Genomic DNA, 57671 nt, shown 5'->3' with positions numbered 1-57671 from the left:
GCGCCGTGAGCGCCCCCCGGAGGCCTGCCATGCGATACCCGAGGATGATGGCGGCATTGACCGCCACGACGCCGGGCATGGACTGGGCGATGGAGACGAGGTTCAGCGTCTCCTTATCATCGAGCCAGCCGTACTCGTCCACATACTTGGCGCGCAGCAGCGGGATGATCACGAAGCCGCCGCCCACCGTGAACGCGCTGATGAGAAACGTCGATTGGAACAACTTCCAGTAAAAATGGCGGCAGCTCGCTGCCACAGATTTCATTTCCTCGTCGGACATTGATTTTCCTCCTGTTTCCCGTCTGCCTCTGCCGCCGCGTCCGGGCCGCAAAGTGCCGTCAAAAATGCTTCTCCGATCCGCGAAAGCTCCGTATGACGCCGCCAGACAGCCGCGATATGCGTTTCGAGCGCCGGCTCAGCGATGGTCTTGACACGCAGCTGCTCATGCGCAGCCAGCGCCACCGCCGAGCGCGGCACGATACCGATGCCAAGGCCCGCGTTGGCCCAGAGGACAGTGGTCCTCGCGTCGTCATTGCGGCAGGATATCTCAGGTGCCACCTGTTTCTCGTCGAAGACCTCCTGCAGCAGCTGCTGGAAGCGCCGATAGATGATGAGTGGCCGCTCGTGAAGCTCCGTGACAGCGATCTCCTCCCGCTCGGGACACCAGTCGAGATCCGCCGTCATGACGGCGGCCATGGGCTCCGTATTCAGGAACCGGCAGTTGAACGAACTCGTATGGAACGGCGTACGCACGATGCCGATCTCGATGATGCCCTTCTCAAGCTCCTCGATCAGCTGATACGTGTTGGCATCGTGAATCTCGAAATGAACCTTGCGGTATTCCCGATGAAACGCCTGCATCCCCGGGCTGAGCAGGATGCTGCCGGACGAGGAGATCGTCCCGATGGAAAGCGTTCCCTCGAGGCGCTGGTTGAGCTCATCGATCTCGCGCACGGTATCAGCCGCCATATCCAGAAGCTGCTGCGCGCGCCGCGCGAGCAGACGCCCCGCCTCCGTGAGCTCGATATACTGCGAGCCGCGTTTGAAGAGCTGGGCAGAGAGCTCCGTTTCCAGCAGCTTCATCTGATGCGATAACGGCGGCTGTGTCATGTGCAGCTTCTTGGCGGCTGCCGTGATCTGCTGCTCCTTGACGATGGTCATGAAATAATGAAGCTGTTTCAGATCCAAGGTCGTCTCATCTCCTTTATATATTTTTTGTATTTCATTCGCTGCTAGATATATTTTTTATATCTACTTCGGCTATATCATACCGCGGTTGCTTATATTTTGCAAGACGCTGCCACGTTTATTTTTTGTAACTGCAAAAATGGGACACGCTCATAACCAGTACGAGCGTGTCCCATTTGAATGGTATCGCTTATTCAACTATTTCCGCGTGCAGCGTCAGGCCGCAGGGCATCCACTGCCCCCTAGCATCTCATCTCACGAGCGTCCGCGCGAGCATGAGTCCCGCCCAGACGGCGCAGAAGCCGCAGAAAAGGTTCAGCGCGACGTTGGCCGCCGCGTAGAAATAGCTGCTGCCGCGCAAGAGCGTCATCGTCTCCATGCTGAACGAGGAGAACGTCGTGAAGCCGCCGAGGAAGCCGACGGTCAGGAGAAGCTTCAGCGGGCCGGCCGTGAGGCCCGTGCGCTCCGTGAGGAAGAGGAGCGCGCCCATGAGGAGACCCATGAGGAAGCTGCCGAGCGTATTGACCGTGAGCGTGCCGAACGGAAACACCGTCCCGAACCGCGCGCCGACCTGCGTCGTCACGAAATAGCGGCAGACGGCGCCGAGGCCGCCGCCGAGGAATACCAAGACAACCGATGGCAAGGGGAATCCTTCCTTTCAATAGTTCTCAAACGCGATGCTGCGTCTGTGTGCCCTCCTCCGCACTTTCCGGGCGGCGGTCAGCGCCGCCTGCCGAGCAGCAGCGTCGCGAAGAACACCGCCGACGAGACGACGACGATCGTCGCGCCCGCCGCCATATTGAAGTAATACGCGAGCAGCAGACCCGTGATGCCCGAGAAAAGCGCCGTGAGCACGGAGAAGAGATGGTACTGCTTGACATTCTGCGCGACATTGCGCGCGGCGGCCGCGGGCAGCACGAGCAGGGCGTTGATGATGAGGATGCCCACCCACTGGATGCTGATGGAGACGACAACGGCGAGCAGCGCGGCGAACGCACTCTCCACCCAGAAGCCGCGGATGCCGCGGCTGCGCGCGAACGAGGCGTTGATGGAGAGCACGAGGAGCTGGTTGAAGAGCACCCCCCAGGCGATGAACACGAGCAGGAAGACGACGGCGAGCGCCGAGAGGTCCTCCGGTGTCACGCTGAGGATGTCGCCGATGAGATACGAGGAGAACTTATTGAATCCGCCGCCGTAACTCATGAGCATGAGGCCGAGAGCGATGGCCGTCGAGGAGAAGACGCCGATGACGGTATCCGTCGACGCCGTGCTCTTGTTCTTGATATACGTGATGAACACCGCGAACGCCACGGAAAAGAGCACGAGCGACAAAAGCGGCGAAACGGAGCCGAGCAGCACGCCGATGGCGATGCCCGTGAACGCGCCGTGACCCAGTGAGTCGGAGAAAAAGGCCATGCGGCTCGCGACCACCATCGTGCTCATCAGGCCGAAGAGCGGCGTCACGAGCAAAATGGCGAGGAACGCGTTCTGCATGAAATGGTGCGCGGCCCACTCAAAGGGCAGCAGCTGCGGCAGAAGGCCCGCGATGGTCTCCATCAGGCATTCCTCCTTCCCATAGCATCTGCCGCAGGCGCAGCGCCCGCCTGCTCCCGCGCGGCGCCGGGAATCTCCGCCGCGGCCTCGCGCGCCGTCTCGCCCGCGAGCACGCCGAAGATATGTTTCGTGCGCTGATCGGAGAAAACCTCCTCGGGCGTTCCCGAGCAGATGACGCGCTTATCGAGCAGCACGACCTGATCCGCATGCTTCGCGACCATGTTGAGATCGTGCGAGATGAGGATGATGGCCATGTCCTCCTGCTCGCGCAGCTCCGCCACGATCTCATAGAAGAGCTCGAGACCGTTCTGATCGACGCCGGACACCGGCTCATCGAGCAGCAGGAGATCCGGCATCGGATCGAGCGCGAGCGCGAGCAATACGCGCTGCAGCTCGCCGCCTGAGAGCGCGCCGAGCCGCCGGTCGATGAGATGCTCCGCGTGGACGCGCGCGAGACCGCGCTGGATGCGCGCGCGCAGCTTGCCCGCAGGCAGCAGCCAGACAGGGCGGCGCGAAAGGCACGCCATGAAGATATCCTCAACGCTCGTCGGTGCGCTCACGTCGAAGCGCAGATACTGCGGCACATAGCCGATGACGGGATGGCCCGTGTGCTTGCCCTTCGCATCGACATAGTGGAGCGTTCCCGTGTGCGGCACCTCGCCGAGGATGGAGCGCAGCAGCGTGCTCTTGCCCGCGCCGTTCGGACCGATGAGCGCCGTGAGCTGCCCGCAGTGAACATGGAGATGCACATGCTCGAAGATCGTCAAGCTCCCGATGCGAACCGTGAAATCATCGATTTTCGTGCAGCAGAGTTTCGCGCAGTCCTCGCATGAGGACGCGCGGTGATGCAGAATCGTCTTGAACAAAGTTTACCTCCTGAGATGGGAAAACGCGCGGCAGCTCCAGGCAAAGCAGAGCACGGCATACGCGAGCAGCACGAGCAATGAGAGCGGCGATACCGCCGTTCCCGTCCCGAGGCCGCGCAGAAGATAGCTCGTGTGCGTGAGCGGCAGCAGCTCGATAAAGAATCGCACAGCCGCCGGCAGCGCGTGCGTCGAGAAAAAGGTGCCGCAGAGGAACGACATCGGCAGCAGGATATACGTATTGACCTGCCCCATCTCCTCATACGTACTGATTTTCATCGCCGCGAGGAACCCGATCTCCGCGAAGATGACGCAGTTGAGCACGAGCACGGCGAGAAAGAGCGGCGAGAACGCGATCTGCGCGCCGAAGAGCAGCGCAAGTGCGACGATGATGGCCGAGGAGATGAGGCCGCGCAGCACGGCGGCGAGTACCTTGCCGATGACGAACGCGGGCGGCCAGATGGGCGCGATGAGGTACTCCTCGAGGCTCTTGTGATAGATGCGCTCCGCGTGTACGGGCGTGATGCTGTTGAAGCTGATATTCATGGAATTGAGCGCGAGGATGCCCGGCACGAGGAAATCGAGATACGTGCCGGACGCCACCTGGATGCTCCTGCCGAGCCCCCAGCCGAACGCCACGAGATAGAGCATCGGCGCTACCATGCGCGAGAGGATGAACTTCGTGAGACGCCGCCGCAGCACCACCCAATCGCGCCAGAATACCGTCCAGATATCCATGAGCGCGTTCATGGCTGCACCTTCTTCCCCGTGAGCGCGAGGAACACATCCTCGAGCGTCGAAAGTCCCATTTTCTCGCAGAAATGCGTCGGCGTATCGAGATCGACGAGCCGCCCGCCCGCGAGCATCGCCACGCGGTCGCAGAGCGCCTCCGCCTCCTCGATGTAATGCGTCGTGAGGAACACCGTCACGCCCGCCGCTTTCATCTTGCGCACGAGCGTCCAGATGCGGCGGCGCACCTGCGGATCGAGCGCGACCGTCGGCTCGTCGAGGAAGAGCACGCGCGGCCGGTGAATGAGCGCGCGCACGATGAGCAGGCGGCGCTTCATGCCGCCTGAGAGGCGGCGCACGCCGTCGTTCTGCACCTCGGAGAGCTCCACATAGTCGAGCAGCTGCCGGATGCGCGCCTCCCGCGCCGCGCGTCCCATGTGATGTAGCCGCGCGTGCAGCTCGAGATTCTCCCAGACCGTGAGATCCTGATCGAAATTCACATGCTGCGGCACGACCCCGATGAGCTGCTTGACCATGCGCGCATGCGTCGCGGCCTCCTGCCCGCCGTAGAGGATCCGGCCCGAGGTCGGCTCCGTGAGCAGCGTGAGCATGCGGATCGTCGTCGTCTTGCCCGCACCGTTCGGGCCGAGCAGGCCGAACACCTCCCCGCGCCCCACCGAGAGCGAGAGGCCGTCCACCGCCGTCTTCCAGGCCATGCGGCCCGCCTTATCCTTATGGCGGAAGCGCTTCGTCAGCGCCTCCAGCTCCATCATTGGCTGCATCCTTTTCCTCCTATCGCTGAGATACGTACTCATTCTATCACATCTGGCAAGCGAAACAAAGACGGCAGGAGCAGCCAACGCCCTCCTGCCGTCTCTCGCAGCATGCGCGCAAAGGAAAGCCTCAGACCTGCTGACGCTTTTCCATGAGCTCCCTCGCCTCTTTGCCCGTTGCATGCTCGATGTCGAGCACGAGGACGACGAGCGCCTGCTTCAGCTTGCTGATTTCAGCCTCACGGCTCTTCGCGGAAACATCCTGGCAATATTTGTCCGCGAGCAGATCCAGCCCGCGGCGCTTTTCTGGATCGTCATCCGACTCGATGATGCGCACCTTGCCGAACGCAATGACGCTTCGGTAATAGGTCGTGAACTCTTCCGGCACAACGTGATCCTGCAAGATGACGCAGAACGACGCCTTCTCCTGCCGACGCAGGGCATCAAGCTTGTGCCCGCTCTTCGCCGCATGAAAATACAGCTTGCCCTCCGACCACGCAAACGACAGCGGCACACCGTACGGATAGCCATCATCGCCAGCTACCGAAAGCACGCCCGAAGTCGCCTGCTGCAAAACGCGCACGCATTCCTCCCGCGAGAGCGCCTGCCGATTCCTCCTCATTTCGCGAAACACCATGTCCCACTCCTTTCTGCATCTGACATCTGCTTCACACTTCATCATTCGCTGTCTCACTGGCGGATTCCTGCTTCCTTGACACGCTCCCGTGCTGCGCGCCTCGCAGCGAGCATGCCCGACCGGCGCATATCAGAGGCAGGCGCTTTCTCCATAAAGCCGTTCCGCGCGAGCAGCCCATGCGCCCAACAAAAGAGGCCCGGCGGCAGCATTCCTCCTTGCTGCCGCCGAGCCATCTCCTCAGCGTGACATTTTCTGCTTACTTATCGCTCTCGAGCGCATCCCACGCGTCGTTCGCGCGCTTGACGTAGAGCGCGCGGATCTTCTCGTTCTCGCCGATGCCGTGGATATAGGCATCGACCTTATAGCCCGCCGCCTCGAGCTGCGATTTGTGGCTGTCCGGGTCGCTGCCCGCCATGTCGTTGTTCGCGTGGTCGCCCGCGACCATCATCATCGGCATGAGCGTGACCTTCTTGATGCCGTTTGCCTTGAGCTTCGGCATCACCGTCTCGAGAGACGGCCAGCCCTCGACCGTGTAGACGAAGACATTCTTGAGCCCGAGTTCATTGATCTTCGCCTGGATGACGGAGTAGTACGCATTCGACACCTGCGGCGTGCCGTGCGCCATGATGAGGATGGCCTCATCCTTCTTCAGCTTCGGGAACTGCGTCTCGAGCGCCTCGATTGTCTCCGTCACATCGTCCGGCTGCTCCTCCTGGCCCTGCCAGTACATGAGCGACGTACCGAGCGTCATCTTCTTGAACTGGTTCTTGTAGTTCTCGTAGACGCCCTTGTCATAGGCATACTCCATGCCCGGGATGACATCGAGGGACGCGAGCGCGACGCGCGTATAGCCGTCGCTCTTGAGCTCTTGGAGGGCCTCCTCCGGCGTCGGATACTTGATGCCCTCGTTCTTCGCGATGCGGTCGATGATGATATGGCTCGTGAACGCCGTGACGACCTTGACATCGGGGTGCGCCGCCTGGATGGCCTTGACCGTCGCGTCGATCGTCTTCGCGCGCGTGTCCTTGAACGTCGTGCCGAAGCTCATGACGACGATGGCGTCCTTGTTCGCCTCATTCTGAAGCTCGGGCGTCTCGTGCTTCAGCACGCCGATCTGCGACGCCTCCTTGAGCGCCGGCGTCGCATCCTTGACCTCTGGATTCAGGGAATAGGCCGCCTCCGTCATCGGCGCGGAAAAGCCGACGAGTGCCGAGACCGCAAGCGTTGCTGCAAGCATGTTTCTCCAATTTTTCACAGGAAATCCCCCTTCGCAATATCGCTGATTTCATCAGCAATCTCTACCAAAGACCTTTCTCCCCCACGCAGAAAGCCTGCCCGCTCCCCACAAGCGAAAAAAAGGCGGCGCTTCCTGCGCCGCCGATGCTGCTTCCATGAAAAAGAAAGGCCTGAGCCTCCGCCCAGAGTCCCCTCCCCATCCTTCGTGAGTACCATCGGTGACCGATGAGCAGGCAGTTCTCCTGGCTCGGTTCATCGCCGCTCTGCGCCTTCCCAGAGATAATCTCCAGTGACATCATGCAAAGCTGCTCCCCTCACAGTGGCGGGACCGCGCCGGCTTTGCCGGAACCACTGATGCATCAGCGGCTCCTACCGACTTCCCTATTAAGTCTTGCGACACCTGCTCCTCCGTATGCGATTTTGAGAAATGTCCGATTGACGTATGTTATTATACTATGCCTTAAAGTAATTATCAAGATGCTTGCCCAGGAAATCCCAGCCAACACTGCTTATCGCTGCCGATCCACTTCCCCGAATACGTCGAAGAGCACGCATGGAAAAGATGATTATCGTATTGACATTTTTCTATATGATGTTATACTGAACGCATAGTATTGATGTTTATCTATATGAGGAGGTGTTTTCATGGATATCGAAAGAGCCGTCCTGATCTGCAAGGCATTGGGCGATCTGAACCGCATGCGCATTGTGCAACTCCTGACACATGGAGAGTGTTGTGCCTGCGAACTCCTGGAGAAGCTCATGATCACGCAGCCGACCCTGTCACATCACATGAAACAGCTGGAAAACGCTGGCATCATACGCTGTCGCAAGGATTGGAAGTGGATGTATTATTCGCTGGATTGTGAAACCTTGACAGCGTACCGCAAATTCATAGCTTCGCTTCGCTGCACAGGAGGGGTATCTTGATGTGGAATTTCATTCAAACACAAATCCTAGGTATGCAATGGCTGAACCAAGGAATCGGCACCGGGCTGCAGCTGCTCGGCATCGACATCGCCCAGCCCTTGGGCGGCAGTCTGCATTTCTTCCTCTATGATGTCATCAATATCACGCTGCTGCTCTGCGTCCTGATCTTCCTGGTTTCCTATATCCAGAGCTATTTCCCTCCGGAACGCAGCCGACGGATCATGAGCCGGTTCCACGGACTCGGCGCCAATATCACAGGCGCCCTGCTCGGTACGGTGACGCCCTTCTGCTCTTGCTCGTCGATTCCGATATTCATGGGCTTCACGAGCGCCGGCCTGCCGCTTGGTGTTACCTTTTCCTTCCTGATCTCTTCGCCCATGGTGGACTTAGGCAGTCTCATCATCCTCATGAGCATCTTCGGTGCTAAGATTGCCGTCGCTTATGTCGTGGTCGGCCTGATCATCGCCGTCATCGGCGGCACGCTGATCGAGAGAGCCGGGATGGAGCGGTATGTGGAGGATTTCGTTCGGAACGCCCCTCTGCCGCAGGACGCCGCGGAGAAGATGACACGCGATGAGCGCGTCCGCTACGCAAAGGAACAAGTGACGCGCACCTTCCGCAAGGTCTTCCCCTACATATTACTCGGCGTCGGTATCGGCGCATTGATCCACAACTGGATTCCGGCGGCCTGGATCAGCGCTGCGTTCGGCGACGGAAATCCCCTTGGCGTCGTCATGGTGACATTGCTTGGCGTTCCCATGTACGGCGATATCTTCGGCACCATTCCCATTGCTGAGGCGCTGCTCGCCAAGGGCGCGAATCTCGGAACCGTCCTCTCCTTTATGATGGCGGTCACCACGTTGAGCATTCCTTCCCTGATCATGCTGAGCCAGGTTGTGAAACGCCGGCTGCTCCAGGTCTTCGTCTCCTTTTGCACGCTCGGCATCATCTTCGTGGGTTATGTATTCAATATCTTTCAATCGTTATTCTTGTAAAGATTTTAGGGGGTCTTGTGATGTTTGGTTTTAGCAAGAAAAAAGAAACAATGGAAAAGGACTGCGCTGTCAAGATTCTCGGTTCTGGGGCTTTTTGTCAATAGTTACGGTTGATTTTTATAAAAATTTTTTATTATTTTTTCGCACTGGTTTGATTTTTTGGCTTACTCCTGCGTTGACGGCGTTCCTGGTTGTTTAAGAGATACAAGATACGATAGCGGAAATTTTCGAAGTTGCGGAAGCCATATGCGATTCTTTTCAAGACTTTGATTGTATTGTTGCAGCCTTCGGTAAAACCGTTGTTATATCCTGTTGCTATGCCATGCCAAATCTCCATCTTCCATTCTTGCGTCGTTCTGGCGACGCTTCTAAACGATCTGATGCCGGATTGTTCCGCGTGGCAAGAGAATACCCGCACCTTTTCAAGAAAATCATTGTGGTTTGCTGCGTCGAACAGGCTGTGATATTCTTCTTTCAGCTCGTATGCCGTACGCAACTGGGCGTCCACTGCAAGGAGCTTTTCAAGCCTTGTCTTTGCTTTCTCATCTAGGTGCTGAAAACGTGAAAGAAGGAGTTTCCTCGATTTTTTGAAGGACAGCTTCTCGTTTTGATTTTTCATTTTTTCCTGCACGTTCTTCCGAACAGTATCCATCGCATCGCTGGCCAAGCGCATCGCGTGGAATTTGTCCGCAGCGATGGTGGCATTGGGAAAGTATTGAGCGACGATGCTGCGGAATTGATTGGAAAGGTCGATCGAGAATGTCTCCACCTGCATACGGCTTGCTTCCGGTATGGAGGAAATGGCTTCATGAAGATGCGTCGTGCGGTTCTCGATGATGTCAAGGCAGGTGCGTTCCTTCAGATCGTGGATGGCGACTTGGAATTTCGCGCCCACATTTCCCCGGAACTCATCCATCGACAATACGGTCGGAAAGGCAGAAGGCGCCGCCTCCTCCCCGCCTTGCGGAGTGTCTGGAATGTCTAAGGTGTTCGCGTCTTGCCTCCGCATCGCTCTCAGGAAATGGCGGGAGACGGTGCAAGGCGAAATACCGTGATGGCGCGCGATATAAGAATCAGTCAAAAGGTCTCCATGAGCTGAAACCATGTCTTCTACGACACTCTCCGGCATCCTCTGATATTTTTTGAGAAACGGTCTGTCTTCTGAAAAGGTTCTGCCACACTCCGTGCACCGATAGCGGCGGTTCTTGTAGATGAATGTGATGCGGACATCCGGAACACCGCGCAAAATCTGTGTGCGGTATTTGTCTACGCTCGTATGGCTGCCGCCACAGTATGGGCAATCGTGATGCCTGCGCGGCAGTTGGAATTGAAGAACATCCTCCGAAACAAATTCCTTGCATTGTTGTGGAAGTTGCAACAGAAATGTGATAAAATCAAGATGTTGCATGGTGGTTTTCCTCCTATGAACGATAATTCAGCACTATCATTATAGAGGATTTCCTCCATGCCTTCAATAAAAGAAATGGCAGCGCCGGACGTGAGGTTCCAGGCGCTGTCTTTTGATTTGCAAAGTCTTTCAGAATGGGATTTCATCCTCTGCCGCGCCATATTCCTGCGCGAAGCGATCCGTTGCCGGAGCTCCGGCGCGCGTCAATCCTTCCGACGGCGTATTGGTCGCTTTCTGCGCTCCGCTTTCTTGCTGCACAGTTCGGTTTTCCTGCGACTCTGCTGCCTCATCTTTGGGAGCAGCGCTTTCTTTGTCCGCCGCACTTGCGGGAGGGAGCTCTACATACTCGGCAATGATTTTTGTCCGTGTCTGCTTCTTGCCTGCCTGCTCGTAGACGTCATTATCCAATCGCCCTTCTACGGACACGAAATCACTCCGGAGCAAGTTCCTCTCCTTGATGAGATCTGCCGTCCTGTTGAACGCATCCACTTGGAAGAAGTTGGCTGCATAAGTGCCGTCCTCTCTCCGCTTCCCCTTGCGGACGGAAAGCGAGAAATGCACGACGGCATTTCCGTTCGAGGTGTAGTTCGTAATCGGATCGCTCGCGACAAAGCCGCTGATGATAAGTCGGTTCATTATTTATCTCCTTTCAATCATTGAAAATCCATTCCTTCCCAGGCTTTCCCTTTTCATCTGCAAAGATCTTCTTACAGTCGGGATAGCCGCTGCAGCTCCAAAACCATGTTCCCTTCTTGCTCTTCCGCCTGCGAAGCGGCTTGTGACATGCCGGGCAGAGCGGCACATTCTTTGGTGGGGGAATCTTGGTATCCTTCGCCTTGCTTAGCAGCGCAGAAAGGAATTTTTCTTGCTGCTTTCCGAACTCCGCCAGCGACATTTCCCTGTTGCCGATTTTTTCGAGCGCGTTCTCCCATTGCGCTGTGAGATCTGGATAGATGAGCGTTTCTGGCAGAATACGGCAGATGGTTGACGCGATCTCGGTCGGAACAAAATATTTTCCTTTCTTCGCGATGAAGCCCGTCCGCTCAAGCTCCTCTATCATTCCTGCACGCGTCGCTTCCGTGCCGATGCCGGAACATTCCTTCAGCGTGCCCGCCAGGGATTGATCGAGCACATATTTATAGATTTCTTTCATCGCCTGAATGAGTGTCGCGCCCGTAAATCGAGACGGCGGTTTCGTCACGCCTTCGGTCAGCTTGCTTCCAGCACAAGTGAGAATATTGTTTTCCTTCATAAGAGGCAGTTTCTGTTTTTCGTCATCTCCCTGTGCTTCCGCTTCTTTTTCTTCCCCGCGGGCATCCGACTGGTAGATTACCCTCCAGCCTTCTTCTGAAATGACTTTTCCGTTCGCGACGAATACCAAGTCTTCGTCTCCGGCTTCAATATGCGTAGAAAGGAATTTCTGCGGCGGGTAGAATTGCGCGATATATGCTTTTACGATGATGGTGTAGAGTGCTATTTCTTCCGCCGATAGTTTTGAAAAATCCGGCTGCACAGTCGTCGGAATGATGGCATGATGAGCTGAAATCTTTTTATCGTTCCAAGCACGGCTGCGAATGTTCGGATCTGCTTTTCTCGCCAGTTCTGAAAATGGCGCATCCAGCTCGGAGAGATGAGCGAGGATAATCTGCGCATCGGCGAATTGATTTTCCGGGAGATATTCGCAGTCGGAGCGCGGATAAGTGGTCAACTTCTTTTCATAGAGTGCCTGTTGGACATCAAGGATCTTTTGCGGAGAGAATCCTGTCTTCTTGCCAGCCTCTACCTGCAGTGTAGAGAGTGAGAAGGGAAGCCTCTGCTTTGCCTCTCCTTCTTTTTGTTCCGCTTTTATAATATGAAGGTTTGATGCTCCAGCGACCGCAGCCAGAATTCTTTCAGCTGTCTGCCTGTCTACAACGCGCCCCTCTTCGTCTACGCCTTCACGATGGTCTGGTTTCCATTTTGCGACAAAGTCGCCATTCGCGTGATGGAATGTTACAAGCGGCGTGAAAAAATTCTTCGGCTTGAAGGTGCGGATCGCGATTTCCCTGCGCACGACCAGTCCCATGGTCGGCGTTTTCACACGACCGACGCGGATGGGAAGATCGTAGCCTGCATCCTGCGCAAGCATCGAATAAATGCGCGTGAGGTTCATGCCGATCAGCCAGTCGGCCCGCTGTCTTGCGAGCGCAGAATTTCGAAGTCCAGTAAAATCAGAATTGGGCCGTAGCCGTTTCAACTCCCCGCGAATAGATTTCACATCGAGTGCGTTCAGCAAGATGCGCTCGATTTTTTTCGTATTCAGTACGCCGATATAATTTAGAAGTTCATCGACGAGGAGCTGCCCTTCCCGATCAGGATCGCCAGCATTCACGATGACATCAGCCGATTTCGCGAGGCGTGAGACAATCTTGAATTGCTTGCTCGCCTCTTTCTTGACCTTGAGCTTCCACGCGGAGGGAATGATGGGAAGGTCTTCGATTTTCCACTTCTTATATTTTTCATCATATTCATCCGGTGAGAATTGCTCCAGGAGATGCCCGAAAAGCCATGTGACCGTGTCGTTGCCGACGTGAATGCAGCCGTCAGCTGAGACGCTGTGCTTTCCATCCAGATCGAGCCCCTGGGCGATCGCTCTTCCCATGCTCGGCTTCTCTGCAATGAAGAGACGATTCACATCATCGCCCCCTCATCCGGACGAGACGAATCCTCATCTTTCGTCGGATTCGTCTCATGATGAAGCGCAAGCAGCTCATCGAGTTCGGAAAAAGAACGGATGCCTTCGCTGCAAATCTTATCCCCAAACAGCGCTTTTTTCTTTTCCCGCAGGTTGTTCAATTTGTCTTTCATCCGTTTGACTTTTTCCTTCGTCTTTTCAAGACTCGCTTCCAATTTCCCTAGTGCATCTTCCGTTTCTAAAATTTTTGCATCAATGTCTTTCGACATTTCTTCAAAATTTTTCTTTTTCGATTTTTCATTTTCGCTCATTTTGCATTTTCCTTTCTCAACGATTTTCGCGAAGCGCTTTTTTCATCATTCTGAAAAAATTTTAACATGCGATTTCACGCCCACGCAATAGACGCGCACGTTGCAAATTTGCAACGTGACAGATTGGCTGAAATCCCATAAAATAAGGGTGTACGGGGGGCGAGGAGGTGCACTTAGGCGTTTCTCCCTTCGGGCAGAAACGCGTGCAGAGGCGGGCATTCGACAGATATGTGAAAATCAAAATTATCATCATTCTATAATCTTTGGTTTTGCCAGTCGCCTTCGCTCCTTGAACCCTTCGGGTTGATAGTTCGTGGATTGCAACTGCGCCGAAATTTCAAAAAAACGATGGAGTACGCTGCGCCAAAATTTCAATTTTTAGGAGGTGTGCCGACATGGCTTGCTACCATTTCAGGATCAAGACCGACAAGAAGCCTAACGGCATGCGCATTTCCTCCACTTCGCACGTCACATATGTGAACCGCGAGGGAAAGTTCCGGGACATCGATCAGCAGCAGGCACTCGGCGCGAAAAGTTGTTTCCGCCAGTATCTCTCTGGCGAGCATCCCATCATGGCGCTCCCTGAAAAGCCAATGCTTCTCTACGACTCCCCGTTCGGGAAAATCTCTCTCGACAAGATGGGCATCCATGTCAGTCAGTATGCTTCGACGGAGACAGTCGCCATAGCGCTCTCGACAGCGCAGAAAATCTTCGGCGACGAAGTAACGGTAAACGGCGGTGAGGAGTTTCAGCAGAAGCTGATTTTTGCGACGAACGCATTCGCGCTCGGCGCGCATTTCTCCAATATCGAAATGGAAATCAAGAGCGAAAGTGAAAAGAAGGAGCGTGAATCAAATGAGCGAGGAAAAGGAATCGCTGAAGGACTTGCTCGGCGTACTAGACGAGAGCGCGGAGGACGAAAGTCTGGATCTGTCGGAACCAGCGCCGGAAGCGGAGCTCGAAAGCGAGATCGAGCCGGAAACGGGAAACGAGATTTCCCAAAATCCATCGAGCTTGCCACAATGTCTATCGATGACGTTGCAAAACGTACCAAAGAAGCACTTGCCCCAGGACTTCATCTGCATGCACTGCCCGCAGGCCATGTGGCTGCTAAAAGGGGAAGACCTCGTCTGCTATTGCCGCGCGATGCAGGCACCAAGCTACTCGACGAGCGATCAAGACGGGATCCCCGTCTTGATCTGCGACGGTCCGTTTCTCCAGGACGGCGCGACGCTGTAAACCAGGCGTCGGATGCCATCCTGAAAATCTTGCAGAAAAACGAAACCGGCGATTTTGCTTTTTCGCATCTCCAGTACATCAACCGCGAAGCGATTTATGAAATGCGCGGCGGCTGCGTGATGACCGGAAACCATTTGCCGAAATGGGCCGAAGGTTCTGCGCTGCGTTTCTTTCACGCAGCAGACCGATTTGAGCGCGCCAACGGTGAACGCTATAAGGAGATTGTTTTCTCTCTTCCGAACGAGCTGCCGATAGAAAAGAGCCGGGAGATTCTCGATCGCTTTCTCGAAAAACATCTGAAGGACTATTATTACGCTTGGGCGATCCACGAAAAAGTCGGCTCAATGTCGCTCGGCGAGCGGCATCCGCATGTCCATATCATGTTCTCGACGCGCGAGCTTGACGATCTGGAGCGGCGGCAGGAACGCAATCCTGAGATGTTCTTCAAGCGCGTAAATAAAAAATATCCGGAACGCGGCGGCTGCGAAAAATCGGAAAAATGGCGTGGGAAAAACCGCGCAGAATATCTTTTCCGCATGCGGCAGGATTACGCTGCAATTCAGAACGAAGTCCTTGAAAAGCACGGCGTCCCCTCGCGCGTCGATGCGCTCTCCCTCGAAGTGCAGAAGATGAACGCGGAGCTGCGGGGCGACTTTGTGCTGGCGAAAATTCTCGACCGCGTTGCCGAGCGCCACACCGATCCTATCTCCATCGCGCGCGATGATGATGTCGTGCGCCAGCAGAAGGAGCTCCGCGCCTTCAATGACAAGCGGCTTGATGCCATCATCAAGCGCGAGCTCGACGCGGATGAGAAGAAGGAGCAAGCGGCTGCCGATCTGCGCGAAAGCGCCTACGCAAAATATGATGCCGCCATGCAGGAATCTTTCGCGCATCTTGATGAAGCCGCGCAGAAGGAGCTTGCAGCGCAGCGGGAAAAACTGAAAGCGGTGTATGACACAGCCCGTGCACTCGAAAGCAGCGTAGTCTGGGGACATGCTGCTTATGAGGAAGCGCGTCTTGAATATCTGGATGAAGATGGGCGCGAGGCATGGACGCGGGCGATGGATCTGCGCCGCGATCTCAGCGAGCAAAAAAGATTCTGGGATGAGCTTTTCCAGAAAGAAATCGACAGTGATGACATCGATGAACTCGTTGCCCGCGACGAGCTGGATGAAGCGGTACAGGAACGCCTACGCATTCTCGAAGCGGAACACAAGGCCGCCGAGGAAAAACTCCAGCCCTATCTCGCGAAGCTTTCCTCGCGTGACACACACAAAGAAATCCAGCACCGCATCCACGAATTGCTCTTCAACAACGAACTGGAGAAGCAACGCTATCTCAAATCTCTCCGTTCCCTCGATGCGATGGCGAAGGCGTACAAGCGCACCCTCGACGAGGCGCACGCCCGCCGCTTCGACGGGGCGCTTCCGCTCAGCGCGATGAAGGACGATCTTGCTATGACACTCGCCGAGGCCAGCCACCTCCTCGGCATCGCGCGACACTACCAGTATCTCGCCATCGAGCGGAAACAGAAGGAGCTTATGCAGGCGAAAAAAGCCGTGTATAGCTACGACCGCATCATCAAAATCGCGGAGAACATCTACGAGCACGGCGGCGTAAAACGCCTCCGCGAGCAGGAAGCAAAATACAGAAAACAGGAAACTTATTTCCAAAACGACAACAAGAAATTCAGCGAACAAGTACAAGCGTTCCACGCAAGACACGCCGAAGACACCGAAACCTACCACAATGAAAAAAGCGCCCTGCTCGCTGAACGTAAAAGGCTCGACGAGAGAGCGCGCAAATTGGAAACCTGGAAAAGAGAGCTCGATGCCACGCGGGCAGCTATCGAGAAGCGGCGGGATACGCCGGAGGCAGAAGCAAAGATCCAACGCATCGCGCTCGGCATCATGAAGAAAAACCGTCCTGCCGTAGAAAATCTCCAGCGCGTATCCGCGAAACTGCGCGCGCTGGAGGAAGAGCATGAGCGCCTCATACACGAGGACGAGGTCGTCACAGCCGTCATGGCGAAAAAAGGAGACATCGTACATCGAAGTGCGTCTCTCCCGCATGCGGATGCACGCGGAAAAGGCGGCGGATATGGCGATGCTGCGTCACATCCCGCGGGGCAGGCGGAAAGCGGCGGACATGGCGGCGCTCCTGCGCGCTCACGCATCGAACACGCCCGTGCAGTTGCAAGAGACCTCGACATGCAGCATGGCGCACTCATCGCCAGCGACAAAAAAGACAACACGCTCGAAGAGGATTGGCGTCTCATATCCCGCCTTGATCAAGAAGACATCGAAGAAGAAGAATCTCATGGAAGATAAACATCATCTGATGACGGCTTCCTCCCTGACACCACTTTCCCTTCCGGCCATCTCTTTTTTCGCCTCTCTTGCGATCTTTTCCGCCTGGCCGTCTCTCGCGAGCTCCTTCTGAAACGGAGAATGGCACGAGAGCGTCGCCCTGATCGTATATTCTCCCATCCCTGCCGCTGCCATCCGGCGGGCGACACAACGATCGACTTCGATCGTGGGCGTGCCGCCTGCCTTCTGACATTCATCTTTCCATGCCTCGCGGTAAAAGTCTTCCGCCAACTGGTGGGAACGGGCCGCGTCAATGGCAGCAGCTGTCTCACGGTGCAGCTTCTCCGCGCCCTTTTCAAAGAGGAACTGCGCTTGCATCAGGAAACGATTTACCGCATCATCGTTTTTCTCGATGATGCTTTTTTCTACCTTGACCGGCAGGAACTTGAACGCATAATACAGCTCCTTCACCCCTTCTCTGCCAGCTTTGAGGCATGCAGAAGCGACCTCCCGCCGCACGCGGGCTGACTGCTTTCGGTTTGCACGTACCTCATCCAGGAAACGGTTCATCGCGCTGACAGTACTGGAAAACTGCTCCTTTACGCCGATCTGATACGCGGCGCTTTCCTCGATGGCCGCCTTACTCTGTTCGAGGAACTCCAGCTGCTCATCCAGCTGATCCTCGCGCTGCTCGATGCGCTCCGTGCTTTGCCTGAGATAAGCGGTGCCCCGCTCAAGGCCTGCGATAGATTCTTTTACGGCTTTTTCCGCAGCCTCGCTTTCCCTGCCTGCTGCATCGGCGATGTCCGCGGCGGCGAGGATATTACGGATATTCTCCTCCTGCAGCGAGGCGAAGCGATCCCAGGCCTCCTGATCCGGCCCGCAGTATTCCTGCTCCGTTCGTTCAAGCGCCTCCATGGCGTCCCGCAGCGTCTCCGCCGCGCTCTGGAGACGCCGGTTCGCCGCTTCTGGCAGACTGGTTCCCGCTGCATCTAGGACATCCTGCAGCTCTTCATAGCATGACGCGGCCATTTGTTCATTCTTCATTTCCGTCTTCCTTTCCTTTTTCCTCTCTGATGATGTGGAAACCATCCGAGCCATGACCTTCTCCACTGCAGGAGAGGGGCGACCTCCCTTGCCGCGGAATGCTGCATACGCATTTCTGAAAATACACTTTGCCCTGTCAAATACGCCTTGCAAGGCACTCGTAGGAGCTTTTCCCTTCTCCAGGTAGCCTTCAAATCCTCGCGCGAATCGTTCTTCCCGCCATTCGGCGCGGAGCTCTCGCTCCAAAACAGCATCCCCACTCTTTATCGCCGCACGAATTGCCTCATCGCGCTCGAAAAACTCCTTTCCCCATGCCGTTCCCCCGTATTCCTCAGCCTGTCCTGGCCGCCACTCAGCCCATTCCTCCACGACTTTCAAATCCTTCTTCGCTGTCTCATCCAGCGCAGAGGCCCTTCTCAAATCGTCATACAGTATATGCGCAGTTTCGTGCAGAAAGGTCGTTTCGTCCGCGCCTTCAAAGAGGTTCATGATGCGCTTTCCGCTTGCAAGAAATTCTGTCCGTCCTTCAAACCATTTTTTGTCTTCTTCCGGCGAATGATATTCAAGCTGATAGCGCGTGGGATGCTCTTTTTTAATCCGTTCAAGGTCTTCTTCGGTCTTTACTTTTTTCATGTCTTCTGATAGAATGAGCGTAGATAAAGCGTTAAGTGTTTCAGATGACGCGAGAGACGAGTTCTCGTGGGTTCTGAACCATTTGACGCTTTTCTTTTTATTCAAATAAAGGACATCTCCCGCCTCAATACGTCTTTGAAACCATCGCATAGACGGCGTATCATCGATAGAGCTATTTGTTTTCCCAAATGCCGTGTTGATGATATTTGCTTTTGCTTTACTTGGATTGTACGATTTTTCAAATTCGATTACTGAAACGATGCTCGCTCCATTTCGATCAACGAGTTCAATGGCAAATACATAACTATTCGGTTTATTCCCTCGAATCAACATCAACGGATCTACCAATGTTTCTGGGAGTTGACGCAACAAATCCAGACTCATCCCCCTATGCTCCAATGAATGAGCAAAGAAACTGCCAAAAACATACAATTCTTCAAGCGGTGCGCCCAATGTCTGCAACACAAGGGGTATTTTCATCACAGGAAATAAATCACCATTTCGATGAGCTTTCCATTCCTTTTTGTCTGCCGCCGCATATTCGTCAATCGTCCGGTTCCAACGGCGAACTACCTTTTCAAGGTCTTCGAGCTCCACATCTCCTGCCGTTTTATTGGCAACGACATTGACGGTTTCGAGATAGTCCTCCGCACTCTGCTTCCTGCCTGCTGCTGTTTCTGCCTCGCTCCAGGCTTTCGCATGGCTGGCGAGGATCGCCGCGCCGACGCTCGCGGAGTTTTTAACTGCCTCGTTTCCTTCCGAAAGCGTGGCTTCGATGGCCGTGAAAACCCGCATGCCATCCTCGCCGAGGCTCTTTCTGAGTACGTCCCTTTCTTCCTGATCCATATCCATCAATGTCACTCCCTCATCTTGTCATGGCAGCTTCGTCACTGGTCGCTGCCGCCTGCTGGCTGCAGGGTTCCGGCGCTTCGTTCGCCCGGTATCCGTTCACGGCTTTTTCTGATGCCGTCTCAATTTTCGCATTGATCTCCATCAGGCGCTTCTGCACTTCTTTCAGGCGCAGTTCTCCATCGAAGGGCTCCTTGATCTTTTCCTTAGCCGAAGACATGTTGCGTTCGATGGGCGCGCGGTCTTCCTTCAGCTGGACGATTTTCTTCTCAATGGACGTCTTCACATGATCCAGGGCATGAATGGTCGTGAGTTCCTTTCCCGGCTGGGCGAAAGCGACGCGGTGAAAGATAGTGCCGCAAAGGCTGAGGAATGGCTCCTTTGTCTTGTCGTCGATGCGGACGAAGAGTTTCATACCTCGGTATTCGCCCCGAATCTTGCTGGCGCTCTGCCGTCCGCCTTTGGCGGCTTCATGCAGCACCCTTGCCGCTTCCAGCGGGTCCTGGTAGACAGTATCGCCGATTTTCATGCGGAAAATCTCGCCGCCAAGCTCGTTTTTCTCCGTGTTCTCGTCGATGAGCATCTTATCGTGCATGAGGCCGGAAATCCGCGCGTCGATGGAGCGGAGTTCCTTGGGTCCCGTGATCTCGGCGAGTTCCTTGAGCCGCTGCTTCGTCGTCTCGTAGCCTGCCTTGGCGATCTGGAGACGGGCGAGCTCGTTTTCAAGCTCCATCTTGTCCTTGAAGAGCGGATTGTCTGTCGAGATAGCCTTGAGGTCGGCGAAGGAGAGCGTGACCTCGTCCATGTCGCTGATCGTGCGCGCCGTCGTGTTGCCGGAAATCATCTGCGCAATGACGCGCTGCTTGACTTCGAGCGTCTGCCACATATAAGCGTCGAAGGTCCCCTGGGTGACATAGCGGTAGATGTTCACGCTCTTGTTCTCGTTGCCGGGACGGATGGCGCGGCCCATCCGCTGCTCGAGATCTGCCGGACGCCAGGGAACGGAGAGATCGTGCTGCGCGACGATTTTCGTCTGGACGTTCGTGCCGACGCCGAGGCTGTCCGTCGAGCCGAGCAGAATGCGGATTTTCCCTTCGCGCATGGGCGCAAAGATTTTCTCTTCCAGCTGATCCTTCTTCGTCTCCTGGACGACGGCGATTTCCTCCGGCTTCACGCCCGCGGCGATCAGCTTGGTGCGCAGGTCGTCATAGACGTTGAACGCGCCCTTTTTCGCGGCGTCGCTGGTCGAGATAGAGGTGTCGCAGAAGATGATCTGCGTCCCTCTTGTCGCTGCGGAGGCTTCATATTCGCGTACAACGTTTTTCACACAACGATTCACCTTGCTGTCCGGCAGGTCAGCGGCAGACGGTGTCTCGATTCTCGGGTCGAGCGAGAGCGCGCGGCCTTCCCGCGTGATGATGAGCATGCTGTCGTCCGTCACGACGCCGTCCTTCCTGATGACGGTGTCTGGCTTCCCCTTGCGGATGCTTTCGCCGCGCTCGAAGAGCTCGTTGATTTTCTCCTTCTGGAAGCTGGAGGCCGGTGCCTCGTCGATCTTGATGTTCGCCTCCGGCACATGGCGGCCAGGAAGCTGCTCCGGCGTCCGGACATCGGCAAAGAGACGGAACTGTGTTGAAAGCTCCGGCGTGTTCTTGAACGTGCGCAGACGCTCTTTCGTCTGGAATCCTTTGCCCTCAGGGCGCAGCTCCGGCTCGGAGAGGATTTCGCCGAAGTTCGCACACCAGGCGTCAAAGTGGGAGATGCCCGCGTTCTGGAGCACATCCGGCGTGAGATAGCGCTGGAGGGTATAAAGCTCCGACATCGAGTTCGCGATCGGCGTGCCCGTCGCGAAAATCAACCCGCGGCCGCCGGTTTTCTCGTTGAGATATTTCGTCTTCATGAGGAGATCCCAGCATTTTTCCGAGTGATCGCTGCTACCGATGTTGCCCACATTCGTATGGCTTGTCTCAATGGGCAGGTTCTTATAGTAATGCGCCTCATCGATGACGAGCTTGTCGATGCCGAGCCTGTCGAACGGGATCGCGCCCGCAATTCCCTTCTTCTGATTCACTTTTTCGATGTACTGGAGCTTGTCCTTCAGTCGCGAGATGCGCTTTTGCAGCTGCTTGATCGTGAAGTTCTTTTTCGGGTTCTCCGTCACGGCGACGAGTTCGCTGTACCTGTCGTCGAGCTTGTCGATTTCCTGCTGCAGGTAGCCTGCCTCTGTCTCAGGAGAGAGCTTGAGCCGCTGGAAGGTCGAATAGGGCAGGATCACGCAGTCGAGATTCTGCGTGGCGATCTTTGCTGAGAGCCGCTTGATGCCCTCTGTTCCCGCGACCTCGTTCTTCGTCGGTGCGTAGATGCGGCGCGTCGCGCGCGGATAGAGCTCCCGGAACGCCTCTGCTGTCTGCTGCACGAGGTGGGCAGGCACCACCATCATGGCCTTCTTGGAGAGACCCATGCGCTTCGATTCCATGATGGAGGCGATCATCTCATACGTCTTGCCCGCGCCGACGCAATGCGCGAAGAGCGTATTCCCACCGAAAAGGTGATGCGCGATAGCATCTTTCTGGTGCGGATGGAGCGTGATGGTATTGGCCATGTCGGGGAACTGGAGATTCGCACCGTCGTACTGGCGCAGGCGGATGTTGTTGAACTGCTTGTTATAAACGTCCTCGACTTCCTGCGCCCGCTTGACGTCCTTAAGCAGCCAGGTGCGGAAAGCGGCCTCGATGGCGTCCTGTTTCGCCTGCGCGGCGATCGAGAGCTCCGCATCGCGGCGGCCATCCACGACGACCTGTGTCTTTTTCTGGTTGAGGCAGTCATTCAGAAGTTCGATGCAGCCTTTTTCCGTCGTGGAGAACATCTGCATGCCAGGTGTCTGCCACTTTGTCCCCCGTGCGCCGTACTCGCGGACGAAGGAATTGGACGGTTCGATCCTCCAGGTGCTCGTCTCGGGCACATATGTGACCTTGAGCGTGTCCTCGTCTCGGTAGGTGCGCGAATTCCAATATGTCTTGTCAATTTCGAGCGCTTCGCAGATGAAGTCCTCGACATATTCCCGCTTGAGCCAGGGCGAGCCGATGGAAAAGGCGATCTCGCCGACGGGGATGTGCTCCGGCTTCACGGTCTCAAGTGCCTCGCGGTTTTTCTTCGCGCGGGCGATCTGCTGCTCCTTTGCCTTGATTTCCTCCCGCGCTTCCTCAGGAAGCAGCTCGTAGTGATGCGCAAGCGACTCTGGCGTCTCGACGTTCTGGAGCGTCGAGACCATCTCAGGATCGTCAAAGCGGCGGCCTTCCAGCTGCTCTGCCACCTTGCTGCCGCTGAGAAGGAAATCGCCGACCGCATCCAGCCAGACGAGCTTATCATGAATGGAGATGCCGTCTCTCGCAGCTAAGTTGTTCTGCACGCTGCGAACCACCAAAGCCGCACTATGATCCATCCCGGGCTGATTCATGACGCAGGCGGCATACCCTGCGGCAACCTTGGAGATGAAGTCATCCGTACCGGCGTCGATGCCGTGGGCAGATCTCCAGTATTCCGGATCTCTCTTGAAGCATTCCAGCATGAACCTCTGATCGCCGAAGAGCTTCTGCGCGGTGTCCGCTTCGTTTTCCGTAAACATTCTTTCATAACCCTCGTATGGATACGGCACTCTCCTGGCAGCCGCAACGAAATAGCCCGCGACGACGGGACGCAGCTCCGGCTGCTTCTCAAAATCCACATTCCTGATGACAAGCGCCATCATTTCACGGGTACTCAGGAAGGGATTCTCTGAAAAGTCAAGGCGCCCTTCCCGTTCATAACGGGAGGGAAAGGAAAAGCCCAGTCCGGATTCCAGGAAAAGCCGCGCGGGCAGCCTACCACTGCGCTCCATGTGCGAGATGATGAAATGAAGCTGCCGCTCGAGGCGGGACGGCGTCTCGGAAAGCTCCGGCATAGTGCTTTCCGATGAGGTGCGCAGCAGGACGGCACCGCCGCTGAGCTTTCTGTCGCAGATGTCGCGGATTTCCTTTTCGGCAGTTTCGATGATGTTACCCTGACGGGCGATCTTGGCGTAGATGTCTCCGGAAAGGAACTCGCTCGCCTCGATGTATTTGTGGGATGCCTCGTCGAAGTAAATATGCGTATACTCGAGGTCGCGGATGAGATCTCCCTCTTTCTGGCCTGTCAGCTGCTCCATGTAACGGAGGTCGATCTCGCCTTTCTGCTGGATAGATATGACGAGAGCGTCCGCTGCGGTATCGGCATGATCTGGAATCTGCACGCCTTGGATCGTACGCTCCGTGAAAACGTCCGAGAGGCGTTCAAATTCCTTCCGGCGGTTGTAGACCTCAAGGCTCGTGAGAAAGGGATAGCTCGTGTCCTCCGCGAAGAGGCGCAGGAGCAGCCGGTCCTTCTGGATGCGTCCGTATTGTTCGAGGTGCGCGTCGTAACACGCGCGGAATTTCTTCTGCAGGGCCCGCAGGTCTTCATTGGATACGCCTTTCGCCTGCGCGTCGAGAACCTTGAGCCCCGCATCGCGGAGATTGATGGCGGAAAGCACGCGCGCCTTCTCTTCTTCTGTAAGTTCCGGCTCTCTCGTCTCGCCCATGACGTCGGTGTAGACGAGCGAGCCGCTCTCGATGGAATAACCAATGTCGTGCGGCTGCTCCTCCTCCCGCTGCACCGGCGGCGGCAGCGGCGACGCAGGCGGCGTGTAATAGTCTGCGCGCGGAATCCGCGCGAATGCCTCCCGGATGGCGTCGGCAAGCGCCTTGTCCGGATGGCGCTCGACGTAAAGCTCCGGCCCGAACTTACCGCTCCGTTCCCTGAGTGTGCCGAGGATGTCCTCCTCGTTCTGCTGGAAGTAGCGGTTGATGGTGTGGCGCTCCTTGAACGCGCTGTCGGGGTAGCTCTGGATTTCCCGCCATCCTGCAGGGGCGAGCCGCTCCCTGACTGCTGCATCCTCGAATACGCGCCCGTCTTTCCTGCGGAAGATGAGAAGGTCCGTCGCCGCCTCGGTTCCCGCACTCGCGAACGTATCGCCTGGAAGACGGATGGCCGCAAGGAGCTCGCCCTTCTCCGCCAGGCGATCGCGAACAGCCGTGCTGCCCTTGTCCATGGTGCCCGTGGCGGTGATGGCGGCGACGATGCCGCCGGGGCGCACCTCGTCGAGCATCTTGAGCAGGAAATAATCGTGCGGCTTCAAGCCTTGTCCCTCGTATTTTTCATCGCCGAAGATGGGATTCACGCCGAAGGGGACGTTGCCGATGGCGAGGTCGAAGCTGCCGTCAGCAAAGCGGGAACGCTGGAGGGACTGCGCGAAAATCTCCACGTCCGGATGCGCCGCGCGCGCAATCCGCGCGGTGAGCGTATCCATCTCAATACCGACGATATGGCTTTCTTTCCTCATCGCCTCCGGCATCGCGTCAAAGAAGCGTCCCGAGCCGCACGACGGCTCCAGGATATTGCCGCTTGCAAAGCCCAGGGACGCCACACCTTCGACGATGGCCGCCGTGACATCGTGCGGCGTATAGAAGGCATCGAGGATGGAGGCGCGGGCAGAGGCGTATTCCTCATGCGTGAGAAAATGGCGCAGCGCCCGGTACTCGTCCTGCCAGGCGGTATTTCGCGGGTCGAAGGCCTCCGGCATGCCGCCGAACCCGCTGTAACTCTTCAAGAGGCGCGCCTCGAGTTCGTCCGGCCCGCGACCGTCCTCCTCCAGGCGCTTCATGACGCGGATCGCGGCGAGATTCCGCGCGAAGACGGAGCGTTTCCCCTTCACCGTGGAGAGATCTGCCGCGTAGTCGATGTCCTTCAAAGAAAAAGCGGCGTAGGGACTGCCGTCTTCCCCTCCTGCTGTCACCGCGTGATGTTTGCTATCATCTCCTCCCACGTCTGCTGCTGGATGCTCCTGCGAAGATTCATCGCCTCCAGGAAGCTCCGCGTCTTCTGCGGTACTTCCCGTTCCACCCGCAGCTCCATAATCCGGAGGAAGTTCTTCGCTGTCTCTCGCTGGATAGCTAAAAGGTGCGGCGCCGCCTTCCCGCTCTTCACGAGATCGATCCAGAGCGCCGGGCGTTCCTCCCGCAACCATGCCCGCCGGATCGCTGCCCAGTTGCCCACGATCTTCGGCTGCTCCTCCATCTTCTCCGCGCGGAGCCGCAGGGCTTCCAGTTTCATCGCTACCGCCTCCTGCCGCTCCGCTTCCTGCCGCGCTTCCTCCGCGCGCAGCTCGTACTCCCAGTCGCTCACCACGCGCGCGCAGGCCTTCTCCACGGTCTTCGCCCGTTCCCGCAACCGCTGCGCTTCCTCGATCTGTTCCCGCGAAAGGCTTGGCCTCTCCTGCATCCGCTGATGACTCGAGATGGCCTCGATCTTCTGTCCGAGATGGTGCAACAGACGGCAGAGACGGCTCAGCTGACGGATCTTCAGGGAAAGCCCGTCCTCGCTGACTGCCTTCGTCCGGTAGCGCCTCGACAGGTACTCCGTCCAGGCCGCGAGCGTCGGCAGCTCCGGCATCGCCTCCACGGTCTCCCATGTCATCTGCTCCTCGTCCTCCAGCATTTCTTTCATGGTCTCCATGATCTTTTGCCTCCGTTTCCTGCTGCGCTCTATTGTCTTCCTGGGTTTCCTGCCTGTGATGGTTCCTCGCGATGCTCGCGACCGGGTCGAGGATCTTGACTGCGACACGCCGCGTAGCTTCGAGGAGCGCACTGCCCTCGGTGCGCGCATACGGCGCGATGAGCAGAGGGAGCAGGGCTTTCTTTCCTGCTTCCTCCTCCAGGCCCATGCGCGTAAGCGAGAGATAGGCGGCACCTGCGGCGACGAGCTGCTTATTTTCAACATCATCCTGTCTTGCCGTTTCCTCGCGACAGAGTCGTACGATGTAGTCCGCCGTCTGCTCTCCTTCCCGCCGCGCTGTGCCGTTCACCTCGGTCAGTGAGGCGCCGTCCCGTGCCTCGCGGTACGCCCATACGAGCGGACGAACCTGTTCTTCGTGCTCTGTCTGCGTGATGTCGTAGACCTGCGCGATCTCACCGGACGTCTGGAGGACATCGATGCCCTCCGCGCCCGGCTTCACCGGCGACCGGAGCTTTTCCCAGATGGCCGCCGGAGCGTATGCCCTCCCGTCGGCAGGCGCGTGGAAATAAAGGCGCACCTGTGTCCCGACCGGCTGCTTGTAGTGATCCGCCATGCTGGCGAGAAAATCACGGTAGCGCTCTTTATTGGCACTGACCGCGCTGAAAAAGCGCTCCTGCTCCGCTAAAATCTCTTCCCGTTTCATCTTTGCTTCCCTCCTGTCAGCGGCTGCGGCCTTCTTCTGCTTCCTGTTCTGGCCGCGCTTCCGGCTGCGCGTCACCCGCGCGCTTCCCGTCCTTGTATGCCCGGTACGCCGCGTCGACATCCTGCCGCTTGGCGGCGTCGATGACGCAGAGCTCGCCATACTGCTTGTCCTGCGAGATGACGGAGTACGGGCTGTTTTCCTGGATCGCATGTTCCGCCAGTCTCATGTAGTAAAGCATGCCGTCCTCTCCTGCCTGCAGGCCTTTGCTGATGGCGTCATCCTGATGGAATTTCCCCGCGAACGCGTTCATGAGGAACGAGGCGGCAAATTCCTCGTCGAGCTTCTTCCACCCCTTCTCATCCGCCGGGGTGTAGATGGAGAGCCCTTCCTGGCGTGTCCTTTCGCGATAGTCTTCCGCATAGAGGCGCTGCATGGCGAGCGCCGCGCCTTCCTTCTCGCTGTCCGTCGGCTGAAATACGCCGGGATGCACGGCGAGAGTCGCGTCGCTCTGCGCGCCAATGTAGCTGCTTTCGCGGAATTTCTGCCGATAGACGGCATACGATTCTTCGTTGATGTTCTTCTTTGCCTCCTCGATGAGCGCCTTGACCGTCTCACTCGTCAGCGGCGCCATCGCGTAGTCGTTGCCGTAGGGATGCAGCTCGACACGCGAGAAGCCGGTCTTGTCGAGGTTCCAGAGCTGCCCATCGACCTCGATGATGTCGCCCTCGCGCAGCGGACGCGGTATGCTGCCCTCGCTCGTCACCTTGTCGACCGCCTTCGCGCAGATGACCTGGGAAGAGCTGTCCGTGCGGACGAAGTTCCCCTCGTAGGTCTTCTCGTAATCCTGTTCGAATAAGCGCGGCGCATCCGTCTGCGGCGCGCCGCCTTCCTTCCGCTGATAAATCTCGAGATGGACGGATTTGTTCGCGAAATAGGTGTAATCCGGCGTGAGCTCGTACTTCGCGGCCACTGATGCGGGAAGCTGCTTCGCGTAGTATACGGCTTCCCCGTCGGGATTCAGCGCGTCCGCAGGATGCGGATCGATGGTCACGAGATGTTCCGCCGGAATCGCGCCGGGCCCTGCCGGACGTTTCGTGAGATAGCGGTAGAACCGCGCCGTCTCTTTGGCGGCGTCCTCATCCGGAAGCGTCTCAAGGGATGGATCGTCTACGGCTGTCAGCCGCTCCTTGTCATAGGCCATGATTTCCTCCTGCTTCGTCTCAGCAACGCCCTCCGGCGCCTCGACGAGGGCCGCGTCCTTTTCCCGGAAGCGCTCCGGTATGAAGCTCTTGACGAAATCCGCGATTTTCTTCGCGTCATTCGATGCCTTGAAGATCTCCATCTTGTCATCCTTGAGCGCCTTGATCCAGCTGCCGATATAGGCCGCGTGGTTCGTCGGGTTCATCGGCAGACCGAGATCGACGGCGAGGAACGTCGAGGCGAGCTCTGCGCGGAGCTCTTCTTTCGCGTAGGATTCCTTGTCGCTCTGCATCGAAGCCAGAGGCCGATCGAGGCGCGTCTCGTGTCCAGTCCAATGGCCGAGCTCATGCAGGGCCGTCGCGTAATACTGGTTGATGTCCGGAAAGGCCTCCTTCGGCGGCAGATGGATGGTGTCGCTTGACGGCGCATAGCAGGGATACTCATGGAGACGCGGGACATCGTGGATGATCTTCGCACCGCTCGCCTTGAGGATGGACTCGCAGATCTCGCTCTGCTCCTCATGCGTATATCCCTTGTGCTTCGGCTCCCAAGGGATGAGCGGATGGTCGGTGTATTTGATCCTGCCCTCCTCATCGCGGACGAGGTTGCCGTCCTTGTCGCGCTCGTACTCGCGGCGGATGCAGTCGGACGCATGGTAGACGCTCGTATTTTTGTTCGCGAAATACTGATCCTCCTCCGGGAGCGGGTTGCCGTATTTGTCCGTGTCTACCTTCCAGGTCGAGATGATGCCGATGCTGCGTGTTCCTTCCTTGACGCGGTACTCCCATTCAAATTCCGGCTTGTAGTCCTTCCCCTGCGCCTTCCACATCGCCACCTTAGCCTGATGGATCTTGTTCTGGTGCTTGAGTGTCCCCATGGTGAAGAAGCGCGGATCGTCCGTGCCGCGTTCCTCCATGAGCATGGAGAGGTAGAGCCTGTTCCACCTCGTATAGGGTCGGTTGTTCTTCCCGTTGAGCGGCGTGCTGACGAGCAGCCCCGCCGTCTTTTCGTCCCAGGCCTTCTGCCACGGCATGCTGCCGCTTTCGAGCATAGAGATGATTTTATCCGTCGTTTCCTTGTAGACGTCGCGTTTCTTGTAGCCCTTTTTTCCTTTGCGATACGGTCTCACCTGCTCGTCAGCCGCATCCGAGGATGCCTTTCCTTCAGCAGCCGCTTCTGCTGTCTCCCGTGATGATCTCTCGTTCTCAGCTGCAGGTATCTCCCTTGCGAGCGTCTCTTCCCCAGGCGCTGCCGCCTGTGCGGGCGCGCTTTCCTGCCTGGCGGACGGGACGGACGCCGTCCTTTCAGCTTCCTTCGCTGCTTCCTCCCGCGGGGCGCCGAGCCAGTACGCACCTGTCCCGATGGCGCGGGAGACTTCTTTGTGCAGGTGGTATTCCTTCCCCTCCCCGTCCTTCCATACTTCCGGCATGATGGTCTTGGCGCCCGTCAGGTCGCAGGGCTGGATAGTGAAGATGAACTGGTTCGTCTTCGTCACCTCGCCCGCCTTGATCTTCTCGAAAAGCGTCGGATCGGCGACAGGCAGCCCCTCGTCATTGCCCTCGTAATAGATTCTGATCTCGCTTCCTTCCGGCGGCTGCAGCGCCTGCCGCTCCTGGTGATTGTCCATGGGCTCCTCCTTTGCCGTCTGACGTGCGCGCGGCGTTTGCCGCCTGGCGCGCGCAATATGTCTTATCTTTTCTCATTGTAAAGGACTGCAAAATTGAAAAACTGCGGACTTTTGCACGAAGATTAATTTTTCTGCTACGTTTATAATTTTTATGCGCTGCCCATCTTGCTTTTTCATGAGCAATCGGCTATGCTGAAATCAAGTCGGAATCATAAGAATAGCAGCAGGAGGGACGGAATATGACAGAACGCGAAGCTATGACACAGGTGCATACGGATGAGGCTCCGTTCATCGCGGGAGAAATCCTGACGCAGAAGGAGGCGGAGGAGGAATTCGGCACGGACTGGAATCCGCCGTATTGCTGGCCGGGCGCGCTGCGTCCGAGCGAAGAGGAAGAGCACGAGTGGCTGAAAAAGCTCGGCCTCATGGATTGAACAAAAAAATACGAGCTTCCGAGGATTTCGGAAGCTCGTATTTTTTTGCGGCGAAGAAAGATTGTGCAGCAGGGAAAATCATGGTATCATTCTCTTGTTGCCACCCCCAGACAGGCAAAGGAAGGGGGAATGCCGATGAAGATTGTCTCTATGTTTTTGCTCTCTGTCTTGGCGAGTGTAGTTGCCTACTACATTTGCAAATGGCTCGACAGTTGAGTACAAAAGGCAACGGGCCTAAGGTTTAAGCCACCTTTCCAAAACGGAATAGAAAAAGCCGTGAGTTCGCACCTCACGGCTTTTTTGCTGCCCCGATGAAGCAGTCTCTATGTTTTGCCTATGCCTAGTATACCACGCAGCCTGCCGAAATACAACAACAGCAGCAGAACTTCAGCTGTACATCCCACCAGGAGGCAGCCGCTTCATTCAAACGGCACCAGGCCCCTGGCCGGTTCACGCGTATAGTCGTAGCTCTTCTTGAGCTCTTCGCTGTAAGGGTCGACGAAGTTCAGCTCCATGCGCTCATACTCCTTCTCGTGCTCGATTTCCTCGTCGAGCACGACGGCCTGCTTGTCGCGCTCCATCTGCGTCTGCGCCGCCTGTACGGCGGAGAGGTTCCCCTCGCCGGATGCCTGGAGCGCTTTCAGCTGCGCGATGATTTCCCGCAGCTCCTGCTCGCCCTGGGCATTGGCTGCAGCCTCTACGAGACGTCTGACGGCGGCGCGCGTCTCGTCGTTTCCCGCGATGCTGAGCTGCGCGACGTTTGCGTAGCCCTCTGCCGCCGAGGAGATGATGCTCCGCTGCATGACGAGGTTGCGCGGGGTGTCGGCTGCCGCCTGGGATTCGCGGAAGGTATGGAAATACGGCGATCCCTCGAAGCTGCTTTCGCGGATGGTCTCGTAGAGGACGGGGATGCGCTCGCCGTTCCTGCCGATGACTTCCCCGTTCTGCCGTTTCACTTGCGCGTCGAGGGACTGATGGTTCGTGATCTCGATGCCGAGATCGGCGAGCACGGTCGACAGGATGTTCCGGAAGTCGTCCCCGAACAGAACGGACTTGATGACGCGCGTGATGTCGATGACGTTTCCTCCCTGCTTGCCAAGGTCGTGATAGAAATAATGTCCGGGATCGTTCGTATCGGCCCACGAGATGCTCGTCTGGCTCCAGTAGTTCGCCGGATCATGCGGCGCCCAGTGATGCTTCGCCTCGCCGATCCCGATGCCGCCTGAGAGCGCGGCTGCCGTCGCGGCGACGGCGAAGAGCGACGCGAACGCGATGCCTTGTTTCTTCCTGGTGAGTTTCATGATGATTCCTCCTTTCAGCCGCGGCTGAAGATGCCCTGCTCGTAGTAGAGCCGGAAGCCGGGACTGCCGAATTGATCGAGCACGAGCCTCGAGATGCGGTCTGCCATATACATGAAGAGCAGGACGATTAGCAGCACCTGCAGCATGAGGCCGATGTTCGCCGCTTTCTGCACGGTTCCTCGCACCATGCCCTTGCCGATTTCCGTCGTGCCGAAAATCTTGGCGACGTAGTCCACTGTCTCCGCTACGCCTGAGTAATCATAGCCCCTGTTGGCCAGCCCGGCGCCTCCCATGTTGTAGGCCGCGAACATGAGATCCCAGGATTTCTTGTCGTCGGGGAGCGCGTCATAGAGGCTGCGGTCGTACTGCGCAGCGGCCTCCAGCGCCTCCGCTGGATTGAAGGGATCGATGCCGAAGGAGGCCGCTGTATCCGGCATGAACTGCGCGATGCCCTGCGCGCCTGCAGAGGAGACGGCGTTCGGATCCCAGCCGCTCTCCGCCTGTATCTGCGCGCAGAAGAGATCCTCGGGGATGCCGTAGTGGCGCGCCGCCTCCCGCGCCATGGCGACGTAGTCCTCCGGTCCCGTGATGTCCGCGCCGGTCGAGGCGCCCGCGCGCGTAGCCGGTGTCGAGGAATAGACCGCGGTATTCGAGACGAGCGCCGGGACGGTGAAGGAGGCCATGGTCATCTGCAGCGCCGCAGCGAAGAAACAGAAGAACATGAGGTTGATGGAACAGGCGATCACACCGTTGACGCCATTGGCGGCGAAATGCCGCACATAGCGGAGCCCTGAGAGCGGGAACGAGGTGAAGCTGAACAGCACAGACGCGTAAAAAGAAATGTACGCGAGCGCGATATGGTAGCCGATGATCAAAAAGAGAATGAACAGCACTGCCGCGATGACGAGGCAGACGAGATCGAGGATGCTGCCGAAGAACATATCGAAGATGCTGCCGCGTGCCATCAGCGTGGAGTTGACGATGGGCGCGACGATGCTCATGCCCTTCTGCACGATCTGCGTCGGGTCAGAGACGGCGGTGTTCGCCGCACTCACATCACCGCCGATCATCCCGCCAAGGACGGGGAAACCGTGCAGGGAGAGATTGCCGATGAAGGTCTTCCAGTTGTAGAGGAAGACGAGGCAGAAGCCGTAGAAGAAGCAGCGGCGGATGAGCCAGGGAACGAGGCCCTCCTTATCCTCACTTGTCGGGGAAAGCACCTTGCCCATCGCGCCGACAGCGATGTCGATGAGGCAGAGGACGAAAAACAATCCCGCGACATAGTCCTGGAGCGCCTTGAGCCCCTTCGTGATGAGCTCTACCACGCCGTCAAGGATTTCCTTGATGGGATTGGCGAAGTCGTTGAGCAGCTCCCATTTCACGAAGCGTCCCTCCGGTGAGCTCGGCCCGTAGCCCGAGACGTAGGCGCCGAGGTCCGGGACCATCGTGGCCGGGTCGATGGCATTGCCGAACGGGTCGCGAATTTCGAAGTGGAGGTGGACGCCCGTGCCAATGCCTGTATTCCCCTGCCAGCCGATGGTCTCGCCCGCTGCGACTGACTGTCCCACAGTGACGCCGATCTCGTTCAGGTGCGCGTAGCGTGTCTCGTAGCCGTCCGGATGGCGGATGTAGATGACGTTGCCGTAGCCATCGGCCCAGCCAGCATATTCCACGATGCCGCCAGCAGAGGCATTGACGGGATCGTTGAGCTCGCCCGCGATATCGATGCCCTTGTGGAAGCTTGACGCGCCTTCCGTCGGCCGCTCCCGCGGGCCGAACGGCGACGTGACGACGCCCGTCGTCGGATTGATGAAGCTCTCCGCCAGCGCCTGGACAGGGATCAGGAAAAGCAGCAGGAAAAGCAGCAAAATGCGTTTCCTCGGCATCATATCATCCGCTCCTTCCCTAGGGAATCCGCGCGTGCAATCAACATCATCTCAGAATCCTTTCTCGACAATCTCCGCAACTTTTGTTATAATGAGTTTATAAAAGGTTCGACTATATTGGAGGTCACATCATGACAGGTGAAGCAACGTCTTCGGAAAAGAAGAGTTATCTTCTCGGCATCCTGCTCGGCAGCTTCCTCATCGGACTGCCGTATGCGCTCGGTTTCAACTGGAAATGCCTCATCGTCTTCCTCGTACTCATCGGACCGGTATCGTTCATCGGCGCTTATCTCGGGCTGCCCATCAGCGCGGCCCTCGGCGCGTATCTTGGCTACTACGGCGTGAAGGAATACAACGCCTACGTTGCAGATTGAGTAAAGGAGGGCTTAATCATGGGACTCTTCTGGGGAAACGGCGAGAAAAAAGCAGCGCAGCCTCAGGCACCTGCAGATCCAAGGACAGAGCCTCTTACCCTCGGTTTTGTTCTTGATAGCGGTGGTTACATAAGGTCTGATGAAGAATTTACCTATATCATTCGTGACATGCATCTCATGATAAAGCAACTCTTACGAGAAAATCAGATGCTCCACCAACGCCTAAACAAATTAGAAGCTGAGTTCCAAGCAAATACGCAAGTCACCCGTACTCTATAACAGCGAGGCTTATTCTTGTCTTGCTGTTATTTTTTATTTTTCGGCTTTTGATTTTTAGAGAACGCGTCTTTGATGTCCTCAAGATATTTATCACCAGTAAATTGTTTCGTATCTTTGAATCCTCGTATCCCCTCCCTATACGACCTTACCGGCTTCGAGGACATAACGCTGTTTCGCGCGAGCTGGGTGAGAGAGCCCCTGACGCCGCCGCGGCCTGCGGCCTGCGCAGCGGCGCGCGCTGCCTGGATCTTGCCGTAGTTGCCCGTCACGGTGGCTGCGGCGTTGACCGGGGCGTTGGCAGCGCTCCGCATGCTGCCCATCATGTCGCTGCCCGAGAGCTGTGGCGCGCCGTTCAGGAGGCTGGAGACGAGTTTCGGAATCTTCTTGATGAGCATATAGATGAGGAACGAGGCGAGGACGGTCTGGAGCATGAGCGCGAGATTCTGCGAGATCTCGCCCGCTTTCTGTGCTGTCTCCATCTGTGTTCCAAGCCCTTCCAGGTAGGTCTGCGTGAAGAGCGCGAGGAATCCTATGACGCATACCTTTAGCGCGCAGTTGAACATTGCACCGATGGCCTTTTCCGTGAGGAAGCTGAACTTCCCCATCGTGCCGAAGGCAAGGCAGGGAATCGTAAGGAGGGCCATGACGTAGAACTCGATGTAGGCCATCGCAATCTCGATCGCGACGAGGAAGAAGCAGAAGACGAGCACGCATACAATGACGACGCAGAGGATCATCCGCGGCCCGTTCGTCACGTTGCCGACGAGTGCGGAGAGCGCCATCCCTGTGAGGCTGTCCGGCGACTTCGGGAAGAGGATGAGTGAGCTGATGTTGAAGACGGTCTGCACAATGCCATCCGCGGCCTTTGTGATAAGCTCCTGCCCCGCCTGGAGCTCCTGCCCCGCCGCCTTGACGCCGAGCATCTGGAAGCCCTCCATCAGGGCCTTCATGAATGGAATCCAGTTCATCATGAGGAACGAGAAGAAGCCGAGCTTGAGCGTCATGGAGATGAGATACTGCATCTTGTTGCCGCTGATGAGTTTCATCGAGAGTTCCCAGGAAGCCTGGATGACGGTCAATATGACGAGGAGACGCAGGCAGTACGGCGTGATGTTCGCCGCGCCCGGTGTGATGACATTGTCCTTGAAGTGCGCGACGAAAGAGCCGAGGATGCTGAGGTCCTTCACGTTCGCACCGTCGCCTGTGACCAGCTCCGGCGTAAACGCCGTCACCTGCTGCACCGTTCCCGGCTCCTGCGCCATGCTCCAGAATCCCGCGTCCATGAGAAAGGCACCGAAATTGAAGGCCAGACCCGCGCCGAGCGCGATCTGCCAGATGAATTTCTTGCCGTCCTCGAGGCCGAAGACGATCATCATGCCCGCGAGCGCCGTCATGACGATCATCACGCCGTGCATGATCTTGACGGTTCCCGTCGCCAACGTCTTCAGTCCTTCGTCGAAGTCCCCTCCGAGGCCTGTGCCCGCATTCGCGATGGTTTCCGAGCCATTTGCGGCCAGCGCGTCCGGCGACGGCGCGAGCAGAAGCGCAACCATCAAAAAGAACAACAGACAGCGTATCTCCTGCCTGCTCCCCATCGTTTTCACGCTGCGCATGAAATCCCTCCTTTTATTGTTTCTTGTTATTGTTTGTAATTTTTATATAGCATTTAATATTTGTGTTCAAATTGAACACATCCCTGCGGATCATCGCCCTGCGTTTCCCGGACGCAGATCTTGGCGATGGCTTTATTTTTTATTGTTTGCTGTTATTATTATATATTTATATTTCCTATTTTTTCCATGTGTTCAAATTGAACACATGAATCTCACTTCACGAAATTCGCAAATTGCTGAGCGGCGGCACGTTCCCGCGTTTCCGCCTGCGCACGCTCGAAATTCTCCATATACCATTTTTCGGAGCTCATGGCCAGTCCCTGCGCCGCGAGGTCCCGCATGTCGGACTGTTGGAGGATGCCAGCCGCGAGAAGCTGGATTTCCGCCTGCATGAGCTGCTGCTCGCCCTCCGCGTTCGATGCGGCCTCGACGGCCTGCTGCACAGTGGCCTGCGTGGTGTCGGAGACTTTCTGGCTCGCCTGCGCCCGCTCCGCTGCCGCCTTGTAGGTCGCGTCGAGAGCCTTCTGGTTCTTCTGCGTCTGAAGGTAGAGGTCGGCGATGGTTTTCTTGCCCGTCATGGCGTCCTCGATCGTGCCGATCTCGTTGCGGAAGATTTCCTGGACGGTCGTGTTCCTGTTGAGGATGCTCGGGATTTCTCCGTTCGCCTTGATGATACCGAGGTCTTTCATGATTTCTGGCGTCTTGCAGAAGCCTCCCGTCTCCTCCTGCTTTTCCATGAAGTTGGCGAGGAGATCCGGGCTGAGCTTTTTCGCATCGAGGATCTTGAGCGCAAGTTCTTTCTGCTCCGTCGTAAGGATGTCTGCTGTCGAAATGGCGGTCTTGATGGCTTCTTCGATGTTGCGCTGATCGATGACGGCAACAGCGGCTTCCGAGTGGTGGCTCGTGATGGCCATCGCGGCCAGCGGCGTGAGAACGCCGAGGACGATGCCCGCGAGGATGCCGGTCTTGAGTGTCGATTCGCGCCAGGTCAGGGGATTGATATTCATGGTGATCCACTTCCTTTCAAAATGCTGGGATTACTGCGGCACGCCGCACGGATCGCGCCTGCGTACCAGGGCTTCGTCATAGCTCGTCATTTTCTTTCCTTCACGGTATTTCGTCTGGAGGTAGTTCCGTTCGGCGTTTACGAGCTTCTGCTCGAATCCTTTCAGGAGGTTCTGGTACTTGGGTTTTTTCTTGACATTCTTCATCTTGTTCGCGGCGTAGTTCGACTGATGCGCGCGAGAGGCGGCCTCTGAGAGGCGGTCCATGGCGGCAACGATTTCCTTTTCCTCGTAGCCCTGGTTCAGCATGCAGAGGATGATGCCCTCGTCCATCTGGTCGTTGAAGGGAATGAGGAATTCCTCCTTGTATTCCTGCTTGCAGCTGTCGTAGAACTCGTCTGCCGGGGTGTCTTCCCCGCGCTCAGACTTCGGCGAGAAGATCGGAATCCGCGCGAGCTCCCGCCTGCGCTCCCGCGCGGAGATGACGACGGGTGCCTGGCTTTCGCTTTGCTCAAGCGCCTCTTCCGACTGAGGGATGTCCGCGGGCTCCTCTTTCCAGATAGCGCGGACGCGTTTCTTTTCTTCCTTCCGAACGTTCTCGTTTTCCTCAGCCACGGCGACGGGAGTTTCTGGTGCTTCCCCGCGTTCCATCGCCTCCCTCGCTTCGGCGAGCAGCTTGTCGAGGTTTCTCTTCGCGCGCTCTTTGGCCGGGATGCCACCGATGCGCAGGAGGATGTCTTTGATTTCCTCCTCGGTCGCGCCCGCCTCCAGTAGCTCTCGCGCGGCGAGCTTGTTGTAGCAGGCGCGCTCTTCCGCGACGCTCCGGCCCGCGCCCTGCGCGATGAGAGCTTCCTCGCAGCTGCTGATGAAGTCCTTGTACCGGTCTTCGCTCGTGAGGTAGCTCCCGCGCTGGAAGGGCATGCCCTCCGCCTGGCCGAGGAGCACGGCGAGCGCTGCGTTATGGTCGAAGCCCGGCGCGCGCAGCGCGGGCGATCCGGAGAGAAGCGAGGCTCTGAGGGATGTCTCCTCGGCCTGCGCCTCGCGGAGGGCATCTGCTATGAGTTTTTCATCCGCGAAGCTGACGGGCTTCCCGTCGCGTTCCTGGACGAAGAGCTTCAGCGCGGCCGCGAAGGCGTCTTCCTCGTTTGCCTGCAGGGCATCGTAGGCGAGCTTTTCCTTATAGGCTTCCCGTGCGAGTTTCCGCAGGTACGCGTCCCGGTCGCGACCCTCGTATTCCGCGTATTTTTCGAGCAGGTCGCGGAGCGCGTCCTCTGAGACGCCGGTCTCACGGAGATATTCGACGGCTGCCCTGCCCTCGCGGTACGCGAGCGGCAGCGCCTGGCTCCGGCTCCGTTGCTGCCAACACGCGGCGAAGATGTCCTCCGTTTCCTGCGCGTCCCTGGCGGCTTCCTTTTCCCGCGCTTCGCGGTAGGACTTCCACACGCGCTGCTCCTCCGGCTGGGCTGTGCGGTCGTTGCCGACGAGCGCCCGGTAGAGGCTGCTCCCGAGATAGGCTTCGCGGACGCTTTCCAACGGCATGCGCTCCTGCATGGCAGCGAGGATTTTTGCGTCGCTCGCGGCAAGTTCTGGCTTTACGGCGGCGATCTCGCCCTCGTAGAGCTCATTGAATCTCGCCGCGGCCAGGGGCAGCGCGAGATTGTCCGCCGAATCGGCATCCTCCGGGAAGACGCGCTGCAGATAGTCCCTGTCCAGTTCCTTGGTCAAGAGCGTGATGCGGCTTGCGGAAAGCGCGGCGGAAAGCTGGTTTTCGCCGTAGCCTTCTCTTTTCATCCGCTCCAGGATGCCACGCTCGATGGCTTCGATGACGGCGCCCAGGGATGCGTTTTCCTTGACCGCGAGCGAGCGGTAGAGCCGCTGTTCTTCGGTGAGTGGTCCTTCCTGGTTCATAGGCGCCTCCTCACTTCGCTTTGTTCGCTTTGCCGCTGCCATTCCAGGCGTCTTTGAGCGCATAGAAGAAGTCCACGACGCCAAGGGAATCGCCGCCGAACGGCTTGCCCAGGAATTCCGTATCGAGCTTTCCCTCGCGGATGGCGTCGTTGACGGCCTTCTCGATCAGGTTCAGGCGGATTTCCATGCGGTTCACGCGGATGGCGAAATAAAAGAGCAGGAGCACCATAAATGAGAGTGTCAGTCCAAGCATAGCGTGAGTTCCTCCTTCTCCCGGTATTCCGGATAGTCAAGGTCATGCGACGCGAGCCACATCTCGTTGAAGCGCTCCTCTCCGTAGTCTTCGAGGATGCGCTTGCATTTGGCGAGGGCCGCGTCCCCTACGGCGACGTAGGCGAGCGTGAACGGGCAGAGGTCGAGCGCGAGGTTGAAGAGGCGCGATCCCTGCGGCCCGTCATAGTAATATTCGCGCTGCGACTGCGCGTGCGCGAGCAGGTTGATCTGCTGGCTGTTGAGGCCGAACTGGTGATAAAGCTCCCGCCTGTTCTGCGTGATGGCGAGCTTATCCGGCAGGAAGATGCGCGACTGGCAGGAGGAGAGCACCGTGTCAAAGATGGCGCTCTTGGCCACGTCATCGAGGCTCTGTGTCGCGAAGAGGACGCTCGTATTGTATTTGCGCAGCGTCTTGAGCCACTCCTTGATTTTCTCCGCGAACATCGGGTTCTGGAAGAACACCCAGCACTCATCGAGCACGATGAGCGTCGGCCCCTGCTCGCCCTCTGTCGCGTTCTTCACGACGTTCTCGATGCGGTGGAAGATGTACATGAGCGTCGTGCCGACGATGCGCTTCGCGTTCATCAGGGTCTCCATCTCAAAAGACTGCCATCTGGAGATGGCGAGGTGATCCCGGTCGCTGTCGAAAATCTCGCCGTACTCGCCCTTGTTGCCGCTGTCGTCGGCAAGCGCGAGGGAGTAGAAAGCCTCTTTCAGTTGCCGCGACTGGAGGAAGGAGATGAACGTCGTCATCGTGCGGTATTTCTGCTCCATCCCCGCGACGGTGGCCAGGGAATCGCGGATGATGGCCTTCTGATCCGGCGTTGTATCGACACCTTCTTCCGCGAGGAAGTCGCAGAGCCAGTCGAGCGCCCACTGCCGCTCATCCTCGTTGTCAATGTGCGCAAGGGGCTGGAAGGAGAGGCTTTTCGCCTTGCCGACATCGTAGAATTTCCCGCCTACGCCATAGGTGAGTACCTTGGAGCTGGCGCCCTTGTCGAAGATGATGATGCGGGCGTTCTTGTACTTGGCGAACTGCGCCTCGATGGTGTTGAGACAGACCGACTTGCCCGCGCCCGTAGGGCCGATCATCAGAGAATGGCCGACGTCCTTGATGTGGAGGTTCAGGCGGAATGGGCTTGCGCCGTCCGTCTGCGCGTAGAGGAGCGGCGGCGCGTCAAGGTGCTTGTTCCAGGCGTTGCCGCTCCAGGCGAGCGCGAGCGGCATCATGTGGACGAGGTTCCCTGTGGAGATCATCGGCTGCCGGACGTTCCCCTGTTTTCCGGGGACGCAGGAGAAGAAGGTATCCACGGCGTTGAAGTCCTCGATCTTCGCGAACTTGATGCCGCGCTCGATGAAAATCTGCCGGATGAGCTTCGCCTTTTCGTCCACCACCTCGCGATCCTCGTCCATGACCAGGACCGCGGTGGAATAGTAGACGAAGGAAATGTGGTCGCCCTCAACGGCATTCATGGCGTCGCGCACCTCCGCGAGGCGGTCGACGGCGACGTCGTCGATGTTCTCGGCGTTCTGCATGCCGTTGCGGATGGTCGCGTCGGCGATGGTCGCCGTGAGCGACTGCGTCTTTCCCTTGAGCTTGCGGCGCTCGCTGTCGAGCTCATCCGATACGTCGAGCTTGCTCATCGTAAAGGCCCGCGTCACCCAGCGCAGCGGGAAGTCCAGGCGGTTGAACTCGTCGAACATACCGAACTGCGTATCATTGCCGAAGGAAATCGGCGCGATGACGCGCAGGTGCTTGTTCCCGAGCTGCGGCTCCAGGCCGCCGTAGAGCGGCGTATCGTAGAGGAACCGGTCGATCGGGATAGAGGCATCCGGGCATTTGAGCGAACGGTTTTCCGCGGAGACTGTGGAATGCAAGTAGGTGATGAGCGCATCCTCATCGAGGAACTCGACCTCGACGCCGAGGTTCGTCATGCTCTTTGTGAACTTATAGAGCATCTCGCCGAAATTTTCAAAGACATCATCGGCCTTCGTGATTTTCTTCTCGCGTCCCTCGATCATGATCTCTTTGATTTTCTCCTGCCGCTCGACCGGCGGCTTGTGCCAGAAGGTGCAGTAGAAATGCGACTCGAAATAGCGCCCGCTCTCAAAGAGGGCCGCGCGCTCCGCGTCGATACCTCGCGTGACGTCATCGCAGAAGTAATCCGTCGTCTCGTAAGCCGTCGTAGGAACACGCTGCGCCTCAAAATAGAGCACGTTGTTCGTCTTCAGGAGGCCGATTTCCGCCTGGAGGCGGTTCGTGAGGACGGCAAGCTCCTCGTCCACGGAGGACGCGAGATCAGGCCCCCGGTAGCGGAACGTCGCCATGATCGAGCCGTCCTTGTTCAGGCAGATGGCGCAGCGGTTCCCCGCCACGCGGATGGCCGTAAGCCTCGCGAACGGCATATAATCGGACAACGGCGCCCGCCGTTCATCAAAAAGATTCAGATTGTACATCTCATCCCTCCTTTTGCTCTTCCTCCTCGATGGAGAGCAGCAGCTCCCTCTCCCTGCCCTTCGCCGCTTCGCTCAGGTACAGAAGATCCTCAAGCCGTGAAAAGCCATAGGCTGGCGGCACGATCCCTGCCCGAAAATGGGCCGGAATCGTGCCCCACCAGCGTTGCTTGGCATTGAAGTTTTCAAGAAGATAGAACTCTTCCGCTTCCTCGAACAGCTTCCGCAGGTACGCCTCGCATTTTTCATACGCAGCGGTCGGCACCAGGGCGACAAAAGTATTGTTGTAATACCCGTAGAAATTCCCGTTCATCGGCTCCTCGATGAGTTCTTTGATGTAATGCCGCGAGGGACACCAGAGTCTCATGCGGGATCGCTTGCCGCGCTCCTTTTTCACCTCGTCTGGGCTGAAAAAGAGGAGGCGCTGCACATGGCGGCAGGGAATGTCATTCTTCACAAAAGCATCGATGAGCCGCCTGAGTGTCGCGCTTCGCGAACCGATAAAATCCGGGAGCGTCAGAACGAGGAACGTTTCCTCCCCGAACGTGATCCGATTCGCGGAAAAGTCCGCATCGAAGTCCCTGGAAAGCGCATAATCGAGATCGACGGGAATCGCTGGCATCGTCACTTGGTACCGGCCATGCGCGAGTGTGAAGACGAGGTAATCGACGATTTCCTGATAGCGGAGGATATGCGCGTGCGCGGCATCCGGAAAGGCATCGCGGAAGGATACCAACTTTTCATAGAGGTATGCCTCCATCCCGTCGATGGCGACCGTCTTCCCCCGCTCCAGCGTATTCGTGACCTCTCCTTTCATGTTCTTGAAGGGGTTCCAGGTGAGGACGAGATATGCCGCCGTCCCCCTGCTCGTGTGCTGCTCCTCGATGTTCATGACCCAGCCGCGGGCAAAGCCAGGAAGCGTACTCCACGCGCCTTCGAGGCTGCCCGCGCAGGGTTCGTAGCGGATGACGCCCAGCACGCTGTCATCCTTATTGCGCAGGACGCTTTCATGAGTGAAGGCCTCCCAGGCAATCCAGTCCCAGATGTCCTTGTTGTCAAGCCGGTACTCCCGCCAGGACGGTTTCTCCTCCTCCACGAACCGTTCTTCTGCCATGCTCTCACTTCCTTTCCGCAGTCAGACCGAGTAGTAATCCTTCTTGCTCCAATACGCATTGAAGCAGTCAAAAAACTGCGCATCCTCCAGCGAGAAGTACCGGACGAGGAAATGCGCCAGGACATTCATGACGAGGATAGGCCAGTATTTCAGGCCAAAGCACAGGAGCACGAAGCCAGCGATGCTGAAATTGTACATGAGGAACTTCCGCGGCACGTTCATGAACAGGATGTACTCCGTAAGCGAGCGGTAGATGGGCAGGTGTGTCCAGGTGATTTCCTGCAAATCACGCTTATCATCCATCATGTCACCTCAGAACAACAATCCTGCCGCCAGCGTTGCACTGTCCGACAGCGTCGATTCAAGAAACTGACCGGCTCCCATCGCAATGGCGCCGCCGCCGGCGACCTTGACGCCACGCATCATGGCCTGCTGTTCCCAGCCCATCGCCCAGCTCATGCCGCCGAGCGCGATGCCACCGCCAGTGACGAGGATCGGGATCGGCCCAGTGAGGGCATCCGTGATGACCTGAAGCGGCTTCTGGAGCGGCGTAATCCCTACATTACCAGCTGTCGATGTCGTCTGCGCCGACGCGTCATTCGTGATGAGGAAGAAGCCGATAGTGAATAGCATCGGCAGGCAGTTCTTACCGAACTGGAGCAGATCCTCCTTCTTGACGCTTTTCACCTCGCCGAGCTTCCGGTTGACCAGGGCCGTGAGTTTCATCTTGATACGCATAGTGATTTCTCCTTTCGTTTGAAGCAATGAATCATCCGGGAGGATGCCCTCCCATTTCCTTATTGTAAAACAGTGCAAAGTTGAAAAACTGCGGACTTTTGCAGGAAAGGGAAATTTTTTGTCCAGCAGATATACACAAAAAGCACCCTATTTCCATGAAATAAGGTGCTTTGTCCGTTCTGAAAGGATGATTCATTTTTAGGTTATCTGCTTCACCGGCTCCTTCCCTCTTCTAGGGAAAGCGACATCTCTTTTCTCGCGCGTTTCCATGCGGGGATGAGGATGCGCTGCGATCGAATATCCAATGCCTTCGCGAGATACGTTTTCCTGATGTTCGACATTTCCGGCGTCGTCTCTACGATTGCAGTTGTCAGGAAACGTACATCTATTCTGGGAACGATGCGCAAGATGGCTTCTTTCAGCCCCTGCGGAGGATTTTTATAGATCTCGTGGTAGAACAAGCGCTTCCCCTGATAACGATATGCGGATTTAACATTGTATTCTTGGTTGATGAAGGCCGTTTCATCCTTCAGGATGGCAGCCATCTTCTCATCTTCCATGAGCGGGGTCAAAGCGGAACCGCAGTCATAGACAGGCGCAAAGCGAATATGATTTCCCTTGACAAGGAAGCCCCAGTTGTCAAGATGTCTGTCGTCGTTGCCAATCAAGGTATCTGCAACGAACATATCCCAGAATTGCGCCTTGAAGGATTCTTTGTCCGTCGTTGTCCCGAACGTCATGTCATCGATGGTCTTCATGACAAATCCCAATTCGCGCGGAAACTTGTCGTTACTGCTGGCAACTGCTCTGGCGAGCTTGCTGAATTCCATCAGAGAGTATCCATCCGTACAAAAATTTTCACAAGCAACAACAATCTTCCGTTTCCCTGTCTCCGTCTGGTAATCGCCCAGGAAGGTGTTTTGTGCAGGAATGCCCAGCGCGCGGAAAATATGGCAGCCGATGTACTCGGAAAACTGGTTGTTCATATAGCTCAAGCCATTTTTCTTCTGCCTGACAGGATCGGGAAACTTCACCATATAGATTTTTCCGTCGATCTCATAGGCCCGCTTTTGCTCCGAACCGCCAAAAAATGTATTTGGAATCTCTTTCTCATTGTTGAAATTAATCATTCCACCTGCCCCCAAAAGTATTCCTTGATGCGCTCGCCCTCTTCTGGATCGAGCTCTTCGCTTTTCACTAAATATTTGACTTCTCCCGCGATGTTGATGACTGCCAGAGCGTAATGGAGCTTGTCATTTTTTTCCAGTGCTTCATATGCCTGTTCCATGTATTCCGGAAGGAAATCGGTATATTTTTTCGGATCAAATGGTCGTTCCAAGGTCATACACCTCCGTTTACTCCAGTATATCATACGGCGCGTCACTCCGTCAGTTCTTCCGGATCGTCCAGGCGATGCGTGATGTATTCTCCGGCCTTGCTGTCCCAGGTATCGACGGCAATGACTTCCTCGATGCGGCGCCGTGCAGCGCGCTTCGCGATGTAGACGATGACGTTGATGGCGCGCGCAATGGAGGCCTGCTGCGGCGTGACGGAGACGCGGGCAATCATGTTTTCCAGGCGGAACAGCGTCTCCAGCGCGCTGTCGCTGTGGACGGTCGAGCAGCCGCCGCGGTGTCCGGTGCTCCAGGCATCGATGAGTGTTAGCGCCTCTTTCCCTCGTACCTCGCCCACGACGATGCGGTTCGGCGACAGGCGGAGCGTCATGCGCAGGAGATCATCCATGCCGACGTGCTCTTGTGTCGTGAGCGCCGTCTTGTTCTGCGCGGTGCATTTGAGTTCTTTCGTGTCCTCGATCGTGACAATGCGTTCATCGAGCTTGGAGATTTCCGCGAGGATGGCGTTTAGAAGCGTCGTCTTGCCGGAAGCCGTGCCACCTGCCGCAATGATGTTCTTATGATGGAGGATGGCGTCCCTGATGACAGCGCACTGGCTCTTTGTCATGGAGCCCTGTTCGACGTAATCGTCCAGGGTGTAGACGGTCTTGCTGTGCTTGCGGATATTGAAGGACGGCCCTGTGACAATCGGCGGCAACTCTGCCTGAAAACGGCAGTTCGTAAAGAGGCGCGAGGCGGGGATGTCGGCCTGGAGTGATGGGTTCTGCTTCATGTCGATGACCTGCCCGGAAAGATCCGCGACGGAGTAGATGATGCGCTTCGTCGCATCCTCCGGCATAGTGATCCCGGTATAGACAAAGCCCTTTCCCTCCATGTCCAGCCAGAGCTTTCCGTCCGGATTCACCATGACCTCTGTCACGTTGTCCATGTGCATGTAGCGCATGATGTCGCTACCAAGGCTCATCTCCAGAACGCTGATAAGCCGTTCCCGGACGACTTCGTGCGACGGTCTCTCCTCCAGACTTCTTTCTCGTTCTGTCTGCATCACGCACTCTCCTTTCCTGTCTGCGGCTGCACTATTTTCCGCTCCATGTCCGCCTGCACGCGTTCCTGCCGGACGGTCTCTTCCGCGATCCGAAGCGCGAGGCTGCGCAGCGCCGGATCCTTCATCGACGCGCCTGGCTTTACGAGCGCTTCCTCACTTTCGGAGGACGGAGCTTCCTGATTTCCTGTATCGTGACGGCTTTTCTGCCCAGCTTGCTCTTGAGATTCTTGAGCGGCGATTTCTTCCCGCTGAACACGTTCTTCATGCGGCATCTCTCCTTTCGCTTTTCCAGCTGAGTTTCCTTCCTCTGCCTGCCGGGCCTTTTCGACCGCAAGGCGCTTTTCTTCAATCTTCCTGCGTTCTGCTGCGTGGATCTTGAAGAGATCCGCATAGCTTTTGATGGCCGTCGCGGTATCGGAATAGAGCGGCGGCGGAGAAATCTTCTCCATGAACTGCTTTTCCTTGTAATAACGAATCTTGTCGCTGTAAATTGGGCGATGGCCCGCGACGAAGACGAGTTCCTTCTCGCTCGACATGCGGCGAACCTCGTCAGGCGTCATGAGCTTCCGCGCCATGTTAGAGGTCGAGGTCGAGCTCTTGAACATCTCGCCACTCGTCGATGTGGAAAAGGAGTGGATGGTTTTCTCACCGAGCGTTTCGGAGAGCGTCTTGGCGGTACCGCCGCCGTCCTCCAGTGTCGGCGTGAAGTAGATCTGCACATGGCAGTTGCCGGGAATGGCATTGTCCTTCGTGTAGATTTTGTTGAGCTGTCCCATGCTCTGCGCGACGATACAGATCTTCACGCCGTATCCGGCGCAGATGGCGAGGGACTTCTCGATGGATTCCAGCTTCCCGAGCTGTGGGAACTCGTCGAGCATGAGGAGCAGGCGCTGCTTCTTTTTCTTCGTCCCTGCTTTCCCGTCTTTTCCCGCTTCTCCGAACTCCATGTCGCGGACGAGCTTCGAGAGCATCGTATTGACGAAGAGGCGGAGGATGGGCCGGAGCTTGTCGATGTCATTCGGCTGAAGTACAAGATAGAGCGAGACTTCCTGCTTCGGATCGAGCAGGTCGCGGAGCGTGAAGTCGGAAACGGCGGTATTCTTGCGGATGAGCGGGTCTTGGTAGACGTGCATCGCGGTCTGCGCGGTCTGGATGATGGACGCGCTCGTCTCCTTCGCGCCGTTGTAGATGGCTGCAGCCGCTTCTGCGACTTTCGGATGCACGAGCAGGAGGAACCAGGGCCCGATGGTCTCGATGTGCGCGTTGACCGCCGCTTCGATCTGCTGCTTCTCGCTCTTGCCCGTGAGATCCGGCATGCTGAAGTTGAACGTATATTTCCCTTCCGCCGCGTTTTCCAGCTCGCGTATCGTTTCCTGGAGGACTTCGAGGTTACTCTTCGGCGGCGGGACATCCTCGCGCCCTTCCTTCAAGGCTTCCGCATAGAGCATCCCCTGCTTCTCATTTTCCTTGAACCGCGTTTCCAATAGGGAGAGCTGATCCCTGTGCTCTGCCGCGTATTTGCGGAATGGCTCAAAGTTCTCGATGTATTCACCATAGATTTTTTTCAGGATGTTCGTTCGGCCATCGATTTCAAGAAATTCTTCTTTTGAGATGTGCGGATACATCTTCATCGTCGCGAAAAGCTGCGCCGTGCTCATCGTCGGAGAGGATAGGAGCGTCATCACATCCGACGGGCAGGGCAGCAGTCTGTTTTCCTGATGGTGTTTGTACAAGAGATGCAGGATGACGCCGTTTACAAGCGCGACGGCGGAGTTTTCCCAGAATGGGTCCTTGGATTCGCCGCCAGTCTTGATCATCATCTCGGAGATGGTGGAAACATCGGTGAGCTCCTCGAAGGACTGGAAATCGATTTCGGCGAAGGGATTCCACTTCGCGGCAGAATCGTCCTTGCAGAGCGGCTCGAATTTCATGACCTTCTGCCCGAGGGCTTTCTGTCTGTGCGTCGCTGTGAATTCCCAGAGCTCTCCTTTCGGATCGAAGAGGAAGATGCTGTGCGGCCAGAGGAGGCCTGTCGGCACCATGTTACAGACGCCCTTGCCCGATCGCGTCGGCGCGACCAGGAGAATATGCTCCGGCCCGTCGTGGAGCAGGAGCTTCTTGGTGAAGGGATTGCGCCCGACGACGAAGCCTGATGGCGCCGAGAGACCCGCCTTCTTGATGTCCTTGTTCTTCGCCCAGCCCGCTGTTCCGTGGCTCGTCAGGCGTCTCATGACCTGGAAGATCTGGTAACAGATGAAGATGCCCGCACCGTAAAAAAGCCAGGTGATCCAGAAACTGCGGCGGATTGGGATTCCGATATACTGTATGACGTCGGCGTTGCTCTTCCACATCGACAATGCCATGGGATGCCAGATATGGCCGTAGATATGGCCGGGAAGCTCCAGTGTGTAATTGTATTGCGCCGCGATATACTGGACGGTCGCCCAATGCCCGAGAAGGTGCATGAGGAGCATGATGGCGATGCAGCCGCCGATGAAGTACGGACGCTGTTTTTCTGGTATGTCCTGCATAAACTGTCCTTTCCGGCACAAAGGCGCGGCCATGCCGCGCCCCCTGTGTCACTTATCACATGCTTGTCCCGAAGGAGATCGGCTGCGCCACAAAAAGCTGGAAGGTATGCCCCGGCTCAATCGTGACCGTCGGTTGGACATCGCTTCCCTTGCCGAAGAGGTTTGCTGTGGACTGGATGAGGTTCGCGAGCGCTCCCTGCATGGCAAGCTGTCCGCCTGAGTAGGTATCCGTGGAGTTCGTGTTGCCGCTTGCTAGGCTGCCCAAGGCGGCGATCGCGCTGGAGAACATGCCTGCGCCGAGCATCCTTCCCGTATGGCGGTGCACCTTTCCGACCAGTCCATTGTAGCCGCCGCCATCCACGGCAACAATGCTGCTGCCGATGTCGAACGCCTCTCCCGAAGGGAAGATGACCGTACTGAACACGACGTTGATCCTGCCGCTTCCCACCGTCTTGCCGCTTTCGTAAGTGCCGATGAGACGCGAGCCAGCGGGAATGAGAAGATTGGTCTGCGTGAGGCTGTCGTAGACATCCGCGCTCGTCTGCGCGATGACTTGTCCCGGCGTATCTGTATTGATGCCGGAGAACAACATGGCAGGGATGAGCGTGCCCGCCTGGACGACATAGGGACTTGTCGAGGAGGAAGAAAACGATGCGACCTGCAGCATGTTCGCGTTCGTCCCTTGCGGGGAGACATCCGCATTCGGCAGCGCGGCGTCTGCTACGGGAGCGGCTACCGCACTGGCTGTGGGTGCCTGGCTAGTCGCAGCACCCTTGCCAAGGGCGAAGTCGATTGCGGAGGAATAGCGCTGCTCCAGCTTGTCCGCTTCGCCCTTCTCTGCGTTCTTTCCAGACTGCTGCGCGGGCATGCTTACATTTACAGGCGGGAGCGCTGCTGCACGAGGAGCGGAAATGGATGGGACAGACGCCGTCGGCGCTGAAGCGGGCCGGATGACAACAGGCGCCGACGGCGGCGCGCTTTGCTGGCGCACCGCCTGCATCCTTTCCTGGTTCCCATTCTGATTCTGCGCATTTGCCGCACCGGCTCTTTGCTGATTCTTCTGATTGATGGCAGCAAGATCTTTGTAGGAGGGATCGTTGCTTACCTTGTTGTCTTTGTTCGCGGGTTCATTCGCTGCCTGCTGCTGTGCATGCTTCTGAAGCTGCGCTCCTTTTTCCGCGGAATCATCAAAGTAGCTGTAGGAAAGGAGGCTCACAAGCACCATGCCGATGATGGCAAAGCCTATGAATTTCCTGTTGATGATGGTGGACTGCTTATGCTCTCCTTTGGCATTGGTCTCTCCTGTGTCGGTGTCATCCTCTTCTTTCTTCCCACGCAGCTTGTCCATGACCCGGCTGAAAAAGGCTTTCACTCCGCGCTTTTCTTCCGCGCGATCTGCGTCTTCTTCATCCTCATCCTTTTTCCCCGTGATATGGCGCACGAGTTCCTGCACCTTGTATTTGAGCGTATCAAAGTCCATGCGCGGCCTCCTTACTTATGCGCGATCGTGACGCTTTCATTTTCCGAAACGCGGAGCTGCGCTTTCTGGAATGTGCCGTCTACGATGTAGAGGTTGCCCTTCTGCCGATAGTTCATGATGGTCATCGTGCGCTCACCCTTCTGCTGGACGAACAGCGGCACTTGCTTCTTCGGCAGTTTCTCGAATTCGAGGTAGGTGCGCTTCCCGTCTGAGTAGACAACAGCAGGCATGTATTCCTGGTTCCTGCCGCTCACCTTGAACGCGTGGTCGAGCGCTTCGATGTCCGTCACGGCGACTGTGGCTGGTTTTTCCGCCTGCTTCGCGGCGAGGAATCCTTCCTGTTCCGGCTCGTCCGCGTAGTTCCACATCACCATCGGATTGTACCAGTCAGAGCTGTTCAGGAGGATATGGTAGCTCCGGCGGCTCGTCGCGACAATCATGTTCGTCGTGCTCATCTCGACGGTCGGCTTGATGAAAAGATGCGCCGTGCCGTCTACTGTTGTCTGGGAAACAGCCCATCCCGAGGTATCGCCACCGCCGATATAGGTGATCGCCTCTCCTTTCTTGAAGGCGAGATCTGTCACGAATCCCCTGCGGCAATAAATCTTGTAGAGCTGGTTCGGCGCATAGGCGAATACCATCGTGGAGGAGCCCTGCGCATTGATGGCATCCTGCGTGTAGTTCACGCGGGATGCTGGAGAAGGATTCACGAGATTTGCCGTCGTCGGTCCGGGGACGATGAGCTTCTGCCTGGCTGCCTGAACTTCTATGCCGTCCATCCGCTCATTCAGACGGTCAAGCAGGGAAAGTATCTCCGCCTGCGTTTCACTCATAGCGTAGAACTCCCCTTTCAGAGTTTCTACCTGATTCTTTTCCCGGCGTGACAGCCTTGGTGTCTCCTCGTTCTTCGGAGTCTGCGCGTTCTGCGTCTCTTGATCGGCTGACGCGCGCCCTTGCAGCTTCGCCAGCGTTTCTTCCAGGCTCGGGTATTCCGCCGTATCGATGGCGTTTTGTTCCGTTTTCGTTTCTCCTGTCTCCGCGGCATACGTCGCAGCTCCCATCGGCAGAAGACCGCACATGACTGCCGCAATCAATGCCTTTTTTACTTTTGCCATATTGATTCATCGCTCCTTTTTTCATTTTCCATGTGTTCAATTTGAACACATGAATCAGATTCATTTTTTCGTCATTGGCTCCGGTGCATTTCCTGCGTCCTTTGCCTTGCCAATTTCTTCTGAGAAGTTCATGTCAGAGATGTAAAGTCCCAGCGGATTGACGATGAGCGTCGCATCGTCCTTGGGTGGGATCGTCGTCGTCGAGAAGACGCCTTCGTAGTGATGGACAGTCTGCTGCCCGGAGGATATGTTGAACTCTTCCTCGTCCCAGGAGGCATGGAAAGAATCCGTATCCGAAATTTTCTTGACGCCCCGGATTTTCACCTGGATGGTGACGGTCGCATATTTCTCCCGGAATTTCTCGTTGGCCTGAATGGTTTGGAATTTTTTCGCGGCTGATGTCGTAAGATACGCAAACGCCTTTTGCTGGAGCTTGTCCTGCTGGACAGGGTCGAGCTGGATGCTCCGTCCGTTCTGGATGAACTGGCTGATGAAATACCGTATCTCCGCTTCCTGCGGCTTGTAATCTTCCGCGATGAGTGAGCCCGCTTTCTCCACCTCGCCCGTGCTCTTGTCAACGGTGACAATGTACGGGACGATCTGGCTTTTCAGGGACTGCACCGTGAGGCCAATGGATAAAACAATGCAGCAGACGAGCAGTCCGAGCGCGATGCGCCGCCAGTTGTAGTTCTGCTTCGCGACGCTGCCGATCCGCGCGTCCATGACAGATCTTGCTTTATCTGCCGGACTTTTCGCGCTCCCGGTGTCTGAGAATTTCTGGGGCTGTTCCTGTGTCTTTAATGCCATTCGCTTCTCTCCTTTTCTTTTGCAATACCATCATCCTGCACCGAAGGCGCAGGACTGCCGCTGAACCAGGCGATCCTGCCGTCAGAAAATGTCCTGCCCTCATCCACGAGGCTATCCCCCTGCCTCGGTGCTTCTCGCGCCTGCGCCTTTTCTTGCAGCTGCTCAGGCTGCTCCAGTGCTGTGGGGGCAGGCGGAGCAACGAGGGAAACAGCGGCAGCAGGTGACTGTATGGCAGATGGATTCGGGACATTCGGCAGCGGGATCAGCGTTCCCTGCGCCGCAAGGCGCGGCTGAACACGTCCGACTGATACTGGTGTTGCCTGGATGGGTGCTGTCTTCTCCGTCTCCTCGCTTTTCTTCGTCAGGACGCCAAGGGCGCTGCTCCCCGACAAATCACCGGCGAAGGGCGCGGGATCTATCGGGATGCTTTCCCGTTCCGGCGGGTGCGCGGCGGGAAACAAAACGCCTGCCAGCAGGATGACGGCAGCGCCCATCAGGCTTCCCAGGAAAAGGGACTTCTTCTCCAGTGCTTTCACGCTGCGGAAAAGTTCGCTCATCGTACGCATGTTGCTTCTCCCCTCTCAGTAAATAACCTCGTTTTTCTCTAAGTGTACTTTCTGTGCCAAATCCTCGATCCTGTCAGAGGAATGGCTGTGTGTGAATGGTATCCGGAAGTACAGGGTTACTTTTTCGCCGTCAACATTCATGAGGATGGATTCCGCGGGCATCAGAATGCGACGGATAACGCGGGACTTTTGCTGCAGGAGCCTCTCGTTCAGGCTCATCCAGGAAATTTTTCGATACCGCGCCTGCTCGGCGAAGGACTGGATGCGGTTCTTGATGGCCTGAGCGGGAAACGCACCGCGATTCGTCCGGATTTCAACGCGCAAATCGTTCCCGATCGCCAGTGCGCGGACGGAGATGTACGCCTCCTGACCACTCTGCCTGCAAAGGAGACGGATTGCCTCGCTGATAGCGAGGTCGGCGAAGATGCTGTTCCCTCCCAGGCTTTGGAGAAACTCCTGCAGCTCAGGCAGCAGTTTCTGGCTACAGGCAGATGCTTCTGTAATCCAGGAGCGAACGCGAATGCGTTTCTCAAGTTTCGTCTTCATGATGAATCACCAGAATGCGAGAAGCGGGATCACTCTGCCGCGAATATTCGCCAGCGGAACTGTTCCTGTATACCTGCCGTCGAAGCTTCTCGTCACATCGGCAAGCGGCAGGAACTCGCCCGCGGGAACCACCTGCTTTCCAGGCGGGAGCTGCGGTAGCGGCTCTCCGTTGCTGTCCTCAACCGCAACCGGTCCCCTGTACTGTCCATTGACGTAGAAACTCCCGTCTGCCGCCTGATAGGAATCGCCTTCGAGCGCTCCGATCCGCTTGAGCAGGCAGATGTCCTTATCTGTGTATCCGCGCTCCAGAGCAAACTGCCTGACTTCGTCCGTCGGCTCATACGCCACGATGTCGCCGCTTGAAAACCGAGCACAGGGAATCCGGAGGTAGTAGCCGATCGGCATGGAGGCCGTCGTGTTGTAAAACAGGACGTTCTGCGGAAGCGGCGGGAACCTGCCTCCTGCCGCGCGAAACAGCAGAAGGCACACAGCCAGGGTGCCTAAAAGGTAAAAGATCGGATGGGCGCGCGGGCTCGGAAGATTGGCTCGTCGTTTCATGTCATCACCTCTACAAGCATTGTAAAACACTGCAAAGTTGAAAAACTGCGGACTTTTGCACGGAGATTAAAATTTTACAGCAGAGAAACCGCCGTCTCTGAAAACGCCTGGAGGTACTGGTAGATTTTCCGTGTGCTCTCTCCCCGTACGGCGCCCTCATTCAGGAGCGATGTCAGCTCCGCGATCGTAAGCTCCGGGTGCGCGAGCCTTGTGCGGATACAGCGCTCGAAGGGATTGTCTGACGAGGAGAAGATGAACCGGTTCTGATACGAGAGTAGCGCCCGGCAGTGCGATCTCGCTACTATGAGCGAATCCAAGAAACCTGGAGCGACAGGAACATCAGCCCGAAGCACGAAGGTGCTGATCCGCACGTCGAGGACGTTCAGCAGGTTCAAAGCAATGCCAGGAAAGAACACGTCATCCTCGCTGAGCCGGTAAAACAGCAGTGCTGACAACCGTTTCAGGGATTTCTGCCGCAGGTCGTAGATCTGCCTCTCCTGCAGGGGCATCCGCATAGCGAGACAATGGATACTCTTCCCATCGCGATAATGCCCGATGAGGAAGTCGGATTCCATCTTGCTGCAGGAGAGGAGATAGGCATGTACGAGAATCCTGTTGATGGCCTCACGCTGCGAACGCAGATAGAACGAAATGATCCGCTCCTTCGTTTCGCTCGCGATCAATCGCTGGAGCTCCGCGATAGAGAGCATCGGCATCGCATTTTTGGAAAAGGCCGCCTTCAGGGCTGATGCAGCGATGGAAATGGCAATATCCTGCTTTTTTATGGCGTTCATGATGCGCGCCCTCCCCGGGGAGATGCGCGGCTTTCGTGCGGATCGTCGTCTTCGTCTCCTCCCAGTTCACCGCGCATCCGCAGGGTATACGCTATAGCGATTTTCCTGTTTTTGAGCATGTGGAGACGCGCGCTCTCATAGTCACGGTCTGCAGGCTTGCTGCACTCAACACGCCTGGTCTGCGCGTCGATCTCCCGGCAGACTTTCAGGAGCTTCTCGCGCAGCTCCTCCGTCCCTTGGTTAATGAGATCCACGGGCTGTTGGTTCTTCCTCCTAGCGATGGCGCGCTCTTCGCTATTCGTGTCGCGAATAGCCTGTTCAATTCTTGCGAAGTCAGTTGCTTCCGCCTTATGCACTGGCAAGAAGTCTAATTGCAGAGCACGGCAGAGCCAGCCGGAGGGATTGCCGATATTCTGTCTGTGCACCGCTTCTTTCAGCAGCTGCAGCTTCTCCTCTGTCCTTTTCTCGCCGTATTTCGCGATGAATCCCCGCAGGGACGCTTCTTCCACTCCGAGGAGCGAAGCAAGCTCAAAGATGTCAACAGCAACAGCAGACTTCGTCGGCGTATTGTTCAGCTTCCTATACTCCCTAGGTAGTACCTCTTGTTCTGTTGTTGCTGTTTTATTAACAACAACAGTTTGTTCTTTTGCTGTTGTTGTAATATTATGTGTCCCAATCGGCGGTGTCCCGCCATTTGGGACACGGGATTTTTCGCCGTGTACCAAATTTTGGGACACGGGGCTCGGAGTCGCCTCCAGGACAGGCGGCGTATCGTCTTTCCCCTGCGCGTCCTTTAAGCGATGCCTTGCCTTGACGCGATCGAGCACCTCTTTCAGATGCGGATTCATCACGTCCTCTTCTGCTGTCTCGTTTCTCTCAGGCTCCAGCTTTTCGCGATCAACCTTCCCTTGCTTCGATTTATTATGCTTCGCTGCTTCTGGCTTGTCTTCCCGCGGCTTCACTTTTCTCGGATCGATGTTCACTGTGTAGATGTTCCTTTGGAACGCGTTATTCGCCCCGCGTTTCTGCTCGACAGAGATATAGCCGAGCAGCACGAGCTCGTGCATATACTTGGCGTAGGTGTTCTTGGAAATCTGAAGATCATAGCAAATCTTGTCACGCCCCGGAAAAGCCACAGTACCAAAGGTGCAGATATAAGCGTAGATGGCTTTCGATATGGCATTCAGCCGACGATCCTGCATGACAAGTTTTCCTACGACGCCATATCCTTTTTCGAGCACAGAAGAGGGATATGCTCGAAGTTCATCTTGTGTTTCCATACAGACACTCCCTTTCATTGCCACAGTACGAGCGGATCGGCGTAGACATACGAATCGCCATCCCGCACGATATACTCAAGATGAAGATGCGGCCCCGTGGCATTGCCCGTGCTGCCAACATAGCCGATGATCGTTCCTTGTGTAACATAGGTGTCAGCATCGATGACAATACAGGATAGATGTGCGTAACGCGTATAAGTATCAGAGGCAGGGTGATAGAGCAGAATCTGATTCCCGTAGCCATCCCCGAAATTTCCCGCTTGAACAACAGTACCATCGAACATGGCCGGAACAGGCGTTCCCTCGTTGTAGCCAAGATCGACGCCTGAATGAAATCTCCAAGTACCGGAGATTGGATGGATACGCCATCCAAAAGGTGATGTAATGGGAAGCCCCGCAGCTCCGAAATGAGGAACGAGGAGGACAAGTAGCAAGATGCCTGCGGAGCTCAGATACCGCCATCTCATAGGATGGTTTCGATGACCAAGCGGAGCTCAGCGAGGCGCACGCCCCAGCGTGCAGCCTCAACCTTCTCGCCGGACTCTTTACATGCGTCGATCTGGGATTGCACTTCTGATTTAAGTTCCTCCAGATTCTTTATCAGCCAGCGCTTCGCCTCCTCTTCTGCCTCCAACGAAGAAAGATCCATTGGAGCAGACGCGCCTGTATCGCCTTCCCCATCTTCCTCTTGCGGCGCTGCCTCCTTCCGTACGGCTGCATCTGCTTCTCCTTCTTCTGCCGCCGCTTCCGTATCGTCCGTACCTTCAGCTCCCTCATCATATTCCAGAGCTGTGTCGTGGCCTTTTGTTCTTTCTCCGGGCATCTCATCATCATCTGTACAATCAGCTGACGCCGCGGTTCCATCCTCGGAAAAATCCCGTGCATCGTCTGGATTGAACAGGTCGATACTGCTTTCTTTCTCTAGCGCTGCCCCTTCTCGCTGCTTACGCCAGGCGTCGATTCCAGACAAAGTAGTGTCCGCGTCGCCATTGCGCAGCGCCTCAATATATGCGGCCTGTATATCCGGATCGAACGCAGCGATACGCACGGCAGCGCTCTTGCCGAAAAGACCGTCATCAAAGGCATCCTGCGCTTCCTTGCAGAGCTTGGTGAGCATCTGCAAGCGCTGAAGACGCGATTCTGAGATATCAAGGATCTCCTTGGCGAAAAACGTGCGGAACCGCGTCTTCTCCCCGCTCGTTTCCTTCTTTTCCTCATAGATGGCACGGGCGATCGGTTCGAGTTCCTTCACCTCATTCAGCTGATCGAGCGGACTTTTCTGCCGGTAATTATTGGCAAGGATGATATGTAGCATCTCTACCTGCTCAGCCGAAAGCACGCCTTTCGGCGTGAATGCCGGAAGGACATGGCAAGGAAGCTCCGCCTTATCAAGCTCTCCGCGCTTGATGCGGAAGAGTGTCGCCGACAGGCGGCGCTCGCCCGAGATGAGGCGGTATGTCCCATCCCCGTTATCTACGACCTCAAGCGGCGGCATGCTATCGGAGACAGCGAGCGAATTCGCCATCTCCTCCACGCCCTCGATCGAGTAAAAATTCCGCTCATTGGGCAGGATTTTCTCCGCATCAATCAGTTCGACCTTATAAACTTCTTTTTCTGCGGCCTCCTGTGTCTCGCGATTGAGATAGGCCAGCATCGATCCATTATGTTTCTTCATGACAAGAGCTCCTCCGCAAATTTCATGATGTCTCTGGATACACGGCATTTCGGACAGACCTCGAAAAGACTCTGGTGATTCTTGCTCGCCGCTACCATCCCGCGCTTCGCCGGACGTGTCGCGTAAGAAATGCGGGAGGAAAACACCGGCAGCCCTTCCTTTTTGATTTCCTCAAAAAAGGCGATGGAATCCGGATATGCGATGTATTGATTCGCCAACACCCCTTTAATCGAGAGGCGCGGATTGAACTGCTTCACATCCTCCACCTGCTGCACCATCTTCCTGATGCCATCAATGGAGTCCGCTTCCAGGACAGTGACGATGATGACATCATCTGTCAGCGCAAGCACATTGAAGACACTCATGTTGATGTCAGGCGGATTATCCACGACACAGATGTCATAATCGTCTTGAATTTCAGCCATTGCTTCCCGCAGAATAGAATCCTGACGAATGCCTTCCTTGCGGATGACATCATAATTCGCTTCAATCAATCCCATATCCGCGGCGATGAAATCGAGCCCTCCATATCTTGAGTGCTGGATGACTTCCTTCACATCCACTCCGTCCATCAAGATATTGGCAAGCGTTCCATGCTTGTCGTCGGCTTCGAGCCATCTCGAGGCATTTCCCTGCTTATCGTTGTCGATAAGGAGGACGCGGAGCCCCCATGATTCGGTGAGGAGATAGGCGAGGTTTGTGGCGATGGTCGTCTTGCCGACACCGCCTTTCAGATTGATGAGACTAATGGTTTTCATGCTATGCCTTCTTTCATTTCTTGTAGATAAACTGTTGGAGCTCGTCCGCGTAGTGCTGAACGAAATCCACGAGATCCATGACGCGCTCTGCGTTTTTCGGATCATGCTCCATGACAGACAGCTCTGATGAAATCTGCTTGAATCCCGTTCGCACGGAGAGTTTCAATCGATTCACATTGTCTTCGAACTTTGCCACATGATGTGCTTCGATGACGGCTTCCAAATAGGCAATCTTCTTTTTCAAAGCCGCATTTTCCGCCAGAAGCCGGGATTCGTCTTCCAAGAATCTCTCCCCTTTCTGTAATGAAATA

General features: G+C 56.7%; 50 protein-coding genes and 1 riboswitch (1 of these 51 running past the window's edge). Of the genes, 7 read left to right on the top strand and 43 right to left on the bottom strand.

Annotated features, from left to right (window positions below):
* From F599_RS0107530 to F599_RS0107485, 9 genes are all read right to left on the bottom strand, one after another.
* Positions 1 to 280, bottom strand: the start of a protein-coding gene (locus F599_RS0107530; RefSeq protein WP_019542917.1) for a chromate transporter. It extends 308 nt beyond the left edge of the window; only the first 280 of its 588 coding nucleotides appear in the window; the start codon lies at positions 278 to 280; its stop codon lies beyond the left edge, outside the window.
* The gene (locus tag F599_RS0107525; protein WP_019542916.1) at positions 262 to 1188 is read right to left on the bottom strand and encodes a LysR family transcriptional regulator; all 927 of its coding nucleotides are present in this window, start codon (positions 1186 to 1188) and stop codon (positions 262 to 264) included. Before F599_RS0107525 ends, F599_RS0107530 begins: the two co-directional genes overlap by 19 nt.
* A 250-nt stretch (positions 1189 to 1438) precedes the next feature.
* A complete protein-coding gene (crcB, locus tag F599_RS0107520) occupies positions 1439 to 1831 on the bottom strand; it encodes a fluoride efflux transporter CrcB (RefSeq protein WP_033369233.1) in 393 nt (130 codons plus the stop codon).
* Positions 1832 to 1908: 77 nt separating this feature from the next.
* Positions 1909 to 2745: a metal ABC transporter permease gene (locus F599_RS0107515; protein WP_019542914.1), complete on the bottom strand. Its 837-nt coding sequence runs from the start codon at positions 2743 to 2745 to the stop codon at positions 1909 to 1911.
* A complete protein-coding gene (locus tag F599_RS0107510; protein WP_019542913.1) occupies positions 2745 to 3608 on the bottom strand; it encodes a metal ABC transporter ATP-binding protein in 864 nt (287 codons plus the stop codon). The genes F599_RS0107515 and F599_RS0107510 overlap by 1 nt, the downstream gene beginning before the upstream one ends.
* A 3-nt stretch (positions 3609 to 3611) precedes the next feature.
* The gene (locus F599_RS0107505; protein WP_019542912.1) at positions 3612 to 4355 is read right to left on the bottom strand and encodes an ABC transporter permease; all 744 of its coding nucleotides are present in this window, start codon (positions 4353 to 4355) and stop codon (positions 3612 to 3614) included.
* Entirely contained in the window at positions 4352 to 5107 is a 756-nt protein-coding gene (locus F599_RS13915; RefSeq protein ID WP_019542911.1) for an ABC transporter ATP-binding protein, read from the bottom strand. Before F599_RS13915 ends, F599_RS0107505 begins: the two co-directional genes overlap by 4 nt.
* A 130-nt stretch (positions 5108 to 5237) precedes the next feature.
* On the bottom strand, positions 5238 to 5741 hold the full coding sequence (locus F599_RS0107495; RefSeq protein WP_026327886.1) for a pyridoxamine 5'-phosphate oxidase family protein: 504 nt from the start codon (positions 5739 to 5741) through the stop codon (positions 5238 to 5240).
* A gap of 259 nt (positions 5742 to 6000) precedes the next feature.
* The gene (locus F599_RS0107485; protein WP_026327885.1) at positions 6001 to 6999 is read right to left on the bottom strand and encodes a sirohydrochlorin cobaltochelatase; all 999 of its coding nucleotides are present in this window, start codon (positions 6997 to 6999) and stop codon (positions 6001 to 6003) included.
* 196 nt (positions 7000 to 7195) lie between these two features.
* Positions 7196 to 7399: riboswitch (cobalamin riboswitch) on the bottom strand.
* 226 nt (positions 7400 to 7625) lie between these two features.
* On the opposite strand from F599_RS0107485, the gene F599_RS0107475 reads away from it, so the two are divergent.
* Positions 7626 to 7910 carry an ArsR/SmtB family transcription factor gene (locus F599_RS0107475; RefSeq protein ID WP_019542906.1) on the top strand — a complete coding sequence of 95 codons (285 nt, stop codon included), beginning with the start codon at positions 7626 to 7628 and terminating at the stop codon, positions 7908 to 7910.
* Positions 7910 to 8905, top strand: coding sequence for a permease (locus F599_RS0107470; protein ID WP_019542905.1), 996 nt, complete (start codon positions 7910 to 7912; stop codon positions 8903 to 8905). The genes F599_RS0107475 and F599_RS0107470 overlap by 1 nt, the downstream gene beginning before the upstream one ends.
* 133 nt (positions 8906 to 9038) lie before the next feature.
* Here the strand turns inward: F599_RS0107470 and F599_RS0107465 are convergent, their stop codons facing one another.
* The 4 genes from F599_RS0107465 to F599_RS0107450 all read right to left on the bottom strand — a co-directional run bounded on the left by F599_RS0107465 (position 9039) and on the right by F599_RS0107450 (position 13298).
* On the bottom strand, positions 9039 to 10313 hold the full coding sequence (locus F599_RS0107465; protein ID WP_019542904.1) for an ISL3 family transposase: 1275 nt from the start codon (positions 10311 to 10313) through the stop codon (positions 9039 to 9041).
* Positions 10314 to 10442: 129 nt separating this feature from the next.
* Positions 10443 to 10949 (bottom strand): single-stranded DNA-binding protein, encoded by a 507-nt coding sequence (locus F599_RS0107460; protein ID WP_019542903.1) that lies wholly within the window; start codon positions 10947 to 10949, stop codon positions 10443 to 10445.
* Positions 10950 to 10962: 13 nt separating this feature from the next.
* Complete coding sequence (locus tag F599_RS0107455; protein ID WP_019542902.1) at positions 10963 to 12987, bottom strand: DNA topoisomerase 3; 2025 nt, start codon at positions 12985 to 12987, stop codon at positions 10963 to 10965.
* Positions 12984 to 13298, bottom strand: coding sequence for a hypothetical protein (locus F599_RS0107450; protein WP_019542901.1), 315 nt, complete (start codon positions 13296 to 13298; stop codon positions 12984 to 12986). The genes F599_RS0107455 and F599_RS0107450 overlap by 4 nt, the downstream gene beginning before the upstream one ends.
* Before the next feature lie 395 nt (positions 13299 to 13693).
* Here F599_RS0107450 and F599_RS14860 point away from each other — a divergent pair, with 395 nt between their 5' ends.
* Entirely contained in the window at positions 13694 to 16867 is a 3174-nt protein-coding gene (locus F599_RS14860) for a MobA/MobL family protein (protein WP_081626355.1), read from the top strand.
* A gap of 3 nt (positions 16868 to 16870) precedes the next feature.
* On the opposite strand, the gene F599_RS0107430 is transcribed toward F599_RS14860, so the two are convergent.
* From F599_RS0107430 to F599_RS15545, 3 genes are read right to left on the bottom strand one after another with little or no spacing between them, the layout of a single operon-like run.
* Positions 16871 to 19378 carry a MuF-C-terminal domain-containing protein gene (locus F599_RS0107430; RefSeq protein WP_019542897.1) on the bottom strand — a complete coding sequence of 836 codons (2508 nt, stop codon included), beginning with the start codon at positions 19376 to 19378 and terminating at the stop codon, positions 16871 to 16873.
* A gap of 13 nt (positions 19379 to 19391) precedes the next feature.
* Complete coding sequence (locus F599_RS0107425) at positions 19392 to 25253, bottom strand: N-6 DNA methylase (RefSeq protein WP_211209076.1); 5862 nt, start codon at positions 25251 to 25253, stop codon at positions 19392 to 19394.
* Positions 25220 to 25942, bottom strand: coding sequence for a TnpV protein (locus F599_RS15545; RefSeq protein ID WP_019542895.1), 723 nt, complete (start codon positions 25940 to 25942; stop codon positions 25220 to 25222). The genes F599_RS0107425 and F599_RS15545 overlap by 34 nt, the downstream gene beginning before the upstream one ends.
* A 55-nt stretch (positions 25943 to 25997) precedes the next feature.
* On the opposite strand from F599_RS15545, the gene F599_RS15750 reads away from it, so the two are divergent.
* Entirely contained in the window at positions 25998 to 26303 is a 306-nt protein-coding gene (locus tag F599_RS15750) for a hypothetical protein (RefSeq protein ID WP_211209075.1), read from the top strand.
* 358 nt (positions 26304 to 26661) lie between these two features.
* On the opposite strand, the gene F599_RS14855 is transcribed toward F599_RS15750, so the two are convergent.
* A complete protein-coding gene (locus tag F599_RS14855; protein ID WP_019542892.1) occupies positions 26662 to 29472 on the bottom strand; it encodes a zincin-like metallopeptidase domain-containing protein in 2811 nt (936 codons plus the stop codon).
* A 239-nt stretch (positions 29473 to 29711) separates the two neighbouring features.
* On the opposite strand from F599_RS14855, the gene F599_RS0107405 reads away from it, so the two are divergent.
* The gene (locus F599_RS0107405; protein WP_019542891.1) at positions 29712 to 29906 is read left to right on the top strand and encodes a hypothetical protein; all 195 of its coding nucleotides are present in this window, start codon (positions 29712 to 29714) and stop codon (positions 29904 to 29906) included.
* 419 nt (positions 29907 to 30325) lie between these two features.
* On the opposite strand, the gene F599_RS14850 is transcribed toward F599_RS0107405, so the two are convergent.
* Both F599_RS14850 and F599_RS14845 read right to left on the bottom strand, forming a co-directional pair.
* The gene (locus F599_RS14850; RefSeq protein ID WP_019542890.1) at positions 30326 to 31207 is read right to left on the bottom strand and encodes a hypothetical protein; all 882 of its coding nucleotides are present in this window, start codon (positions 31205 to 31207) and stop codon (positions 30326 to 30328) included.
* A 14-nt stretch (positions 31208 to 31221) separates the two neighbouring features.
* Positions 31222 to 33096 carry a peptidoglycan DD-metalloendopeptidase family protein gene (locus tag F599_RS14845; protein WP_019542889.1) on the bottom strand — a complete coding sequence of 625 codons (1875 nt, stop codon included), beginning with the start codon at positions 33094 to 33096 and terminating at the stop codon, positions 31222 to 31224.
* 128 nt (positions 33097 to 33224) lie between these two features.
* On the opposite strand from F599_RS14845, the gene F599_RS0107385 reads away from it, so the two are divergent.
* Together F599_RS0107385 and F599_RS0107380 are read left to right on the top strand one after the other, a co-directional pair.
* Positions 33225 to 33467, top strand: coding sequence for a hypothetical protein (locus tag F599_RS0107385; RefSeq protein ID WP_019542888.1), 243 nt, complete (start codon positions 33225 to 33227; stop codon positions 33465 to 33467).
* Between the two features lie 18 nt (positions 33468 to 33485).
* Positions 33486 to 33746 (top strand): hypothetical protein, encoded by a 261-nt coding sequence (locus tag F599_RS0107380; RefSeq protein WP_019542887.1) that lies wholly within the window; start codon positions 33486 to 33488, stop codon positions 33744 to 33746.
* Positions 33747 to 33772: 26 nt separating this feature from the next.
* On the opposite strand, the gene F599_RS0107375 is transcribed toward F599_RS0107380, so the two are convergent.
* The 24 genes from F599_RS0107375 to F599_RS13865 all read right to left on the bottom strand — a co-directional run.
* Positions 33773 to 35359, bottom strand: coding sequence for a type IV secretion system protein (locus F599_RS0107375; RefSeq protein ID WP_020700536.1), 1587 nt, complete (start codon positions 35357 to 35359; stop codon positions 33773 to 33775).
* A 212-nt stretch (positions 35360 to 35571) separates the two neighbouring features.
* The gene (locus F599_RS0107370) at positions 35572 to 36366 is read right to left on the bottom strand and encodes a TrbJ/VirB5 family protein (RefSeq protein WP_019542885.1); all 795 of its coding nucleotides are present in this window, start codon (positions 36364 to 36366) and stop codon (positions 35572 to 35574) included.
* 30 nt (positions 36367 to 36396) lie between these two features.
* A complete protein-coding gene (locus F599_RS0107365; RefSeq protein ID WP_019542884.1) occupies positions 36397 to 38271 on the bottom strand; it encodes a hypothetical protein in 1875 nt (624 codons plus the stop codon).
* Positions 38272 to 38281: 10 nt separating this feature from the next.
* Positions 38282 to 38524 carry a hypothetical protein gene (locus tag F599_RS0107360; protein WP_026327882.1) on the bottom strand — a complete coding sequence of 81 codons (243 nt, stop codon included), beginning with the start codon at positions 38522 to 38524 and terminating at the stop codon, positions 38282 to 38284.
* Complete coding sequence (locus F599_RS0107355; RefSeq protein WP_019542882.1) at positions 38512 to 41001, bottom strand: TraG/VirB4 family ATPase; 2490 nt, start codon at positions 40999 to 41001, stop codon at positions 38512 to 38514. The genes F599_RS0107360 and F599_RS0107355 overlap by 13 nt, the downstream gene beginning before the upstream one ends.
* 1 nt (position 41002) lies before the next feature.
* Entirely contained in the window at positions 41003 to 42112 is a 1110-nt protein-coding gene (locus F599_RS0107350; RefSeq protein ID WP_019542881.1) for a hypothetical protein, read from the bottom strand.
* Between the two features lie 21 nt (positions 42113 to 42133).
* Positions 42134 to 42418 carry a VirB3 family type IV secretion system protein gene (locus tag F599_RS0107345; protein ID WP_020700535.1) on the bottom strand — a complete coding sequence of 95 codons (285 nt, stop codon included), beginning with the start codon at positions 42416 to 42418 and terminating at the stop codon, positions 42134 to 42136.
* 6 nt (positions 42419 to 42424) lie between these two features.
* The gene (locus F599_RS0107340) at positions 42425 to 42850 is read right to left on the bottom strand and encodes a TrbC/VirB2 family protein (protein WP_019542879.1); all 426 of its coding nucleotides are present in this window, start codon (positions 42848 to 42850) and stop codon (positions 42425 to 42427) included.
* Positions 42851 to 43062: 212 nt separating this feature from the next.
* A complete protein-coding gene (locus F599_RS0107335; protein WP_019542878.1) occupies positions 43063 to 43980 on the bottom strand; it encodes a HipA domain-containing protein in 918 nt (305 codons plus the stop codon).
* Positions 43977 to 44189, bottom strand: a complete 213-nt coding sequence (locus tag F599_RS0107330; protein WP_019542877.1) for a hypothetical protein — start codon at positions 44187 to 44189, stop codon at positions 43977 to 43979. Before F599_RS0107330 ends, F599_RS0107335 begins: the two co-directional genes overlap by 4 nt.
* 41 nt (positions 44190 to 44230) lie before the next feature.
* Entirely contained in the window at positions 44231 to 45250 is a 1020-nt protein-coding gene (gene trbB, locus F599_RS0107325; protein WP_019542876.1) for a P-type conjugative transfer ATPase TrbB, read from the bottom strand.
* On the bottom strand, positions 45250 to 47781 hold the full coding sequence (locus F599_RS14840; protein WP_019542875.1) for a type IV secretory system conjugative DNA transfer family protein: 2532 nt from the start codon (positions 47779 to 47781) through the stop codon (positions 45250 to 45252). Before F599_RS14840 ends, trbB begins: the two co-directional genes overlap by 1 nt.
* A 55-nt stretch (positions 47782 to 47836) precedes the next feature.
* On the bottom strand, positions 47837 to 49261 hold the full coding sequence (locus F599_RS14835; RefSeq protein ID WP_019542874.1) for a TraB/TrbI/VirB10 family type IV secretion system protein: 1425 nt from the start codon (positions 49259 to 49261) through the stop codon (positions 47837 to 47839).
* 11 nt (positions 49262 to 49272) lie between these two features.
* Positions 49273 to 50376 (bottom strand): TrbG/VirB9 family P-type conjugative transfer protein, encoded by a 1104-nt coding sequence (locus F599_RS0107310; RefSeq protein WP_019542873.1) that lies wholly within the window; start codon positions 50374 to 50376, stop codon positions 49273 to 49275.
* Positions 50377 to 50436: 60 nt separating this feature from the next.
* A complete protein-coding gene (locus F599_RS0107305) occupies positions 50437 to 51183 on the bottom strand; it encodes a VirB8/TrbF family protein (RefSeq protein ID WP_019542872.1) in 747 nt (248 codons plus the stop codon).
* Positions 51174 to 51749, bottom strand: a complete 576-nt coding sequence (locus F599_RS0107300; RefSeq protein WP_019542871.1) for a hypothetical protein — start codon at positions 51747 to 51749, stop codon at positions 51174 to 51176. Before F599_RS0107300 ends, F599_RS0107305 begins: the two co-directional genes overlap by 10 nt.
* Before the next feature lie 15 nt (positions 51750 to 51764).
* Entirely contained in the window at positions 51765 to 52295 is a 531-nt protein-coding gene (locus F599_RS0107295; protein WP_019542870.1) for a hypothetical protein, read from the bottom strand.
* Between the two features lie 6 nt (positions 52296 to 52301).
* The gene (locus F599_RS13880) at positions 52302 to 52853 is read right to left on the bottom strand and encodes a S26 family signal peptidase (RefSeq protein WP_019542869.1); all 552 of its coding nucleotides are present in this window, start codon (positions 52851 to 52853) and stop codon (positions 52302 to 52304) included.
* 74 nt (positions 52854 to 52927) lie between these two features.
* Entirely contained in the window at positions 52928 to 53647 is a 720-nt protein-coding gene (locus tag F599_RS0107285) for a hypothetical protein (protein ID WP_019542868.1), read from the bottom strand.
* On the bottom strand, positions 53644 to 54927 hold the full coding sequence (locus tag F599_RS14830; RefSeq protein WP_156021963.1) for a helix-turn-helix domain-containing protein: 1284 nt from the start codon (positions 54925 to 54927) through the stop codon (positions 53644 to 53646). The genes F599_RS0107285 and F599_RS14830 overlap by 4 nt, the downstream gene beginning before the upstream one ends.
* A gap of 14 nt (positions 54928 to 54941) precedes the next feature.
* Positions 54942 to 55361 (bottom strand): M23 family metallopeptidase, encoded by a 420-nt coding sequence (locus F599_RS15150; RefSeq protein ID WP_244869342.1) that lies wholly within the window; start codon positions 55359 to 55361, stop codon positions 54942 to 54944.
* A gap of 29 nt (positions 55362 to 55390) precedes the next feature.
* Positions 55391 to 56602 carry a ParB/RepB/Spo0J family partition protein gene (locus tag F599_RS0107270; RefSeq protein ID WP_019542865.1) on the bottom strand — a complete coding sequence of 404 codons (1212 nt, stop codon included), beginning with the start codon at positions 56600 to 56602 and terminating at the stop codon, positions 55391 to 55393.
* Entirely contained in the window at positions 56599 to 57360 is a 762-nt protein-coding gene (locus F599_RS0107265; protein WP_019542864.1) for a ParA family protein, read from the bottom strand. Before F599_RS0107265 ends, F599_RS0107270 begins: the two co-directional genes overlap by 4 nt.
* A gap of 13 nt (positions 57361 to 57373) precedes the next feature.
* On the bottom strand, positions 57374 to 57671 hold a 298-nt coding region (locus tag F599_RS13865), incomplete at its 5' end, for a hypothetical protein (protein WP_033369230.1).

This window comes from Selenomonas bovis DSM 23594 (assembly GCF_000381005.1).
GTDB lineage: Bacteria > Bacillota > Negativicutes > Selenomonadales > Selenomonadaceae > Selenomonas_C > Selenomonas_C bovis.
The sequence above is the reverse complement of the archived record's forward strand: the minus strand, read 5'-3'. Positions and strand labels throughout refer to the sequence as shown.

What these genes read in the sequence shown, in the direction of transcription:
- F599_RS0107515 (WP_019542914.1), bottom strand. Translation starts at nt 2,745, where the DNA reads ATGGAGACCATCGCGGGCCTTCTGCCGCAGCTGCTGCCCTTTGAGTGG.
- F599_RS0107505 (WP_019542912.1), bottom strand. Translation starts at nt 4,355, where the DNA reads ATGAACGCGCTCATGGATATCTGGACGGTATTCTGGCGCGATTGGGTG.
- F599_RS13915 (WP_019542911.1), bottom strand. Translation starts at nt 5,107, where the DNA reads ATGATGGAGCTGGAGGCGCTGACGAAGCGCTTCCGCCATAAGGATAAG.
- F599_RS0107475 (WP_019542906.1), top strand. Translation starts at nt 7,626, where the DNA reads ATGGATATCGAAAGAGCCGTCCTGATCTGCAAGGCATTGGGCGATCTG.
- F599_RS0107470 (WP_019542905.1), top strand. Translation starts at nt 7,910, where the DNA reads ATGTGGAATTTCATTCAAACACAAATCCTAGGTATGCAATGGCTGAAC.
- F599_RS0107465 (WP_019542904.1), bottom strand. Translation starts at nt 10,313, where the DNA reads ATGCAACATCTTGATTTTATCACATTTCTGTTGCAACTTCCACAACAA.
- F599_RS0107460 (WP_019542903.1), bottom strand. Translation starts at nt 10,949, where the DNA reads ATGAACCGACTTATCATCAGCGGCTTTGTCGCGAGCGATCCGATTACG.
- F599_RS0107450 (WP_019542901.1), bottom strand. Translation starts at nt 13,298, where the DNA reads ATGAGCGAAAATGAAAAATCGAAAAAGAAAAATTTTGAAGAAATGTCG.
- F599_RS14860 (WP_081626355.1), top strand. Translation starts at nt 13,694, where the DNA reads ATGGCTTGCTACCATTTCAGGATCAAGACCGACAAGAAGCCTAACGGC.
- F599_RS0107430 (WP_019542897.1), bottom strand. Translation starts at nt 19,378, where the DNA reads ATGGATATGGATCAGGAAGAAAGGGACGTACTCAGAAAGAGCCTCGGC.
- F599_RS15545 (WP_019542895.1), bottom strand. Translation starts at nt 25,942, where the DNA reads ATGGAGACCATGAAAGAAATGCTGGAGGACGAGGAGCAGATGACATGG.
- F599_RS14855 (WP_019542892.1), bottom strand. Translation starts at nt 29,472, where the DNA reads ATGGACAATCACCAGGAGCGGCAGGCGCTGCAGCCGCCGGAAGGAAGC.
- F599_RS0107405 (WP_019542891.1), top strand. Translation starts at nt 29,712, where the DNA reads ATGACAGAACGCGAAGCTATGACACAGGTGCATACGGATGAGGCTCCG.
- F599_RS14850 (WP_019542890.1), bottom strand. Translation starts at nt 31,207, where the DNA reads ATGAAACTCACCAGGAAGAAACAAGGCATCGCGTTCGCGTCGCTCTTC.
- F599_RS14845 (WP_019542889.1), bottom strand. Translation starts at nt 33,096, where the DNA reads ATGATGCCGAGGAAACGCATTTTGCTGCTTTTCCTGCTGCTTTTCCTG.
- F599_RS0107385 (WP_019542888.1), top strand. Translation starts at nt 33,225, where the DNA reads ATGACAGGTGAAGCAACGTCTTCGGAAAAGAAGAGTTATCTTCTCGGC.
- F599_RS0107380 (WP_019542887.1), top strand. Translation starts at nt 33,486, where the DNA reads ATGGGACTCTTCTGGGGAAACGGCGAGAAAAAAGCAGCGCAGCCTCAG.
- F599_RS0107375 (WP_020700536.1), bottom strand. Translation starts at nt 35,359, where the DNA reads ATGCGCAGCGTGAAAACGATGGGGAGCAGGCAGGAGATACGCTGTCTG.
- F599_RS0107370 (WP_019542885.1), bottom strand. Translation starts at nt 36,366, where the DNA reads ATGAATATCAATCCCCTGACCTGGCGCGAATCGACACTCAAGACCGGC.
- F599_RS0107365 (WP_019542884.1), bottom strand. Translation starts at nt 38,271, where the DNA reads ATGAACCAGGAAGGACCACTCACCGAAGAACAGCGGCTCTACCGCTCG.
- F599_RS0107360 (WP_026327882.1), bottom strand. Translation starts at nt 38,524, where the DNA reads ATGCTTGGACTGACACTCTCATTTATGGTGCTCCTGCTCTTTTATTTC.
- F599_RS0107355 (WP_019542882.1), bottom strand. Translation starts at nt 41,001, where the DNA reads ATGTACAATCTGAATCTTTTTGATGAACGGCGGGCGCCGTTGTCCGAT.
- F599_RS0107350 (WP_019542881.1), bottom strand. Translation starts at nt 42,112, where the DNA reads ATGGCAGAAGAACGGTTCGTGGAGGAGGAGAAACCGTCCTGGCGGGAG.
- F599_RS0107345 (WP_020700535.1), bottom strand. Translation starts at nt 42,418, where the DNA reads ATGATGGATGATAAGCGTGATTTGCAGGAAATCACCTGGACACACCTG.
- F599_RS0107340 (WP_019542879.1), bottom strand. Translation starts at nt 42,850, where the DNA reads ATGCGTATCAAGATGAAACTCACGGCCCTGGTCAACCGGAAGCTCGGC.
- F599_RS0107335 (WP_019542878.1), bottom strand. Translation starts at nt 43,980, where the DNA reads ATGATTAATTTCAACAATGAGAAAGAGATTCCAAATACATTTTTTGGC.
- trbB (WP_019542876.1), bottom strand. Translation starts at nt 45,250, where the DNA reads ATGCAGACAGAACGAGAAAGAAGTCTGGAGGAGAGACCGTCGCACGAA.
- F599_RS14840 (WP_019542875.1), bottom strand. Translation starts at nt 47,781, where the DNA reads ATGCAGGACATACCAGAAAAACAGCGTCCGTACTTCATCGGCGGCTGC.
- F599_RS14835 (WP_019542874.1), bottom strand. Translation starts at nt 49,261, where the DNA reads ATGGACTTTGATACGCTCAAATACAAGGTGCAGGAACTCGTGCGCCAT.
- F599_RS0107310 (WP_019542873.1), bottom strand. Translation starts at nt 50,376, where the DNA reads ATGGCAAAAGTAAAAAAGGCATTGATTGCGGCAGTCATGTGCGGTCTT.
- F599_RS0107305 (WP_019542872.1), bottom strand. Translation starts at nt 51,183, where the DNA reads ATGGCATTAAAGACACAGGAACAGCCCCAGAAATTCTCAGACACCGGG.
- F599_RS0107300 (WP_019542871.1), bottom strand. Translation starts at nt 51,749, where the DNA reads ATGCGTACGATGAGCGAACTTTTCCGCAGCGTGAAAGCACTGGAGAAG.
- F599_RS0107295 (WP_019542870.1), bottom strand. Translation starts at nt 52,295, where the DNA reads ATGAAGACGAAACTTGAGAAACGCATTCGCGTTCGCTCCTGGATTACA.
- F599_RS13880 (WP_019542869.1), bottom strand. Translation starts at nt 52,853, where the DNA reads ATGAAACGACGAGCCAATCTTCCGAGCCCGCGCGCCCATCCGATCTTT.
- F599_RS0107285 (WP_019542868.1), bottom strand. Translation starts at nt 53,647, where the DNA reads ATGAACGCCATAAAAAAGCAGGATATTGCCATTTCCATCGCTGCATCA.
- F599_RS14830 (WP_156021963.1), bottom strand. Translation starts at nt 54,927, where the DNA reads ATGGAAACACAAGATGAACTTCGAGCATATCCCTCTTCTGTGCTCGAA.
- F599_RS0107270 (WP_019542865.1), bottom strand. Translation starts at nt 56,602, where the DNA reads ATGAAGAAACATAATGGATCGATGCTGGCCTATCTCAATCGCGAGACA.
- F599_RS0107265 (WP_019542864.1), bottom strand. Translation starts at nt 57,360, where the DNA reads ATGAAAACCATTAGTCTCATCAATCTGAAAGGCGGTGTCGGCAAGACG.